Origin of the sequence: Alcaligenes sp. WGS1538, assembly GCF_043187505.1 — a bacterium.
Lineage (GTDB): Bacteria > Pseudomonadota > Gammaproteobacteria > Burkholderiales > Burkholderiaceae_B > Alcaligenes.
In genome coordinates this window covers 1468413-1525137 of record NZ_CP171109.1, presented here as the reverse complement: position 1 = coordinate 1525137, position 56725 = coordinate 1468413, and the positions used below count along the sequence as shown (strand labels likewise).

Here is a 56725-nt window from a genome sequence, read left to right as displayed (position 1 = left end):
TATCAGCGCCTGGGCAATTCTGTCGTGGTTCCGAAGACCAGCGGCAGGAGCCGTCAGGCTGCCCAGCAAATTGCCGATGAGTCGGCTGTTGGCGCGGACCTCAGCTCGAGCCGCGGCCAATGCATCGCGCTGCGCTCGCGCTTGCGGGGATTCGCGGGTGAAGCAAGCGTTCAAATTAACGCCTCTGCCTGCCAGCGACCGGCGTATCTCCGACAATCGCACCCCGGCCCTACGGGCAGGCGCCGTCCCGCCCTGTTCCACATTGACTTGCAGGTTGCCGACGGTCCCCAGAGGGCAAGATCCCAGATCTTCTCGCTGTAGCTGTAGCACCAGCTCCTGGTGTCCATCCAGTTGGACAGAAATATTAGAGGTTTGAGTGAACATGTTCGTCTTCCTCAGTCAAATGGGATTTCAGCAACCAAACCAGGATCAGGAATGCTGAAATTCCCCGCCGCAGCTCAAAACACAAGGTCGTCAGGGCACAGACGCCGTCATATGAAATTTAGTAACCGATGTATACTAAATGTTCCTTAGCCGAAATTCGGATGCAGGCCCTCTCGACCACGCACTCCCACAGAATCCGATCAGGCTGCGGCGTGCCAGCACCGGCTACGACGTGCGCGCGCTTGTCCCGCCCGTGCCGAACGCCCCCCGCGTACAGGACGGGCGCTGGAAAAAAAAATGATCAGTGTTCAGCCCGAGCGACTGGGAGACGTGCCCGCAAGAGCCGCCTGGAGACAGTTTCAGCAAGATTTCACGAAATGGTCTGCCACCACTACAAAGCTGCATATCGGAGACAAGGCCGCTCAATCATCTGCCAGACTGCGGTCCGCACACTCGTTCGCGCTCGCTCCCCACCGCGCCGCCAAGCGCACGTAGACCAGCTCCGCCAGCAGCTCGACCAGCGTCTGCGTCACGATGACGGCCGGCAGGACGGGAATGGCGCCTGGGATGGACAGCGCCAAGGGCAGGATCACCAGGGAGTTGCGCGTGGCCGAACTGAACGCGACGGCCCGGCTGGCCGGAACATCCAGTCTGGCCCTGCGCGCCAGCCACCAGCCGCACATGGGTGCGATGATGGCGTACGCGAGATAGACGGGCAGGACCAGCAGGACGGCGCCCATGGCCGAGCCCAGCTGCGGCGCCACCGCCGCGATGACGATGAACAGCACCAATGCCGTGGCAGGCACGGGCGCCAGGCCCAACACTTGCTGTGCGCGCCTCCATCCTCTGCGGCGCGCGGCCAGGAACTGGGTGAGGCCGGCCAGGACCAGCGGCGCGGCGATCAGCCACAAGAACGCATCCAGGAAAGGGCCGGCGTCGATGTAAAGAGCAACATCCCGTCCGAATGCGGATTTCAGGTAGAGAGGCAACAGCAGCATCTGCACCAGCAGCAACACCGGCGTCGAGGCCAGAAGCGCCCGAGCGTCCGCGCGGCCCAGGTGGGCAAACGTGACGACATAATCAATGCAAGGCGCCAGCAGCACCAGCATGACGCCCAGCCGCAGCATGGGCTCGTCCGGCAGCAAGCCGGCAAGCGCGAAGACCAGCGCCGGCATCAACACGAAGTTGGACAGGAGCAACACGGCCATGAACCGCGTCTGCTTCAAGGCCTGGCCCAGATCCACGAGCGGAACCTGCAAGAAGGTCACATACAGCATGAAGGCCAGAGCGGGATTGACAGCCGCTTCCAGCATTGTCGCGCCGGGAACGAACAGGGCCACGCCGAGGGCAATCGCCGCCGCGCCAAAATAGATCGCGATCTGCCTGCCCTCCAGGCTGTCGCGGATTCTTTCCAGGCCCATCCCGCTTTCCTGCCGAATTGTTCAGACCCGCAACCTTAAATGCTTACAGCCCCCGGCGCAAGCGGGCAGCGGACGCCCGGTTCAAGTCCCTGGCCTCTTGCTCGGCGTACTCGCGCTCGCCGGGCTCATAGCGTCCTTCATGCATGCAGTTGCTGCGGTTCCAGGCGCATTCATTGAACAAGCGTGAAATACCGCTCGAGCCGCTCGACCCGCCGACCGTGCTCGAACCGCCGGAAGAGCAGGCGGCAAGCGCGGCGGAACAAGCCAGCAGGATGGCGGATCGGCCCAATAGTCGCGTGATCATCTCTCTTTTCCCTGTATGAATCTCTGACCTGTTCTTATAGCAGATAAGAAAAGCGGGACCGAGGCGGCCTTGCACATGGATACAGTTGCCACGTCAGCCGGGTTCTCGCTCAACCGATAAGCCGCCTTAGCATTTACCCTGAAAAACAACAAAATGGAACCATTAGTCTCAATTTTCGGTGTTAGTATGCTCAGACCTTAGAAAAAGTATCAAATAAAGAGACAAAACATGTCAGTATTCAATAAGAACGCGGCTGCTCTGCTGGCTTGCATCCCGCTGGCCCTTCCTCTGGCTGCACAGGCCCAAGGCTATCCCCAGCGTCCCGTCACGCTCGTCGTTCCCTTCGTGGCCGGGGGGGCCTTCGACGTCGTGGCCCGCCTGGCGGCCGAACGCCTGCGCACCGAACTGGGTCAGCAGTTCATCGTGGAGAACAAGCCGGGAGCCGGCGGCACGCTGGGCGGGCGCATCGTCTCCCAGGCCAGACCCGACGGCTACACCATCCTGCTCTCGGGCGTGGGGCCCATCTCGATCTCCCCCGCCGTCTACAAGAACCTGGGCTACGATCCCGCCAAAGCCCTGGCGCCGGTGGTCCAGCTGACCTCCTCGCCTTTCGTGCTGGCAACCAGCCAGGCCTTTCCGGGCAGCACCGTGCCCGAATTCATCCAGTTCCTGAACGACAAGCCGGGAGCATACAACTATGCCTCGACGGGAAACGGCACCCTGGTCCACCTGGCCGGCGAGTACTTCCGCCACAGCGCCGAGGTCCAGTTCGAACACATTCCCTACGCGGGCGGATCGCAGACGGCCCTGGCGCTGCTCAACGGCGAAGCCACCTTCTCGATCACCAACATTCCCAACGTGCTGCCGCAAATCCAGGCGGGCAAGCTCAAGGCTCTGGCCACCACGGGGGCGCGACGCCCCTCCGCCCTGCCCGATCTGCCCACCATGACCGAGGCAGGCGTGAAGGACTTCGAGTTCTCCGGCTGGATCGGCATCTTCGCGCCGGCGGGCACGCCCGAGGACGTCATCACGACGCTCAACTCCGCCTTCAACAAGGCGATGAGCGATCCGGGAATGCGGGAGCGCCTCCAGCAGCAAGGAGACGAGGTGGCGACCGGAACGGTTGCGCAATTCAAACAATTCGTGGCCGAGAGCGATGCCAAGTGGAAGGCGGTCGCAACCCAGGCCCAGGTCTCCATTGACTGAGGCCGCCATGCCCTGCAAATTCAATACGCTCAAAGAGCGCGTGGACCGAGGCGAGCGCTTGATCGGCCTCTGGAGCTCCCTGACCAGCGCCACGGCAGTGGAAGTGCTGTCCAGCACCGATTACGACTGGCTCCTGCTGGACATGGAGCACGCTCCGAACAGCCTGGGCGACATCATCGACCAACTGCGCGTGCTGGACTCCTCTCAAGTAAGCGGCTTCGTGCGTCCGCCCGGCAACGATCGCGTCACCATCAAGCGCCTGCTGGACGCCGGGGCCAAGAACCTGCTCTTTCCCTATGTCGAGAATGTCGGGCAGGCGCGGGACATCATCCATGCCACCCGCTATGCCCCCGCAGGCGCGCGCGGCGTGTCCACGGCCGGGCGCGCCGCCCGGTATGGACAACAGCCCGGCTACCTGGCCGACGCAGCCCGGGAAATCGTGATCGCCATCCAGATCGAGACCGTGCAAGCGCTCGAATCCATCCCCGAATTCACCTGCCTGCCTGAAATCGACATTCTTTTTTTCGGACCGGCCGACCTGTCCGCCGACATGGGCCATCTGGGCGAACCCGAGCATCCCCGCGTCAAGGCCGCCATCGTGGAAGGGATCCGGCAGGCCGAGGCGGCCGGCAAGATGGCCGGCGTGCTGGCGCCCAACCTGGACCTGGCCAGCGACTACTACAAGGCTGGAGCCAGGCTGATCGCAATAGGCAGCGACATACAATGCCTGCGCTCGGCCGCCGCAGCCGCCCTGTGCACTGCACAGGACAGGCTGTCCTGAGCAGGCGCCTGGCCAGAGGGCTGCAAGCGCTCTTCGAACGCCCTTTGGACAGCGCGGCATTTTTTCATACGGATGCTTGCATCTGGTGCGAAATGCACGACCGGAAGGTCCTAGCATGAAACGGCAGCAAGTCCCGCGTCACTTTCTTTTCGACAAGGAGCAAGCATGCCTCTCACGCCAGACCCCAGACTCGCGCCAGGCCCTGAGCCCGATCCCCGCAGACCGCCCGTCCCCAGCCCGGATCGCACGCCCTACCCCGGCCACAAGCCTGACCAGCCGCCGGAAATCGATCCGGACCGCAGCCCCGTGGAACTCCCCCCGGAGCCGCCTGCGCAGCCGGACCCCAACGATCCGCCCGGCTCGTGATCAAGGGGCGGCCGCCCCCGGGCAAGAGCCCGGGAGCGACCCGGGCGGGCCTTTCAACTACTTCGTGGTGTAGCCGCCATTGACGAGAATGGTCTGGCCCGTGATCCACCAGCCGTCGCTCACCAGATGGCGGATGAACGGCACCACGTCCTCGATGTCGGTCAGCCCCGTGTGGCTGAATGGGGACAGGGCGGCCGCCGTCTTGTGATAGGCCACCGCATCCTCGCCTTCAGCGGGATAGAAAAACGGAGTGTCCATGGGGCCGGGGCCCACGGCCGTCACTGAAATGCCGCGCGCGCCCAGCTCCTTGGCGGCCGCGCGGGTGAAATGCTCCACCGGGGCCTTGGTGCCGGCATAAGCGGCATAAAAGGGCGTAAAGGCGCCCAGCAGGGAGGTCACCAGCGTGCAGATCTTGCCCCCGTCCTGCACATGCCGGCCTGCTTCCTTCAGAAAGAAGAAGGCGCTTTTGGCATTGACGGCGCTCATTTCATCGTACTCCGCCTCGCTGACCTCCAGAATGGGCTTCTTGAGCACCTTGCCCACGGTATTGATGGCGATGTGGGGCCTGCCCACGGCGGCAACCGCGTCGACGAACAAGCGCTCGACGGCGCCCGCCGAACTCAGGTCCGCCTGCAGGGCCACTGCCTTGGCCCCTGTCTTGCGGATGGCGGCCAGGGTGGCCTCGGCATCGTCCTTGGAGGCCGCGCTATGGTAGTGGATCGCCACGGCCGCAGCGCCGTGCGCGGCCAGGTCGCGGGCGATCAGGCCGCCCAGGTTCTTGGCGCCGCCGGCCACGAGCACGACTTTGCCTTCGATACTGTGTTGAGTCATGGAGATCTCCTTTTGGGATGAGGGATTCCATGACTTTATTTAGCAATTGAAGCCGAATAAATCCAGGCTTTGCATCTACACTATCCAGAAATCATTACCAATGCATCCCATGGACCGCATCGACCAGTTCCGCATCTTCATCCGTGTCGCCCACAGCGGCGGATTCACCGCGGCAGCCGAACAGTTGGGCCTGCCGCGGCCCACGATCTCGCTGGCGATCCAGCAACTGGAAAACCGGCTGGGCGCGCGGCTCTTCAACCGCACGACCCGCCGCGTAAGCCTGACCCGCGATGGAGAGGCACTGCTGGAGCGCGCCATGGCCCTGGTGAACGACAGCGAGGAACTGGAGCATCTGTTCAAGCCCGACATCCGCGGCCTGAACGGGCGCCTGCGCGTGGACCTGCCCAGCCGCCTTGCGCGGCGGCAGGTGGCGCCGGCCCTGCCCCGGTTTCTGGAACGCCATCCCGGCATCCAGATAGACCTGGGTTCCAGCGATCGTACCGTGGACCTGGTGCACGAAGGCGTGGACTGCGCCGTGAGAGTGGGCGAGATGGCGGCCAGCAGCCTGGTGGCGCGGCCGCTGGGCGTGTTCAGAATGATCAATTGCGCCAGCCCCTCCTACCTGGCGCGCCATGGAACGCCCCATATCCCGCAGGATCTGGCGCAGCACTACGCCATCCATTACGCGGCGCCAGCCGCAGGCCGCCTCGCCCCCTGGGAGTGGCGCGAGCAGGGACAGACGCACACACAGGCGATGCAGACGCGGGTGTCGGCCAATAATGCCGAAACCTACATCGCCTGCTGCCTGGCGGGCCTGGGACTGATACAGATCCCTGCCTTCGACGTGCAGGAGCATCTGCACAGCGGCGAGCTGGTTCAGGTACTGCAGGACTGGCCGGCGCCCAGCATGCCGGTGCAGATCGTCTACCCGCACCGGCGTCATCTGTCGCGACGCGTCCAGGTCTTCAGCACGTGGCTGGCCGACATCCTGGCCCCCTGCCTGGACACGGGCGACGCGGACCTGCCCGACGCCTGAGTCCTCGCCGCAACAGCCGCCCGGCAGGTTACGATACACGCCGTTGCGCCAACATCTCAGGCGCGCCATTTCAAGGGAACCATACATGCATAAGCACCTGCTTGCACTGCTCGCCCTGACGGCATCCTTCGCCGCCCACGCCAACGACAGCTACAAGGCCGTCGACGCGCAGCTCAACAAGACGTATCAGGAAATCGTCGCCCGTCTCAAAGACGATGCGGACGGCAAGAAATCGCTGGTGGACGCGCAGCGGGCCTGGATGAAGTTCCGGGACGCGGAATGCAAATTCCAGGCCTCGGCGGTCGACGGCGGCAGCGCCTATCCCTTGGCCATGCAGGCCTGCCTGGAAGCCGTGACTCGGCAGCGCGTCCGGGAACTGGAACGCTACACGTCCTGCGAGGAAGGGGACCTCACCTGCCCCGTTCCGCGCTGAGCCTGCCCGACGCCGCTGCAAGACCGCCGGCTTCCCAAGCCGACGGCCACGGCGGAACGTACGCGCAAGCCGTATAAGGTGCCAATCCCACATCCCGCTGGATTTTCTGTTTGATGAAAGATACTTGTGGCCGGGTCGATGCCATCGATACTTTGAAGATTGGACGGGGCGGGTCGAATGATCATCCCCGTCCGAATTTCATGCGCCTTGAACGGCGTCTTCAAAAAGCCGGTTCGGCAGCATGTGTCGCTCACAACAACGGCGCCAGCGCCGGCAGCAAATGCATGCCCGTGCGCCGCACGAATTCCTCGTAGCTGATGGGCGGGCCCGCCTTGGTCGCGGCATCGTTGGCCTGCCAATGCACCCACGACCGGCGAGTGGTGGCGTCATATACCAGCTTGAACAGATGGCCGGGCACAGCCACCCTGCCCTGGCCTATGGTGGGCGGCCGCGCCGCGAATACCGGCCCCGTGAACACATACACATCGCCGGCGGCGCGTTGCACGTATTTGCGGGTGTCCCCTTCGATCTGATTCCAGGGCCCGCCGTTGTGAGCCTGGTTCTGCGGCACCATATTGGCCAGGGAGAAACTCTGCGCCATGCCCTGTTCGTCAGCCATGTCGCCGGCCGGGGCCATGTGCCCGCGCGAATAGCCCGAACCGCGATAGTCTGCCAGCTCGGCCCGTTCGGACGCCGGCAGGCGGCCTTCCGCATAGAACTTGTCGGTGCGTGGCAGGCCTTGCCCGGCCTGCAGGGCACGCCGGTTCAGACGCTCCACCACGAAGACGGGCGTCTTGGTCTGGCCGCTGTGCAAGATCGCAAACGAACTGAAGCACAACTCGCGCAGCGTGTAGGCCGCCGGCACCACCGGAGGCTTGCCGGGAAAGAACTGCGGGCATTGCGCAAACGAAGTCTGGACATAGCCATCGGCCGGCGCCGCTGGGGGCGCGACGGCGGACGAGGCCTGCGGCCACTCCAGCTTCGCCAGGACCTGATCCAGGTCCGGCCAATCCCGTAACTGCGGATGAAGAGCGCAACTGGCCGCTCCGAACGCCGCCAGCGCCGAAGCCCCCGCTGACTTCAGAAAACGGATGAGGCTTGCCGCCCCTGACTTGTTCCTGCCCGATGATTTTCTTGTCGATACTGCTTTTTTCTTTCTGCTCATGCCGCTCGTACTGGATGCAGCCGCCGGCCCGCATCGTTGCACCGGCAGCGCACCGATTATAAGCAGCCCTGCCGTCCTGCATCCTGTCATACCGGAACGGACTTGTAAAAGTCGTTACATACAGACCAATGACACTGCACGGCGAGAAGGAACTGACATACGTTTGCGTGGAAGCGGACGTAGATACGGACGCGATGCACATGATCCCGATACTCGTTAAAGCCGGCTCGCCGACAAACTCACCAGATGTCTCTCATGGCTGCCCGCGGGCATGAACTAATAGTAGTTTTGTTGCGTTATATACCGAAACCGATACCAATCGAATATGTATAAACCATCCAATATAACTCATATTTATAAAGAGAGATTTTCTGTTACACTGGAATCTTCCTATGCAATAGACACCTATCCCTTGATTGCGCAGATCATGAATTCCAGAAACCTGATTTTCGGCCTATGCGCAGCGCTGCTCGCTTTCTGGTTTCTTCCCTTTGCCCATATCAACAACAGCCTGGCTCAGGCCTCGGACGCCTATTCCGGCTGGAGCGCCGGTTTTTTCGGCTTTCTCCTGCCGCTGTCCGTCCTGGCCGTCGCCAGCCTGATCTGGGCCGACAAGGTCCGGTTCGCCTGGCTCGCCATGGCCGCACACATCGGCATCTTCGCCTCCACGATCAAAAGCATCTGCGAAAAGTCGCTGTTGTTCTCCAAGGTATGCGGCATGGGCGTCACCTTTTCCTACGGCTCCATCATCTATGGCCTGTGCACCGCCGCGCTGTGCGTGATGCTGCTGACTTACAGAAAGCCGCCGGCCTTCTGAGTCTCCTCAGGACGCCCCTGGCGTCTCCGGGCGGCCTGCATGACCATGCTGGTCTGCTGCATCAGGGCGCAAGCCTCTCATCAGGCTGCGTCCCGGGCGCAATACCCGGCCGCACGCAATCAGGGCCTGACCCTGGGCCGGGGCCAGGAAATTCACCTTGTATCCGACGCTCAGCGGTCGTCCTTGCCCGAACTCGAGCTCGACATGAACCGCAAGCCTGGCGCGAAGACGTGCACTCAGAACGGCCAGAAGATGGGAATGAATATCACGCCCAGCACCCAGAAGATCAGGTTCAAGGGCAAGCCGACCTTGATGAAGTCGACAAAGCGATACCCTCCCGCCCCATACACCATGGTGTTGGTCTGGTAGCCCACCGGGGTGGCAAAACTGGTGGAGGCCGCAAAAGTGACCGCGATCAGAAATGGCGTGGCATCCACTTCCAGCATCCGGGCGGTGGACATGCCGATGGGGGTCAGCAGCACCGCTGTCGCCGCATTGCTCATGAATTCGGTCAGCAGCAAGGCCATCAGGTAGAGCACCGCCAACACCACCAGCGGGCCGGAGGAACGGACCAGACCGATGGAGTTCTCGACCAGGAACTGCGCCGCGCCCGTCTCGCTCATGGCCACTCCCAGCGGCAGCAGGCCCGCCAGCAGGATGATGATGCGCCAGTCTATGGCGTCATAGACTTCGTCGGCACTCAGGCAGCCCGCCAGGGTCATGGCTACGGCGCCGGCCAGCGAAGCGATGGCGATGGGCACCCAGCCCAAGGCCGACACGGCGATGACCAGCGCCATGGTGAACAGCGCGAACGGCGCCCGCCAGCCCATGGGCTTCTCCGCCTCGCGCTCGGACAGCACGATGACATTGGTGTCCGAGCGCAAGGCGGCCTTCTCCGAAGCCGGCGTCAGCATCAGGAGAATGTCGCCCACCCGCAAGCGCACATCGCGCAGTTTCTCACGCAGCACCTGACCGCGCCTGTGAATGCCCAGCACTGTCGCCTGGTGATGCCAGCGGGGATCCAGAGTGCCCAGCGTGCTGCCACTGATGCGCGAGCGCGGCGCGATCATCACTTCGGTCAGCACCTGGTCCACATCCTCGAAGGAGCGTTGCTGCAGCTTGAACTGCGGATCCACTTCCAGGCCCGCCTGTTTGCGCAGTTCGTCCAGTTTGGTCCAGTCGCCCCGCGCCAGCAGCACATCGCCTTCCAGCAGCTCCTGTTCGCGCGGCGCCCAGACTTTGTCTTCGCCGCGCAACAGTTCCAGCACGAAGACGCCGTACTGCTCGCCCAGCTTGGCTTCTCCCACGGAGGCCCCGATCAGGGACGAATCTGGCATGACGCGCAGTTCCGTGATGTACTTGCCCAGCTCGTAATGTTCGACCAGCTCCGTACCGCGGGTGTCCGGCAGCAGCCAGCGGCCGACGGTCAGCAGATACAGGCAGCCGGCCGCCAGGCAGATGACGCCCAGCGCCGTGAACTCGAACATGCCGAAGCCGGGATGTCCCAGGTCGCGCGCGATCGCATTGACCAGCAGATTGGTGGAGGTGCCGACCAAAGTACACACGCCCGCCATCTGCGATACATAGGACAAAGGGATCAAGGCCTTGGAAGGCGACATGCCTATGTTGGCGGTGGCCGTCATCACGATAGGCATGAATACGGCGACGACGGCGGTATTGTTCACGAAAGGCGAAATGATAGACAGCACCAGGAACAGAATGAGCAGAAATTGCAGCGGCGAGCGGGCCCTGCCCAGCAAGCGGCCTATCCCCGACAGCGCGCCGCTGTTCTGCAGGCCCGCCGCCAGCACGAACATGGCCGCCACCGTGATCGTGGCCGGATTGCTGAATCCAGCCAGAGCCTGCCCTGGCGTGACCAGGCCCAGCACAGCCAGGCTGCTCAGCACCAGCAAGGCCACCGCGTCGATTCTGAGCTTCTCGGTCGCAAACAGGACAATCGCCACCAGGGCCGTGCACAGGACCACCGCGATTTCTGCCGTCATGCTGTCATGTCCCCCGCTTTTTTATTATTGAAGCATCCAATGGAAAGACAGGGCGCGATACCCATGGATATGGAATCCAGGACGCGATGCAAAGCCCTTGCAGAACATTCTGGAAGCAAAAAAAAATTATACACACCTGCCGCGAATTGAAAATATGCGGCGCGCCGATGGAATTGCCCTTGATTTCAGAGGCTGCAATGAAAGCAGTGCCCATACGGAAAAACCAGGAAAACCCGCTCGCGAGACGAAAAAAACCGCCGTCGAAACGGCGGTTTTCCAGGATGCGGGGTTACCAGCGAGTCCGGGCCCGGCCGCCTATGGTGGCGGCCAGGCTGGCCACGAACGCTCCCAGCAGCAAGGAAGCGAACCCCCAAAGGGCGAAGGCGGCAGCCGCCTTGCGAGCGGCATCCGCAGCTTCTCGAGCTTGCTGCTCCAGCTTCTGCGCGGCCTGCCGCGCCTGCTGCTGAACCGCGTCCAGGCGCTCCTGGGCCTGTTCGGGCGGCACGCCCGCGCGATCGGCCACCAGCCGCAGCAGATAATCGCTGTCCTGCGGGGAGACGTCGCCTTCCTGCAGGCTGCGCGCCAGGATACGGCCCACTTCCTTATCCGGATCGCCGCTGCGGGCCGCCGGATCGGCCGGCCTGAGCAATACGTCGGTGAAATAATCCAGGTTCAGTCCTTGCGCCTGGTCGCTGCCGGCGTCGGCCACCACGGCCGAGGCGGCCCCCAGACCCGCGCCCGCCAGACTCGCCCCCGCCTTGGCCGTTCCCGAAGCGATGGACGCGGCCGTGGAGCCCAGCATGAACAAGGCGACGACGGCGCTGACCGCCCATACCAGGAAACCATGGGCGGTATCGCGGAAGTAGATCTCGTCATTGGGCACGTCGATCCAGTTGGTGCGCAAGCGGCCCGTCACATACCCGGCAATGCCATAGGCAATGACATGGGTGGCGAACATCCAGACTATGGTGCCGATGGCCAGCGCCGAGCCGGACGCGCCGTCGCCGCTCCAAGGCGACACGGCCAGAAAACCCAATCCCGTGCCGCCGATGAACAAGGCGCCGGTCAGGGCCGCGCTGATGACAGCGCCTGCAATGACGGCTCCCCAGGAAACCGCGGAACGGGACGATTCCATCGTCCAGCGCGGGGCGTGTTCCGAACCAGGTGCAATTTGCGTATCAGGCATGGTCTTTCCTTTTCAAAAAGATGTCGACGCCCGGCGATTCAATGCCAGAACAAGGCCAACAAGATAATGATTGGAATAGGAACACCCAACAACCATAGCAGTATCGATCTCATGGCGCCTCCTCATAGTGTCAAAAAAGAATCTCTTCACTGCGGCCTGAAGCCAGCGGCATCGCATTCGATTATTGATTCATTCTAGGCACAGCCCCGGGCATCCTTGAACAAATGCCTGTAATAAGAAATGGAAAATTGTGAAGAATTCCGGCCTTGCCGCCGCAGTCTCCGCATCACGGACCAGGGCCGCTTCCAGCGTCGCATCCGTTTTGCAGCGCAGCATAAAATCATGGCGAGGACGCGCCGGACTCGGTTATCCTGTTGGCTCGACCTAAACCTCGGCCGTATCGGCGGCAAGTCCGCGCCCAGCGCGGCTTCTTTCCGCCGCCGGCGGCCTGACTCGACGCAGAGCCTAGACCATGAGCGATCTCCAACATCTGATCGACGATGCGTGGGAACACCGCGCCTCCATTTCCCCATCCCGGCACAACCCGGAACTGCGCAACGCCATCCATACTGTCATCGAGAAACTGGATTACGGCTCCCTGCGCGTGGCGGAAAAAATCGACGGAAACTGGATCGTGCATGACTGGATCAAGAAGGCCATCCTGCTGTCCTTCCGCCTGAACGACAACCGGGTCATGGGCGCCGAACCCGCCCCCTTCTACGACAAGGTGCCGTTGAAATTCGAGCGGTACGACCAGGCGGCCTTTGCGCAAGCGGGCTTTCGGGCGGTGCCCGGCGCCGTCGTGCGCCAGGGCGCCTACGTCGCTCCCGATGTGGTGCTGATGCCTTCCTTCGTGAACATCGGCGCCTATGTAGGCGAAGGCACCATGGTGGACACCTGGGCCACGGTGGGTTCCTGCGCACAGATAGGCAAGCACGTGCACCTGTCCGGCGGCGTAGGCATAGGCGGGGTGCTGGAACCCCTGCAGGCCAGCCCCACCATCATCGAGGACAACTGCTTCATCGGCGCGCGCTCCGAAGTCGTGGAAGGCGTCATCGTGGAGGAGAACTCCGTGCTGGCCATGGGGGTGTTCCTGTCGCAGAGCACCAAGATCTACGAACGCGAGACCGGCAAGATCTACCAGGGCCGCGTGCCCGCCGGCTCGGTCGTGGTGCCCGGCTCCCTGCCTTCCGAGGACGGGCGCTACAGCCTGGCCTGCGCCATCATCGTCAAACGCGTGGACGCCCGCACCCGCGCCAAGACCAGCATCAACGATTTGCTTCGCGCCTGAACATGAGCTCCGACAACCCTGTACTGAATACGCTTCAAGACCTCATCGCCCGTCCTTCGGTCACGCCGGACGACGCCGACTGCCAGCAATGGCTGGGCGAGCGCCTGGCCCGCGCGGGCTTCACGCTGGAGTCCCTGCCCAGCGGCCCGGTGCGCAACCTGTGGGCCCGCAAGGGCACCCAGGCGCCGCTGTTCGTCTTTGCCGGACATACGGACGTCGTGCCGCCAGGCCCCGAGCAGGCCTGGGATTCGCCTCCCTTCGAGCCCGTCATCCGCGACGGCCAGCTCTACGGCCGGGGCGCAGCGGACATGAAGGCCTCCATCGCCGCCTTCGTGCACGCGGCCGAGGAATTCATCCAGGCCAATCCTGAACATGCCGGCTCCATCGCCCTGCTGCTGACCTCCGACGAGGAAGGCCCGGCCATCGACGGCACGGTGCATGTCTGCCGGGTGCTCAAGGAACGCGGCGAACTGCCCGACTACTGCGTGGTGGGCGAGCCCACCAGCGCGCGCCAGCTGGGCGACATCATCAAGAACGGGCGGCGCGGCTCCCTGTCCGGCCACCTGATCGTACATGGCCGCCAAGGCCATGTGGCCTACCCGCAACTGGCGCGCAACCCCGTGCACCTGGCCGCCGGCGCCCTGACCGAGCTGGTCGAACGCATGTGGGACGCCGGCAATATGGACTTCCCGCCGACCACTTTCCAGATCTCGAACATCCATGCCGGCACGGGGGCCAGCAACGTCATTCCCGGCCAGCTGGACGTCCACTTCAATTTCCGTTTCTCGACCGAGCAGACGCCGGCAGGCCTGCAGGCCGAGGTAGAGTCCATCCTGCGCCGCCACGGCCTGGAGTTCACACTGGACTGGACGCTGGGCGGCGAACCTTTCCTGACCGAATCGGGCGCGCTCAGCCAGGCCCTGAGCCAGGCCATTGCAGCGGAAACCGGCGTGCAGGCGGAGCTTTCGACCACGGGAGGCACCTCGGACGGGCGTTTTATCGCTAAAATCTGCCCCCAGGTCGTGGAGTTCGGCCCGCTGAACGCCAGCATCCACCAGATCAACGAACACGTGGCCGTGGCCGACCTTCAACCCTTGAAGAACATCTACCGCCGCACATTGGAAACCCTGCTTTGCTAAGCCCCTCCATCGAAACCTCCGCCCTGCTGGACGCCCAGCAGGAACTGCAGACCGTGCGCGACCTGCTGCGCTGGTCGGTCAGCCAGATGAACCGCTGCGGCGTGGCCTTCGGGCACGGCAGCGACAATGCCTGGGACGAGGCCGCCTACCTGCTGCTGCACACCTTGCACCTGCCGCTGGACACGCTGGATCCTTACCTGGACGCCCGCGTGCTGCGCAGCGAGCGCGAACAATTCCTGGCGCTGATCGCCCGCCGCTGCAACGAGCGCCTGCCGGCCGCCTACCTGACCGGCGAAGCCTGGCTGCAGGGCCACCGTTTCCGCGTGACGCCCGACACCATCGTGCCGCGCTCGCCCATCGCCGAGCTGCTGTCCGAGCAGCTCCAACCCTGGATCGCCGACCCGGACGCCGTCTACAGCGCGCTGGATCTGTGCACGGGCACCGGCTGCCTGGCCATCCTGACCGCGCTGGCCTTTCCCCAGGCCCAGGTGGACGCGGTGGATCTGTCCGACGCCGCCCTGGCCGTGGCCCAGTCCAACATCGACGACTTCGGCCTGAGCGAACGGGTGACGCTGCACAAGAGCGACCTGCTGGACCAACTGCCCGACGCGGCCTACGACCTGATCATCTGCAATCCGCCCTACGTCAACGAATCGTCCATGCAGGCGCTGCCCGCAGAATACGTGCACGAGCCCCGGCTGGCGTTGGCCGGCGGCGAAGACGGCATGGACCTGGTGCGCCGCATCCTGGATGCCGCCCCCGACTTCCTGGCGCCCAACGGCGTCCTGGTGCTGGAAATAGGCCATGAATACGACAACTTCCTGGCCGCCTTCCCCGAACTGGATCCGGTGTGGCTCAGCACCGAAACCGCCGAGGACCAGATCCTGCTGCTGACCCGGGAGCAACTGGCTCCGTGATACGCGCAACTGGAATCACGCTGCGGCGCGGCGTCAAGGTGCTGCTGGAAGACACCGAATTCATCGTCAATCCCGGCGAGCGCCTGGGCATCGTGGGCAAGAACGGCGCGGGCAAGTCCTCGCTGTTCGCCCTGCTGCAAGGCGAGCTGGACCTGGACGCGGGCGACCTGAGCATCCCCGAGGCCTGGGAAGTCGCCAGCGTGCGCCAGACCATTCCGGACCGCAACCGTGCGGCGCGCGAATTCGTCATCGACGGCGACGTGCGCCTGCGCGCCTTGCAGCAGGCGCGCGCCGATACGCCCGACTCGGACGGCCAGCGCATCGCCGAGCTGGAAAACGCCCTGGTGGAGGCCGACGCCTGGTCCGCGCCGTCGCGCGCCGAACAGTTGCTGGCCGGCCTGGGCTTTCGCCCCGACCAGTGGATGCTGCCGGTGCGCGAGTTCTCCGGCGGCTGGCAGATGCGCCTGTCTCTGGCGCGCGCCCTGATGGCGCCGTCCGACCTGCTTCTGCTGGACGAACCCACCAACCACCTGGACCTGGACGCCATGCTCTGGCTGGAACGCTGGCTGGCCTCCTATCCGGGCACCGTGCTGCTCATTTCGCACGACACCGAATTCCTGGACGCGGTGGCCCGCTCCATCCTGCACCTGGACCATGGCAAGCTGGTCCGCTACAAGGGCGGCTACAACGACTTTCTGGCGCAGCGTGCCGAACGCGTGCAGCAAAGCCAGATCGCCTACGAGCGCCAGACGCGCGAGGCCGCCCGCCTGCAAAGCTTCATCGACCGTTTCAAGGCCCAGGCCACCAAGGCCAAGCAGGCGCAAAGCCGCGTGAAGGCGCTGGCGCGCATGCAGACCCTGGCGCCGCTGCGCGTGGAGTCCGGCGTATCCATACGCCTGCCCTCGCCCGAGTACACGCCCGATCCGCTGCTGACGCTGGAGCAGGCCGACCTGGGCTACCCGGACCGCCCGGCTCCCATCCTGAGGGGCGTGCGCCTGATGGTGCGCGGCGGCGCGCGCGTGGGCGTGCTGGGCATGAATGGCGCGGGCAAGTCCACGCTGGTCAAGACCCTGGCCGGCAAGCTGGCGCCGCTGAGCGGCGAACGGCTCGAATCCAAGGGCCTGGTCATCGGCTACTTCGCCCAGCACCAGCTCGATTCCATCGACCCCGAATCCTCGCCCCTGCAGCACCTGGCGCGCCTGGCCCCGGACACGCGCGAGCAGGAACTGCGCAACTACCTGGGCTCGTTCGGGTTCAGCGGCGACATGGCCGCCAGTCCCACCGCGCCGTTCTCGGGCGGTGAAAAGGCCCGCCTGGCCCTGGCCCTGATCGTCTGGCAGAAGCCCAACCTGCTCCTGCTGGACGAACCCACCAACCACCTGGACGTGGACACCCGGGAAGCCTTGGCCGACGCCCTGGCCGACTACGGCGGCAGCGTGCTGCTGGTCTCTCACGACCGCCACCTGCTGCGCTCCACTGTGGATTCGTTCTGGATCGTGGCCGACGGCGGGCTGCAGGAATTCGACGGCGACCTGGAAGACTACCGGGACTGGCTGCTGGCGCGCAGCGCCCAGGCCCGCTCCGACGCCCGGCAGGAAACGCGGGCCGACGGAAACGAGGTCGTGGACCGCAAGGCCCAGCGCCGCCAGGAGGCGGAACTGCGCCAGCGCCAGGCCCAGCAGCGCAAGCCGCTGGAGGCCAGGCTGAAGAAAGTGGAAGCCGCCATGGACCAGGCCGCCGCGCGCCTGCAGGAACTCGATGCCCTGATGCAGGACCCGGACTTCTATTCCGACGCCTACAAGGACCAGCGCCCCGCGCTGATGGCCGAACATGGCGAGCGCAGCAAGGAGCGCGACGCGCTGGAAGAAGAATGGCTGGAACTGCAGGAAGCCATCGAGGACATCAACCGGCAGGAATGAAGCCGCGCTGGGACGCGCGCACGGCCTCGACGGGGCAAAAGAGGCCGTGGCAGCATCACGGATGATGCCGCAGGCCGCCTTTTCGCCGCTGATCTGCGTGCGACGCACCTCGGTGAGCCATAAGCAAAAAAAGCAACAAACCCATTAAAGTAAGCTGCTTGCGCTCGAAGAAAGCCATAAAAAAACTCCCCCGAAGGGGAGCCTGGCGCCTGACCGGCAATAGGATTACTGCCCGGCCACCGAGTTGACATACCCGGCCACGGCCTGGCGTTCCTCATCGCTGAGCGTCTGGGCAAACGAGGGCATGGCGCCCATGCCTTCCTGCATGACCTTCAGGATCTGCTCGCGCGAGGGCTTGAGTTCGTCCAGGTTGGGGCCGATGGCTCCGGCCGACCCCGCGTCATCCAGGGTGTGGCAGACCGCGCAGGCTATCGGCTTGGCTCCGGTCAGGAACAATTCCTTGCCCTGGGTATTGTCGTCGGCCTGGGCCTGGCCGGCTGCCGCCAGCATCCATACTGCTGCTACAAGGTATTTCTTCATGATCATCCATTCACAACCGCCCCGGCGCGCCGGGGCGGATTCAACATTCCATGCTCAGATTACGGTGACAGCCAGCATATGGTCGCGCCAGCTGTTGTTGAGGTAGCCGTGGCTGTTGGCTGCGCGTTCCTCGGGCTGCACGGTGCCGGCCTGGCTGGTGGCGCGGCTGGCGATCTCGTACTTGCCGGGCTTCAAGTCCATCCCCACCACGAACTGGCGCCAGGCGTACTTGCCCAGGTCAGGGCCGACGAAAGCGGCTTTCTTCCAGGTCTTGCCGCCGTCCACCGACACCTCGACTTCCTTGGCGGCCGACATGCCGCCAAACGCCAGTCCCTGGATCTGCACCATGCCGGCCTTGATCTCCTCGCCCGGCTCGCCCGTGGGGCTGGTCACAAAGGACTTGACGGGCATCTCCCAGACTGATTCCTGGTTGACGTTGGTCTTCTCGCCCAGCGGCGTCATGCGGTAGCTGTTCTGCTGGATACTGGCGGCCGACTGCTCCTTGCCGAAGGCCAACTGCTTGATGTATTTGACATTGTTCACGCCGGTATAGCCGGGCACGACCAGCCGCAGCGGTCCTCCATGGGCCAGCGGAATGGGCTCGCCGTTGATTTCCCAGGCCAGGATGGCATCGTCGATGGCTTCGACCGGAATCGAGCGCTCCACCATGACGGTATTGGGATCCAGACCCTGCGGGATTTCCTCGCCGCCCGTGCCCGTCATGTACTTGGCGCCCGGCTCCATGCCGCCCGTCGCTTCCAGGACGGCCTTGATGGGCACGCCGGAAAACACCACGCAGCCGGCGGCGCCCACCGTCCATTTGGTGCCGCTGGGCTTCTCGGGGAAATAGGCCCGGCCATTGCCCGAGCATTGCAGCACCATGGGCACGGCCACCAGTCCCAGACGCTTGAGGTCGGCCACCGTCAGGTCCTTGGGCTGCTTGACGCCTTTGATCGACACGACCCAGGCATCCGGATCGGCCACGATCTTTTCCGAAGGAGGTGCCACGTTGTTGCGCACGAACAGGCGATCGAGCGGGGTGATCAGGCCCGAACCAAAGGCGCTGCGCTTGGTTTCGATGGTGTTGGCGCTGTGCACGATCAGGCTGTCGGCATGCTTCCAGGACGCATAGGCCGGCAGGGCCTTGGCTTCGGATTTCGCCTTTTCCTGCGCCAGGGCCTGGGACAGCGGCGTCAAGCCGCCGACGCCGGCCAGCGCCACCACTCCCCCCGTGGACAGAAGCATGCGTCGCCGTGAAAGATTGCTGGGTTCCATTCTCGCCTCCATGTGTTTTGCATGTATGCATTTAATTTAGGCTTCGATTTTATGGAGGCAATAAGCTTATAACCAGAATTTATAACCCTAGTACATAACGGTCCAGCTTGAGCTGTATTTCTGCCCTGCCTGGCTCGACAGCCCCATGAATTCAGGGCCTGGCTGGATCCATAGGCATTCATGCACAGGACAAACAGGGACGGATGCGCTGCTTGAATCGAGCGCAATGCATCATGCTGGAACGGTGTCCAGCGCCCGCATGCCTGTCGTCATGTCTCTGCTCGAAGCCGGTCGGCAACGGCTGTTCAAGGATTGCATTGCACGCCGGTACATAAGGACCATGAAAAAGCCCCCGGAAAGATCCGGGGGCTCTCTGGCGCATGGTGCAGACTGCGCTGCCTGCCTAGCTGACGGTTTCGAGCTTGGCGATGGCCAGCGCCAGCGTCTTGCTGCCCACCTCGCGGAAGTGGATCTGCGCCTGGGCGTCATCGCCGCGCCCCGTCAGGCTGACAATGGTGCCTTCGCCGAAACGGGCATGGCGCACGCCTTGCCCGATCCGGAAGGACTGCCCATTGACCTCCAGCACGCTGGTCTGGCTGCGCCCGCCATAGGGCGTGGCGCTGCTGCCCGAGCCCGTGGCCTTCCAGGTCTGGCCGCGCCGGAAAGCGCCGCCGAACGAGGGCTCCGCCGGCTGGGCCGGCGCGCTGGCGTAACGGGCCGAGAGCCACTTGACGTGGTCATCGGGCAGCTCGTCCAGGAAACGCGAGCGCAGGGCGTAGCGGGTCTGACCGTGCAGCATGCGACTCTGCGCCAGCGTTACGTAAAGGCGCTGGCGCGCGCGGGTGATGGCCACGTACATCAGGCGGCGCTCCTCTTCCAGGCCGCCCGCGTCGAACAGGCTGTTCTCATGGGGAAACAGCCCCTCTTCCAGCCCGGTAATGAAGACCGCGTCGAACTCCAGGCCCTTGGCGGCATGGATGGTCATGAGCTGGATCGCATCCTGGCCGGCCTGCGCCTGGTTGTCGCCCGCCTCCAGCGAGGCATGCGTCAGAAAGGCGCCCAGCGGGGACATGGGCGCCAGCGTGGCCGGCGCTCCTTCCGGCGCCTGGGCCTGCTCGCCCTGCGGGGCGTCCGGCACACGGCCGGCCGGCAATTCGGCAAAGCCTTCTTCGCCCACGAACACCGTGGCCGCGTTGACCAGTTCCTGCAAGTTCTCCAGGCGCTCGGCGCCTTCCTTGTCGGCCTGGTAATGCGCCAGCAAGCTGCTTTCGTGCACCATGTGCTCGATCAGTTCGGGCAGGGACAGGACCTGCGCCTGATGCGCCATGTCCTGGATCAGGGCCGCGAAACGGGCCAGGCCGGCGGCCGCCCTGCCCTGCACATAAGGCACGGCGCGCAGCAGGCTGGTGCCGCGCTCGCGCGCCAGGTCCGCCAATTGTTCGACCGAACGCGCGCCTATGCCGCGCGTGGGGAAATTGACCACGCGCAAGAAAGCGGTATCGTCGTCAGGGTTGTCCATCAGGCGCAGGTAGGCCAGCACGTGCTTGATCTCCTGACGCTCGAAGAAGCGCTGCCCGCCATACACCTTGTAGGGCAGGCCCTGGGAGAACAGGCGATGCTCGATGACCCGCGACTGCGCGTTGCTGCGATACAGGATGGCGATCTCGCGGCGCGGCTTGCCTTCGGCAATCAGGGCGCGGACCTCGTCCACGATCCATTGCGCCTCCAGCGCGTCGGAGGGCTGCTCGCAGATGCGGATGAGTTCGCCTTCGCCGCTGTCGGTCCAGAGGTTCTTGCCCAGCCGGCCGCTGTTGTGCTCGATGAGCGCATTGGCGGCGTCCAGGATATGGCCGCAGGAACGATAATTCTGCTCCAGGCGGATGACGTTGCCGCGCGCGTAGTCACGCTCGAAATCCGCCATATTCCCCACGTTGGCCCCGCGAAAGGCATAGATGGACTGATCGTCGTCTCCGACCGCGAACAGACTGGCCTGATCGCCGGCCAGAAGACGCAGCCAGCGGTACTGGAGCACGTTGGTGTCCTGGAATTCGTCCACCAGGATGTGCTTGAAGCGACGCTGGTAATGCTCGCGTATGGGGGCGTTGCGCGACAGCAGTTCGTAGGCGCGCAGCAGCAATTCGCCGAAATCCACCACGCCTTCGCGCTCGCATTGCTCCTGGTAGAGCTGGTAGAGGTCGATCAGGCGGCGCCTGTGGGGGTCGAAGCCGTCCAGGTCGCCGGGACGCTGTCCGTCTTCCTTGCAGGCGTTGATGAAATGCTGGATGTCCTTGGGCGGGAACTTCTCGTCGTCGATATTGTTGGCCTTGACCAGGCGCTTGATGGCGGCCAGTTGGTCGGCGCTGTCCAGGATCTGGAAGGTCTGGATCAGGCCTGCATCGCGATAGTGCATGCGCAGCAACCGGTTGCACAAGCCGTGGAACGTGCCCACCCACATGCCGCGCGTATCGATGGGCAATAAAGAAGTAAGCCGCGTCAGCATTTCGCGCGCGGCTTTGTTGGTGAAGGTGACGGCTGCCAGACCATATGGGCTGACCTGCCCGGTCTGGATGAGCCAGGCCATTCGGGAGGTCAGCACGCTGGTCTTGCCGCTGCCCGCCCCGGCCAGCACCAGGGCGTGTTGACCGGAAGGCAGGGTGACGGCGGCGCGCTGCTGGGGATTGAGACGCTCTATCATGCCGCGTAGCGGCGCAGACGCAGGGCGAACTGCTCCAGGCTTTCGATGCCGCTTTGCTGCGCCCGCTGGCACCAGGCGCGCAGGTCGGACAGCAGCTGCTCGCTGGAGGAGCTGGAGCTTTCCCAGATGCCGGCCAATTCACGCTGCATGCGCACCAGGATGGACAGGCGGGAATTGCCGGCGGCCACGGTTTCGAGCTCGGCGCGCTGCTCGGGAGCCAGCACGTCGTCGCCGCGGCCGATCCAGTCCTTGCAGCTTTGCAGCAGAGACCACGAGCAATTGGGATTGTCGTGGTTCACCTGGGGCTTGAGGCGGGCGATTTCCTCGGCGGCCGTGGTCTTGATGATGTCGGCGTAGCGGGCCAGGATTTCATAGCGGTGCGTGATCACGCCCTGCAGGGTGGCCAGGCTGATGGTGTCCACGGAAGAGCTCGAGGGCACGGCGGGCTCCAGGCGCAGCTTGGGAGCGACCTTCTTGACCTTGGCCAGGCCCAGGGCCTTGAACACGGAGATGTAGCACCAGCCCAGGTCGAATTCATACCATTTGCTGGAGAACTTGGCCGAGGTGCCGTAGGCGTGGTGGTTGTTGTGCAGTTCCTCGCCGCCGATGATGATGCCCCAGGGGAACACATTGGTGCTGGTGTCGGGACTGGCGAAATTGCGATAGCCGATCGCATGGCCCAGGCCGTTGACCACGCCGGCCGCCCAGAAGGGGATCCAGGCCATCTGGATGGCCCAGACGGTCAGGCCCAGCAGGCCGAACAGGAACAGATCGATGCCCAGCATGATGGTGATGCCCAGCATGCTGTGCTTGCTGTACAGGTTGCGTTCGAGCCAGTCGTCGGGCGTGCCGTGGCCGAAACGCTTGAGGGTTTCGGGGTTGGTGGCTTCCTGGCGGTACAGTTCGGCGCCGCGGAAGAAGACCTTGCCCAGGCCGAACACCACGGGCGAATGGGGATCGCCCTCGCGTTCGCACTTGGCATGGTGCTTGCGGTGGATTGCGACCCATTCCTTGGTGACCATGCCGGTGGTCATCCAGAGCCAGAAACGGAAGAAGTGCATCAGGGCCGGATGGAGGTCCAGGCCGCGGTGCGCCTGACTGCGGTGCAGAAAGACGGTGACTGACACAATGGTGACATGCGTCAGTGCGAGAATGACGAGGGTGAGCTGCCACCAGGACAGTTGCAGCCAGCCATCGGCAAGAAAAGATAGAAACGATTGCATAGACCCTTTTAGACCTGATCTTTGTTAAGGGGAACCAGAAAAGTGTAGCCCACTTGCCTGGTTAACAATAGCATTATTTGGGACTGAACTTGCTTCAAATCAAGCACTTTGCGCGTTTCGTTCCAGTGCCGCCGCAAAAAAGCAGTCGGTCTGGTGGCGATCCGTGCGCAGGTTCAGGTAAGGCCCTTCCAGTTCCAGGGCCGGGCTCTTGTCCTTCAGGATTTCCCGGGCATCCAGCAGACGAAACTCGGGATGGGTTTGCAGGAAGGCCTGCACCTGCTGCTCGTTTTCTTCGGGCAGGAAACTGCAGGTGGCATAGACCAGTCGTCCTCCCGGAGCCACACACGCGGCGGCCTGTTCCAGAATGTCGGCCTGCATGCGGGTGTACTGCTGCAAGGCTTCGGGGTGTTGACGCCACTTTAGATCGGGATTGCGGCGCAAAGTTCCCAGGCCGCTGCAGGGGGCATCCACCAGCACGCGCTGGGCCTTGCCGTGCAGGCGGCGCACGCGCTGGTCGCCCGACTCCTGGATGACCACCGGCACCACATTGGACAGGCCGGCGCGCGCAAAGCGCGGCTTGGCCTTGTTCAGGCGCGTGGCGGACACGTCGAATGCGTACAGCCGGCCGGTGGAGCGCATCAGCGCGCCCAGCAGCAGCGTCTTGCCGCCGGCGCCCGCGCAGTAGTCGATGACCATCTCGCCGCGGCGCGGCTCCAGCAGGGCCGTCAGCAACTGGCTGCCCTCTTCCTGGATCTCCAGCTCGCCTTTTTCATACTGTGGCCAAACCGCGACAGACGGCCGGCCCTCGATGCGTATCCCCCAGGGCGAATACGGCATGGCGGTGGGCTTGAAGCGCGCCATGGGGCCGTTCTGCAGCTGGCGCAGCACCGTGTCGCGCTCGGCCTTCATGGGATTGACGCGCAAGTCCAGCAGGGCCTGGCCGTTCATGGCTTCCATGAGCTTGTAGGAATCAGGGATCTGCTCCAGGCGCTCTTCCAGCCACTCGGGCAGGCTCAGGCGCACGCCCACGGGCAGGCCGTCCACGTTCAAGGAGCGGATGTGGGCAAGCCACTGGCGCTCGTCCTGGCCCAGGCCGGCCGCCAGCTCGTCCTGGCCGAAGGCAGCCGCCAGCCCCAGGATGGCCAAGCGCCGGGTCGACGGGCCTACGCCGCTCTCGGCCCAGTTGCGATACTGGCGCAGGTGGCGCAGCACATCGAACACGGCTTCGCGGATCTCGGCGCGGTCGCGCGAACCCATCTTGGGACGCGTGCGCGCCCAGCGCGTCAGCGCGAGATCGGCCGGATGCTTCCATTGCAGCACCTCGCCCAGGGCGCTGGCCACCTGTTCGATGCGCCGCTGCGCCAGCGCGCCCGGCGCGGGCGGGCCCGAAGGCTTGCCGCGGGCCGGGCCCTGGGAACGGCCGCGCGCGACGGCTGCGCCGTTGCGCTGGCTGGAGGAGGACGGACGCTGACGGTCCGAGCGGTCGCGCTCCGACCGGGAATGACGTTGTTCAGACATGAATACTCAAGAAATCCTATGGACCCGCCCGCTCAGGCAGGAAAGTAAAAGCCGCGCTGCGCCACGCCCGATACGTGCACGCGCCCATCCGGCTGCAGCGCCACCCTGCCCTCGACCAGCCACTGCACCGCCTGAGTGTAGACCTGGTGCTCGGTGGCCAGCACGCGCCCGGCCAGCGTCTGGGCATCGTCGCCTTGCAGGACGGGCACCAGGCTCTGGGCGATGATGGGACCGTGGTCGAGCACGGGCGTCACGAAATGCACCGAGCAGCCATGGAACTGCACCCCGGCGTCCAGCGCCTGCTGATGCGTGTTCAGGCCCGGGAAACTGGGAAGCAGAGATGGGTGTATATTGACGAGCTTGCCCGCGTAGCGCTGGACGAAGCCCGTGGTCAGAATGCGCATGAATCCCGCCAGTAGAACATAATCCGGCTGGTAGCGGTCGATCACGCGCGCCAAAGCGTCGTCAAAGGCCTCGCGTGTTGCAAATTCGCGATGCGGCACGACCTCCGTGGCCAGGCCGCGGCGCTGCGCCCAGTCCAGCCCGGGCGCATCGGCCTTGTTCGAGATGACGACCTGGATGCGGCCGTTCAGGCCGGCCTGCTCGATGTGTCCGGCTATGGCCTGCATATTGGAACCCCGGCCCGAAATCAGCACAACCAGGCGACAAGGTAGGGTGGAATCGGTCAAAATCCTGTTTCCCGAGAAATAACGAATCCAAAATTGTAAACTCTCGCTTGTGAAATCTGCTCTAAAACTCTACCGATCCTTGCCGCGCCGCGACAGCACGGCGCGCAGCGCCGTCACCATAGGCAACTTCGACGGCGTGCACCTGGGCCACCAGGCCATCCTGCATCGCCTCAACGAGGCCGCTCGCCAGCACGGCCTGAGTTCCTGCGTGATGACCTTCACGCCGCATCCGCGCGCTTTCTTCGCGCAGCGCGGCCAGCGCCCCGAACTGATCCCCACCCAGATCAGCGGCCTGCGCGACAAGGTCGAGGCCCTGCGCCAATGCGGCATCGAACAGATCTACCTGGCGCGCTTCAACCAGGACATGGCCGACATGTCGGCCGCCGCCTTCATCGAGGACATCCTGGTGCGCGGCCTGAACACCGGCTGGCTGCTGGTGGGCGAGGACTTCCGCTACGGCCACAAGCGCGCCGGCGACATCGCCATGCTGCGCGAGGCGGGCCGGCGCCACGGCTTCGAGGTGGAAACCCTGCAGGACGTGCCCGACGCCGACGGCCGGCGCATCTCCAGCTCGGAAGTGCGCACCGCCCTGGCCGTGGGCCAGCTGGACCGGGCGCGCGCCCTGCTGGGCAAGCCTTTTCACATCAGCGGCCACGTCATCCACGGCCAGAAGCTGGGCCGCGACATCGGCTACCCCACGCTGAACATCCGCGTGCCCGAACACTGCGCGGCGCGCTCGGGCGTATACGTGGTGCTGGCCCACGGCCTGGACGCGCGGCCCATGCCGGGCATCGCTTCGCTGGGCGTGCGCCCTACCGTGCAGGACCAGGGCCGCCTGCTGCTGGAAGTGCATTTACTGGACCGCCAGCTGAACGCTTACGGTAAACTTGCCCGTATAGAATTTCTGGAATTTGTCAGGGACGAAGAAAAGTTCCCCGACCTCATCACTATGATCGCCGCCATCGACAACGATGCACAGCGCGCTCGCGACTATTTCGCCTCAAATGGACTATAAAGACACTCTCAATCTACCCGACACCCCTTTCCCCATGCGCGGCGACCTGGCCAAACGCGAGCCGGGCTGGATTGCCCAGTGGGAAGAGAACAAAGTCTATGCAGCAATCCGGCAAGCCAGCGCCGGCCGTCCCAAGTTCATCCTGCACGACGGCCCGCCCTATGCCAACGGCGACATCCACATCGGTCACGCGGTCAACAAGATCCTGAAGGACATCATCGTCAAGAGCCGCAACATGGCCGGCTTCGACGCCCAGTACGTGCCGGGCTGGGATTGCCACGGCATGCCCATCGAGATCCAGATCGAGAAGAAATTCGGCAAGAACCTGCCCGTGGCCGAGGTCCAGTCCAAGGCACGCGCCTACGCGCTGGAGCAGATCGACCGCCAGCGCGCCGACTTCAAGCGCCTGGGCGTGCTGGCCGACTGGGAGCGGCCCTACCTGACCATGAACTACAGCAACGAGGCCGACGAACTGCGCGCCTTGTCGCAGATCATGCAGAAAGGCTTCGTGTTCCGCGGCCTGAAGCCCGTGAACTGGTGCTTCGACTGCGGCTCGGCGCTGGCCGAGGCCGAGGTCGAATACGCCGACCGCAAGGATCCTTCCATCCACGTCGCCTTCCCCTTCGCCCAGAAGGACAAGGTGGCGGCCGCCTTCGGCCTGGACAGCGTGGAGGACGGCGCCATCGTCATCTGGACGACCACGCCCTGGACCATCCCGGCCAACCAGGCCCTGAACGTCCATCCCGAGATCGAGTACGCGCTGGTCAAGCTGAACGCCGCGCGCGCCACGGGCCAGTGGCTGGTCCTGGCCAAGGACCTGGTGGAGTCCTGCCTGCAGCAATGGGGCCTGGAAGGCGAGATCGTCGCCACCGCGCCCGGCGCCGCCCTGGATCATCTGGAATTCCGCCATCCCCTGGCCGGCGCGCACGCCGGCTACGACCGCGTCTCGCCCGTCTACCTGGGCGACTACGTGACCCTGGACAGCGGCACGGGCGTGGTGCACTCGGCGCCCGCCTACGGCATCGAGGACTTCAACTCCTGCAAAGCCAACGGCATGAAGGATGACGCCATCCTCAAGCCCGTGCTGGGCAACGGCCATTACGCCGACAGTCTGCCGCTGTTCGGCGGCCAGATGATCTGGAAGGCCAACCCCCAGATCGTCGAGGCCCTGGAAAACGCCGGCACGCTGCTCAAGACCGAACAGTACACCCACAGCTACATGCACTGCTGGCGCCACAAGACGCCCATCATCTACCGAGCCACCAGCCAATGGTTCGCAGGCATGGACAAGGCGAACAGCACCGGCCGCACCCTGCGCGAAATGGCGCTGGAAGGCGTGGAACGCACGGATTTCTATCCTGCCTGGGGCCGCGCCCGCCTGCACGCCATGATCGCCAACCGTCCGGACTGGACCCTGTCGCGCCAGCGCCAATGGGGCGTGCCCATGGCCTTCTTCGTGCACAAGGAGACCGGCGAGCTGCACCCGCGCACGCCCGAACTGATGGAACAGGTCGCCCAGCGCATCGAGCAGCACGGCATCGAAGCCTGGCAGAACCTGGACCCGCGCGAGCTGCTGGGCGAGGAAGCCGACCAGTACGAGAAGAATCGCGACACGCTGGACGTGTGGTTCGACTCCGGCACCACCCACGCCACCGTGCTGGGCGGCAAGGACCATGTCACGCACGGCTCGCATGCCGGCGCCCTGCAATGGCCCGCCGACCTGTACCTGGAAGGCTCGGACCAGCACCGCGGCTGGTTCCATTCCTCGCTGCTGACCGGCTGCATGCTGTATGGCCGCCCTCCTTACAAGGCCCTGCTCACGCACGGCTTCGTGGTGGACGGCAACGGCCGCAAGATGAGCAAATCGCTGGGCAACACCGTCGTGCCGCAGAAGATCGCCGACAGCCTGGGTGCGGAAATCATGCGCCTGTGGGCCGCCTCCACCGACTATTCGGGCGAGCTCTCCATCTCGGACGAGATCCTCAAGCGCGTGGTGGAAGGCTACCGCCGCATCCGCAACACCCTGAAGTTCCTGCTGGGCAACCTGGCCGACTTCGATCCGGCGCAAAACGCCGTGCCGCTGGACCAGCTGCTGGAGATCGACCGCTACGCCCTGCAGATGACCGCGCGCATGCAGGCCGAGATCCTGGACAACTACCAGCGCTATGAATTCCACCCCGTGGTGGCCCGCCTGCAGATCTTCTGCTCGGAAGACCTGGGCGCCTTCTACCTGGATATCCTGAAGGACCGCCTGTACACCACGGCCCGCGACGGCCTGCCGCGCCGTTCGGCCCAGACGGCGCTCTACCACCTGACCCAGGCGCTGCTCAAGCTCATGGCCCCCATCCTGTCCTTCACCGCCGAAGAGGCCTGGAAGGACCTGCACCAGGGCCAGGTCGCCAGCGGCACCATTTTCACCGAGCTGTTCCATGACCTGCCCGAACAGCGGGACCGGGAGGCTCTGGAAGCCAAATGGCAGCGCCTGCGGGCCATCCGCGCCGAGGTCATGCGCCGCATCGAAGACGTGCGCAGCACCGGCGCCGTGGGCTCGTCCCTGGCGGCCGAAGTGGACATTCATGCCGGCGGCCAGGACCTGGAATGGCTGCAGTCGCTGGGCCAGGACCTGCGCTTCATGCTGATCGTCTCGCGCGCCGACGTGCACGCCGGCGAAGGCGAGCTGCGCATCGAGGTGAGCCCCACCGAGCAGGCCAAGTGCGAACGCTGCTGGCACCACCGCCCGGACGTGGGTCGCAGCCACGAGCACCCCACCCTGTGCGGGCGCTGCGAAGACAATCTGTTCGGCGACGGCGAAGTGCGCCACCATGCCTGACCAGGACCTCGCCCCCGCCAGCCCCGGGCAGGCCCGCCTGCCCGCGCGGCAATTCTGGGCCTGGCTGGGCCTGGCGGCGCTGATCGTCGTGCTGGACCAGTGGACCAAGTGGTACTTCGACACCCATCTGTTCTACCAGGAACGCTGGAACATCCTGCCCTTCTTCGACTTCACGCTGCTCTACAACCCGGGCGCAGCCTTCAGCTTCCTGGCGGGCGGCCAGGGCTGGCAGCGCTGGTTCTTCGTGGCCATCGCCCTGGCGGCCACGGTGCTGATCCTGATCATGCTGCGCCGTTCGGCCAGGCAGCCGCTGTTCTGCCTGTCGCTCAGCCTGATCCTGGGCGGCGCCGTGGGCAATGTGGTGGATCGCCTCCAGCACGGCCACGTCGTGGACTTCCTGCTGTTCTACTGGAACCAGTCCTACTTTCCGGCCTTCAACCTCGCGGACGTGGCCATCACCTGCGGCGCCATCCTGCTGGTCCTGGACGAGTTCCTGCGGATGCGCCGCAACAAGCGGCAACACGCCTGACCCTGCAAGGAGCCCTCATGCTCGCCAAGAAGAAACTGGTCTTTGGCATCAGCGGCGGCATCGCCGCCTACAAGACGGCGGAACTGCTGCGCCGCGCCCAGGAACTGGGCGCGCAGATCGACGTCGTCATGACCGAGTCGGCCACGCGCTTCGTCACTCCGGTCACCTTCCAGGCCCTGTCGGGGCGTCCGGTCTACACGGACCTGTGGGATGCGCGCGTGCCCAACAATATGGCCCACATCCAGCTCAGCCGACAGGCCGACGCCATCCTGGTGGCGCCGGCCAGCACCAACTTCATGGCGCGACTGGCCCAGGGCATGGCCGACGACCTGCTCAGCACGCTGTGCGTGGCGCGCGGCCTGTGCCCCTTGCTGGTAGCCCCGGCCATGAATCGCGAAATGTGGCTGCACCCGGCCACCCAGCGCAATGTGGAGCAGCTGCGCCGCGACGGCGTGCACATCCTGGGCCCGGGCTGTGGCGACCAGGCTTGCGGCGAGACCGGCGACGGCCGCATGCTGGAACCGCAACAGCTGCTGGCCGAGCTGGTCGCCTTCTTCCAGCCCAAGCTGCTGGCCGGCAAGCGCGTGCTGATCACGGCCGGCCCCACGTCCGAGCCCATCGACCCGGTGCGCGTCATCAGCAACCGCTCCTCCGGCAAGATGGGCTACGCCATTGCGCGAGCCGCCTTCGAGGCGGGCGCCCGGGTCACCCTGGTTTCCGGCCCGGTCGCCCTGGAAACACCCTATGGCGTGCAGCGCATCAACGTGGAGACCGCCCGCCAGATGCACTCGGCCGTCATGGCGCAGGCGACGCAGGCGGACGTGTTCATCAGCGTCGCGGCGGTGGCCGACTGGTACGTCAGCAACGCCAGCGACCGCAAGATCAAGAAAACCGCCGAGCAGGCAACGCCGCAACTGGAGTTCAGCCCCAACCCCGACATCCTCGCCGAGGTCGCCGCCCTGCCCCAGGGCCCGTTCTGCGTCGGCTTCGCCGCCGAGACCGATCATCTGCTGGAGCACGCCCAGGCCAAGCGCCGGCGCAAGAACGTGCCCCTGCTGGTGGGCAACCTGGCGCAGCGCGCCATGAATGCCGAGGACACCGAGCTGATCCTGTGCGACGAACACGGCCACACGCACTGGCCCGCCCAGGACAAGCTGCAGGCGGCCCGCAAGCTGGTGCAGGCCATCGCCGAGCGGCTCTCCGAACGGCCCTGATTTCCATTCCTTCCATCACAACGGGCGGCGCCATGCCCTGTGCGCCGCCCTGCTTTTCACAGGATGCCCCTACATGCATCGCCGTATCGAAGCCCGCATCGTCAATGAGCTGCTGGGCGCCACCATAGAAACCCCCAGCTACGCCACGGACGGCTCGGCCGCCATGGACCTGCGCGCCTGCCTCGAGCAGGCCGTCACCCTGCCGGCCGGCGGGCGCATGCTGGTCAAGACCGGCCTGGCCATCAATATGATGGACCCCGGCCTGGTCGCCATCGTCGCTTCGCGCTCGGGCCTGTCGCTCAAGCACGGCGTGCGCGTGGCCCAGGGCATAGGCGTCATCGACGCCGACTACCACGGCGAAATAGGCGTGATCCTGGCCAATGACAGCGACGCGGACTATGTGATCCAGCCGGGCGAGCGCATCGCCCAGCTGATGTTCCAGCCCGTGGTGCAGGTGGCCCTGCAGTTCGTGGACCAGTTCTCCACCGAGACCGAGCGCGGCACGGGCGGATTCGGCAGCACGGGCAAGAACTGAGCCCTTCAAGCGGCGAAGTCTTCCTCCCCCAGGTAGGCGGCGCGCACCTTGGGATCGTGCAGCAACCGAGAGGCCGGGCCTTCCAGGATGATGCGGCCGGACTCCATCACGTAGCCGCGATCGCCCAGTTCCAGCGCCAGGCGGGCGTTCTGCTCGATCAGCAGTATGGTGACCCCTTCCTTGGCGATGTCCTGGATCAGGCCGAAGATGCGTTCGACCATGATGGGCGCCAAGCCCATGGAGGGTTCGTCCAGCAGCAACAGCTCGGGGCGGGAAATCATGGCGCGGCCCATGGCCAGCATCTGCTGCTCGCCCCCGGACAAGGTGCCGGCCGACTGCTTCTTGCGTTCGGCCAGGCGCGGGAACAGGGTGTAGACCCGCTCCACGTCCTGACGCACCTGGGCGTCGTCGCGCCGCGTATAAGCGCCCATGGACAGGTTTTCCTCTATGGTCAGCTGGCCGAAGATGCCCCGCCCTTCCGGCACCATGACCAGTCCGCGCCGCACCAGCTGATGCGAGGGCACGCCCACGATGCTCTGGCCCTGATAGTCCACCTGGCCGGCCGCCACGGGCACCAGGCCGCAGATGGCGCGCAGCGTCGTGCTCTTGCCCGCGCCATTGGCCCCGATCAGGCAGACCAGCTCGCCCTTGCCCACCTGCAGGTTCAGCCCCTGCACGGCGCGGATGCCGCCGTAGGCGACATCCAGGCCCCGAATATCCAACAACCATGGCGACGCGCTCATGCCTGCTCCTCCTGCGTAGCGGTAATGCCCAGTTCCTTGGCGGCGCCCGCCCCCAGATAGGCTTCGATGACACGGGGATTGTGCTGCACCTCGGCCGGCCTGCCTTCGGCCAGCACCTTGCCGTACTCCAGCACCAGCACCCGGTCGCACAGGCCCATCACCAGTTTCATGTCGTGCTCGATCAGCAGCACGGTGATGCCGTCGCCGCGTATCTTTTCGATCAGCTGGCGCAGGACCACGGTCTCGGACGGATTCATGCCGGCGGCCGGCTCGTCCAGCGCCAGCAGCTTGGGATCGGTGGCCAGGGCGCGGGCGATCTCCAGGCGGCGCTGGTCGCCGTAGGAGAGCGAACGCGCGATGTCGTTGGCGCGCTCGACGATGCCCACGTACTCCAGCAGCTCGTAGGCGCGCGCCTCGATCTGCTCTTCCTCGCGGCGCGTGGCGCGATTGCGCAGCACCGCGCCCAGCACGCCGGCGCGGGTGCGCACATACCGGCCTATCATGACGTTCTCCAGCGCCGACAGGTTGCCGAACAGGCGGATGTTCTGGAAGGTCCGCGCAAAGCCCGCCTCGGCGATCTGGTGCGGCTTGCAGTCCGTCAGCACGTGGCCGGCGAACTCGCAGCGCCCCGACTCGGGCACGTACAGCCCCGTCATGACATTGAACAGCGTCGTCTTGCCGGCGCCGTTGGGACCGATCAGCCCGTAGATATCGCCCTGGCGGATGCTGAAGCTGACTTCCGACAAGGCCTGCAGGCCGCCGAAACGCTTGGACAGCCCGCTGGCCTGCAGCAGCACCTGGCCGCCGCCCGCGGTCTTGCTTGTTGCCATCGCGCTCATGCCTGGGACTCCTTCATCTTGCGTTCACGGCGGCGCACCGCCGACGGCCACAAACCTTCGGGCCGGTAGATCATGACCAGCACCAGGGCGAAGCCGAACAGCAGCATGCGTATGCCGTCCGGATCCAGGATCACCTCGCCGAACACGCTTTGCTGCAGAGGCACCACCAGGGCGCGCAGCAGCTCCGGAAAGACCGACAGCAGGAGGGCGCCCACGATGACGCCGGGAATATGGCCCATGCCGCCCAGCACCACCATGCACAGCACGGAGATGGACTCGGTCAGGCTGAAGCTCTCGGGGCTGACGAAGCCCTGCATGGAGGCGAACAGCCCGCCGGCCACCCCGCCGAAGGTCGCGCCCATGGCAAAGGCCAGCAGCTTGACGTTGCGGGTATTGATGCCCATGGCCTTGGCGGCGATCTCGTCCTCGCGGATGGCTTCCCAGGCGCGCCCGATGCGCGAATGCTGCAGGCGCACGCAGACGAACACGATCAGCAGCGTCACCGCCAGCAGCAGGTAGTAATACTTTTCCGGCCCGGTGACGCGTATGCCGAAGAAAGTCTCGGCCCGCCCGAAGACGAATTCGCCCACCTTGAAGGTGTCCACCCGGTTGATGCCCTGCGGACCGTTGGTGATGTTGACCGGCGCGTCCAGGTTGTTCATGAAGATGCGGATGATCTCGCCAAAGCCCAGCGTGACGATGGCCAGGTAGTCGCCGCGCAGCTTCAGGACCGGAAAGCCCAGCAGCACGCCGAACAAGGCCGCCAGCACGATGCCGGCCGGCATCACGACCCAGAACGGCAGGTGCAGGCCGAAATGCGGCGAGGCGAGCATGGCCCAGACATAGGCGCCGACGGCGTAAAAGGCGATATAGCCCAGGTCCAGCAGGCCCGCAAAGCCCACCACGATGTTCAGGCCCAGGGCCAGCATCACGTACAGCAGCGCGAAGTTCAACGTGCGGATCCAGCTCTGGCCGGCCATGCCCAGCACAAAGGGCAGCACCGCCAGGACCACGCCGATCAGCAACGCGCCCAGCCAGACGCGCACGGGAACGGGTTTCTTCTTGGCGTCCATCATGCCCGGTCTCCCACCCGTTCACCCAGCAGGCCGGATGGACGGAAAATCAGTACCAGGATCAGCACGATGAACGAGAACACGTCCTGGTAGTTGCTGCCGAACACGCCATTGGTCAGGTCGCCGATGTAGCCGGCTCCCAGGGCCTCGATCAGCCCCAGCAGCAGTCCGCCCAGCATGGCGCCGCCCAGGTTGCCGATGCCGCCCAGCACCGCGGCCGTGAAGGCCTTCAGGCCCAGCATGAAGCCCATGGTGTACTGGGCCACGCCGTAGTAGGTGACGATCATGACGCCGGCCACGGCCGCCAGGGCCGAGCCGATCAGGAAGGCGGCGGAGATCACGGTGTTGATGTTCACGCCCATCAGGCCGGCCACCTCGCGGTTCTGCGCGGTGGCGCGCATGGCGGTGCCCAGGCGGGTGCGGTGCACCAGCGCCATCAGGCCGACCATGATCAGGGCGGCGCCGCCGATGATCAGCAGCTGCAGCAGGCTGATGCGCGCCTCGCCCAGCTGGAACACCATGGGCTCGATGATGTGCGGAAAGCTCAGGTAGTTGCGGCCCCAGACCATCATGGCGATGTTCTGGACAATGAAGGACACGCCGATGGCGGTGATGAGCGCGGCCAGGCGCGGCGCGCGGCGCAGGGGGCGGTAGGCGTAACGCTCGGCCGTCCAGCCTATGGCCATGCAGGTCGGGATCGCGGCCAGCAGGGCCAGCCCCACGGCCAGCCAGGCGGACATGCCGGCCGGGTCCGCCCCCACCAGGGACAGCACCACCGTGGTCGCCAGCATGGCGCCCACCATCACCACGTCGCCGTGGGCGAAATTGATCAGGCCTATGATCCCGTAGACCATGGTGTAGCCCAGCGCCACCAGCGCATAGACACTGCCCACGGTCAGGCCGTTGATGAGTTGTTGTATCAGAATTTCCATCGACAAGGACTCGCTGTCGTTTCCCGGGCATGCACCGCGGCATGGCCACGGAACAGCGGGCGCCGGCCTCCCCGGGAGGCCGGCTGAAGAGCCGCACGGCAACGCGCGGCTCAGGCACCAGATGCAGGTCTTAGTTGGCCTGGCTCACCATGGTCTTGACCATGGTCCACTTGCCGTCCTTGACCTCGTAGATGGTCACGGCGATTTCCTTCAGGTCGCCGTTCTTGTCGTAGGCGATGTTGCTGCTGGTGGCGCCGCTGCGCTTGAGGCCGGCCAGCTTGGGCAGATAGTCCTCGGCCTTGGAGGAGCCGGCTTCCTTCATGGCGGTGATCATGTTCCAGGCGCCGTCATAGGCATAGGGCGCGTAGACGCCGGGATCGGCCTTGAAGCGGTTCTTGTAGTCCTGGGCGAACTTCTCGCCGGCCGCCATGGTGGACAGCGGCACGCCGGCCAGGGAGGCGTAGGTGCCGTCGGCGGCGCCGCCGGCCAGGCGCAGGAAGGTGTCGCTGCGGGTCATCTCGCCCGAGACCAGGGGCGCCTTGATGTCCAGGGTCTGCATCTGGCGCTTCATGGGGCCGGACTGGGCGTCCAGGCCGCCGAAGAAGATGGCGTCGGGCTGCTTGGACTTGATGTTGGTCAGAATGGAGGTGAAGTCGTTGGCCTTGTCCGTGGTGTACTCGCGGGCCACGATCTGGCCGCCCGCCTTTTCAACGGCGCGCGCCACCTGGTCGGTCAGCCCCTGGCCGTAGGCCGTGCGATCATCGATCAGGGCGATCTTCTTGGCCGCCAGATCCTTCACCATGAACTGGCCCACGGCGGCGCCCTGCTGGGTGTCGCTGGTCATCATGCGGAAGGTGTTGTCGTAGCCCTGCTGGGTGTACTCGGGCGAGGTCGCCATCGCGATCTGCGGAATGCCGGCGTCGTTGTAGACGCGCGAGGCCGGAATGGTGGTGCCGGAGTTGAAATGGCCCAGTACGCCGTCCACGCCATCGTCCACGATCTGCTGGGCCACCTGCACGGCGGTGCGCGGGTCGGCCTGGTCGTCCTTGGCGACCAGTTCGAAACGGGCGGTCTCGCCGTCGATCTGGATCTTCTGGGCATTGGCCTCTTCCAGGGCCAGGGTCAACCCATTGCGCATGTCCTCGCCGTAGTGCGCCTGCGGACCGGTCAGCGGGGCGGCAAAGCCCAGCTTGATGACTTTCTCTGCAGCCGAAGCCGGCGCTGCGGCAAAAGCGGCCAGCACCGCGGCCGAGACCAGACCCAATTTGATGTTCTTCATGGACTGCATGGTTGTTCTCCCTAGTTTTAATGGGACCGGGCTTATGGCCGGCCTTACTGCTGTGAATTTTACCGGGCCGCCGACTCCGGGTACGAGTCGGCGCGGCGCGCAGGCGAGCGCGCCTAACCCACCATCATCAGGCTGGCGTTGCCCCCGGCAGCCGCCGTGTTGGTGCTGACCGATACTTCGCGCATCAGACGTTCGGCCGCATAGGCCGCGCCCCGGCGCAACTCTTGCGTGGACAGCCCCTGGACCCCCACGATGGCGCCTTCGCGCTGCGCCACCTGTATGGCCAGTTGCTCGAGCTCATCGCCGTCGCCTTCAAACAAGACAGCATCATAATCCGCGCAGCCCAGCTCTGACAGATCAATCTGCTCCACGCCCTGCTCGGGCAAGCCGTCCAGCCCGGCGCGGTTCAGCAGAACCGGCTGGCAGCCGCTGAGCGCGCAGGCCTGCATCTGTGCGCGCCAGCCCTCCTCGCTGGCCGGCATGCACAGTACGCGACCGCGCGGATGCAATTGATAGACATTGGATTCGCCGGTGGGCCCGGGCAGGACCTGGCCGTTCTTGCGCAAGGCCTGCAGGGGCAGGTCCTGCGCGCAGCGACCAAGCAGGCGACGCAGGTACAGTGGGCCGCCCGCCTTGGGCCCGGTGCCCGACAAGCCTTCGCCGCCGAAGGGCTGCACGCCCACCACCGCGCCCACCATATTGCGGTTCACATACACATTGCCGGCGCGCACGCGCGACACCACGCGCTGCACGGTCTCGTCCAGGCGGGTATGCACGCCGAAGGTCAGCCCATAGCCGCGTTCGTTGATCTGGTCGATCAGGGCGTCCAGGTCCTTGCGCGCATACGTCATCACATGCAGCACCGGGCCGAAGATCTCGCGCTCCAGGTCCTGCACCTGATTGATCTCGATCAGCGTGGGCAGCACGAATGTCCCGGCCAGACCGGCGGGCCGCTCGCCCTGCTCCACCTGGAAGCCGGCGCTGCGCATGGCCGCAATGTGCTGCTCGATGCCGGCTCGGGCCTCTTCGTCGATGACCGGCCCCACATCCGTGCTCAACAAGTCCGGGTTGCCCACGCGCAGTTCCTTCAGGGCGCCGCGCAGCATGCCCAGCACGCGCTCGGCCGCTTCTTCCTGGATGCACAGCAGACGCAGGGCCGAGCAGCGCTGGCCGGCCGAATCGAACGCCGAATTGAGCACATCGAACACCACCTGCTCGGCCAGCGCGGAGCTGTCCACCACCATGGCGTTCAGGCCGCCCGTCTCGGCGATCAGCGGCACCACCTGGCCGTCCGGCGTCAGGCGCTGGGCCAACTGGCGCGCCAGCGATTTGGCCACAGCCGTGGAGCCGGTGAACAGGACGCCGTTGACCTGCGGGCTGGCCACCAGCGGCGCCCCCACGGTAGGTCCGTCGCCCGGCAGCAGCTGCAGCGCGCCTTCAGGCACGCCGCCGCGGTGCAGCAGGCGCACCGCGGCCGCGGCGATCAGCGGGGTCTGCTCGGCCGGCTTGGCCAGCACCACATTGCCTGCCGCCAGCGCGGCCGACACCTGGCCCAGGAAGATGGCCAGGGGGAAATTCCAGGGGCTGATGCAGACGACCACGCCCAGCGGACGCTGGCGGTCATTGTCGAATTCGCGCAGGACCTGTCCCGAGTAGTAGCGCAGGAAGTCCACGGCCTCGCGCACTTCGGAGATGGCGTTCGCGTAGGACTTGCCGGCTTCGCGCACCAGCAGGCCCATCAGTTCCTGCATCTGGTCTTCCAGCAACTGGGCCGCCTGCTGCAGGGCGCCGGCTCGTTCGTCCACAGGCGTGGCCTGCCAGATCGGAGCATAGTGCGCCGCCGCTTCCAGGGCGTGCGCGACGTCCGCCTCGCCGGCTTCCATGACCTGCCCCACGACATCCTGGTGATTGGCGGGATTGAGCACGGCGCGGGCCCGGGAATCGTCCCAGACAGGCATGTCCTGGGCCAGCAGGGGCTGCGCGCGCCAGGGCTGGGCGGCGCTCTGCATCAGGGCCGCCGCCAGCGAGCCCAGGCGATGCTCGTTGCTCAGGTCCAGGCCCGCGGAGTTCAGGCGCTGCTCCGCCTCCCAATAGAGTTGGCGCGGCAGCGGGATCTTGTCGTGCGGACGGCCGAGCGGCTGCAGCTGCAGGGCCTGGGCCACGGGATCGGCAATCAGGTGCTCGACCGGCAGGTCGGCATCGCCGATCTGGTTCACGAATGATGTATTGGCTCCGTTTTCCAGCAGGCGACGCACCAGGTAGGCCAGCAGGGTCTCGTGCGAGCCCACCGGCGCGTAGATGCGGCAGGGGCGGTTCAGCTTGCCCGCCTTGACCGGGCCCACCACTTCATCGTAGAGCGGCTCGCCCATGCCGTGCAGGCACTGGAACTCGTACTGGCCGGGATAATAATTCTGGCCGGCCATGTAGTAGATGGCCGACAGGGTCTGCGCATTGTGCGTGGCGAACTGCGGATAGATGGCCTCCGGCGCCTGCAGCAGCTTGCGCGCGCAGGCCAGATAGGACACGTCCGTATGCACCTTGCGCGTATAGACGGGATAGCCTTCCAGGCCGTCCACCTGGGCGCGCTTGATCTCCGAGTCCCAGTACGCCCCCTTGACCAGGCGCAGCATCAGGCGGTGGCCGCTGCGTCGCGCCAGGTCGATCAGGTAGTCGATGACGAAAGGCGCGCGCTTCTGATAGGCCTGCACCACGAAGCCTATGCCGTTCCAGCCCGCCAGGGAGGCGTCGAAGCACAGCCGGTCCAGCAGGTCCAGGGACAGCTCCAGGCGGTCGGCTTCTTCGGCGTCGATGTTCAGGCCCACATCGTACTGGCGCGCCAGCTGCGCCAGTTCCAGCAGCCGCGGATACAGCTCGCCCATGACGCGGTCGCGCTGGGCGCGGCTGTAGCGCGGATGCAGGGCGGACAGCTTGATGGAGATGCCGGGACCTTCGTAGATACCGCGACCCTGGCTGGCTTTGCCGATGGCATGGATGGCCTGTTCATAGGCCTGGTAGTAACGCTGCGCGTCCTCGGCCGTGGTGGCCGCCTCGCCCAGCATGTCATAGGAATAGCGAAAGCCCTTTTCCTCGAACTTGCGACTGTTGGCCAGGGCCGAGGCGATGGTCTGGCCGGTCACGAACTGCTCGCCCATCATGCGCATGGCCACGTCCACTCCCTTGCGGATCAGAGGCTCGCCGCCTTTGCCTATCATGCGCGTCAACGCCGACGACAGGTTCTTCTCGCTGTTCACACTGACCAGGCGCCCCGTCAGCATCAGGCCCCAGGTGGCGGCATTCACGAACAGGGACGGCGACTCGCCCACATGGGCGCGCCAGTCGCCATGGCTGATCTTGTCGCGGATCAGGGCGTCGCGGGTGGCGCGATCGGGAATGCGCAGCAAGGCCTCGGCCAGGCACATCAGGGCCACTCCCTCCTGGCTGGACAGGGAAAATTCCTGGATCAGTCCCTCCACGCCGCCGCCGGTGCGCTTGGCGCGCAGGGCGTTCACCAGGCGCGCGGCCAGTTCCTGGGCACGCGGATCCTGCGAAGCGCGCGCCGCGCTCAGCAGCAAAGGCACGCATTCGGTTTCGGGACGGCGGTACGCCGCCGTTATGGCCGCGCGCAGCACGCTTTGCGGCTGCACGTCCTGAGCAAAGGCGTAGAAGGGAGCCTGCGGCGCCTCCACGGGGTCGTCGGCCGCCACAGCCTCAGCGCCCGGCAGATAGGCCAATTCACCGGGAATCGCCCCGCGTTCGATATTCTCGATGTAGGAAAGCAGGGCCTGCTTGTGCAGCCAGTGCGGCGTGCATTGCAGCTTGTCCGCCGCGCTGCGCAAACGCTCGCGCAATTCCGTATCGACCTTGATGCCTAAGGTAGTGCTCGCCATGCCCGTATCCCGGTAAAAATGCTGTTGCATTGGATTGCCGAAATACTACTGCCGGTTAACCCAGACACCTATTAAGGTTAACCCGAATTTAAAAAAGTTAACCCATGCAGGAAAGTGAGTTAACCAACTCCATGGGAACGGTCTTGCCCTGCATCTGCGCGGCCAGCGCATCGGCCAGGCGGCCTTGCAGGCGGCGATGCGCATCGATCAGTTCGGACACCGAGGACGCCGGCTCCGAATCCAGCCAGCGGCATTGGTAGGCCGGCGCCTTGAAGCCTACCGGACGCAAGGACCAGCTCAACTCCAGCGCCGCGCGCTCGCCATAAATGGATTCGAAACGCTGCACGGCCATGTCCAGACGCCAGAACGCGGCCTTGCCGCCCGTATCCGCCAGCTGCGGCACGCCCAGGCGGCTTTGCAGCCCCGAAGCCAGGGCCAGCGAGAGCTCGTCGGGTAGGGGCGAAGCCCATTGGCTGTCGTTGAGCAGGCGTACTTGCGCGCCCGGCGGCACGGTCAGCACCACGGCGCGACGGTCCAGCTGCGAGGGAACTTCCACGCGGCGCACCTGGAAGCCCGCCCAGCCCTGCACGGGCGCGGCAGCCGGCGCCGACGGGAGCGGAGCCAGCAAGGTGTAGTACGTAGGCTGGGCGCCGGCGCATGCAGCCAGCAGGCCCAGGCTGGCCAGCAAGGGAATGGGACGGGGCATCATGGCTTGGGCTCCGGCAGGACGTCGGGCGAGCGTCCCCGCAACAAGGAGGACGGCTGGCTCTGCAAGGTGTCGGTCAGATCGCGCAGGGAGCGCAAGGAACGGTTCAGCTCGCGCAGGGTCTGGTCGACCGAGGAATTCAAGGGCGAATCGGACTCCAGCATGGCGCTCAGCTTCTGCACCGCCTGGTCCATGGCCTTGAGCGTGCCGTTCAGCTGGGGGACGGTGTTTTTTTCGAACTGCTTGAGCACCTTGCCCAGGTCCGTCAGGCCGCCTTGCAGATCCTTGCCGATCTGGTCGAACGGCACGGCCGAAATCTTGGTGACGATATCGCTGACCTGCTCCTGGAGGCGATCGAAGTCGCCCGCGATCACCGGAACGACCAGGGGATGCGCATCTGGATTGAAATCCACCTTGGCGGCCTTGTCGAAGAACTCGAGCGCGATGTACTGCTGGCCGGTGATCAGGCTGGCCGGACGCATCTGGGCTCGCAAGCCCCGCTCCACCATGGGCCGGAAAAGCGAGCGCACCGGATCTTCGCCCTTCACGGCGGAGGCGGCGACCTGCTCATAGATGCGGCCGAAGCGTTGCGGGTAGATGCTCGCCTTGACCAGCGCGAAGAAACGCTTGCGTTCGAAATCATATTCCAGGTCGATGTCGTCCACCTGCCCCAGCTCCAGGCCGCGGAACTCCACCTTGGAGCCCACCTTCAAGCCCTTGATGGACTGATGGAAATGGAAGTTCAGGTCCACGGCGGGGCCGTCCGGCTCCGCCATGGCCTGCTCCTTGGTGGAGAACAGCTCGTACTCCGCGTTGCTCTTGGCCGGTACGGCGGGCTCGCCGGGCATCTGCTCGAACGCCAGCCCGCCGGCCAGGGCCGACACAAGGGAATGCGTGCGCACATTGAAACCGTTGGAATCCAGGGACATGTTCACGCCGCTCACATTCCAGAAGCGCGAGCCTTGCGTGACGAACTGATCATTGGGCGCGTCCACGAAGACCTGCACGCGCACGCCATCGCCCGCATCGTTCAGTTCATAGCTGATCACCTGCCCCACCTGTATGCCCTTGTAATACAGGGGCGAGCCCAGATCCAGCGAGCCCAGCGCCGGCGCGGTCAGCACGAAACGCTTGCCCGGGCGGCCGCTGATGACCTCGGGAGGGCTTTCCAGGCCGGTGAAGTCAAAGGCGCTCTCGCCCTTTTCCAGGGTATGCGGCGCATCCACGCCGATATAGACGCCCGACAGCAAGGTGCCCAGGCCCGACACTCCGTTCAGACCCAGGCGCGGCCGCACCACCCAGAAACGCGAACCTTTCTGGGTGATGAACTCGGAGCCTTCGCGCTCGAGCTGGGCGGTCACAATGACGCGGCGCCGGTCCGGCGCCACCTGGATGTCGGAGATGGTGCCCACGTTCACCTCGCGATAGCGCAGCTTGGTCTGATCCACCACCAGGCCGTCCGCCGAATCGAAGCTGATGGTGATGCGCGGGCCGGTCAGCACCCAGTTGCGCACCACCAGCGAGGCGCCCACCAGCGCCGCCGCGACGGGCAGGATCCAGATCCAGGAAAAGCGCGAACGCTGCGCCAGGACGACGCGGGGCTGGGCCGGCCCCTGCGGCTGCCCGGCCGGCTCCGGCGGGTTCGCCGCCTTCTTGTTGTCGTTATCGTCCACGTTGTGTCCTCAAGAAGCGTGTGGCAAAGACGGGGATCTGGCCGTGTCGGTGTCGCGATCCCAGCCATCGCGGGGATCATAGCTCAAGGCGGCCAGCATGGTCAGCACCACCACCAGGCCGAAGCTGAGCGCACCGGGGCCGGGGATGATCTGCGACAGGCCGGGGAAATTGGCCAGGGCCGCCATCAGCACCACCACGAACACGTCCAGCATGGACCATTGCCCGATGAGCTCGACCATATCGTACAGGCGGTTGCGCTGGCGTTGAACGGCATTGCCGCGCCAGCGCCGGCCCAGCAGCAATACGCCCAGCGCCAGCAGCTTGGTGATGGGCACCACGATGCTGGCCACGAACACGATGATGGCCAGATCCCAGGAACCCAGTTCCCAGAGCTGTATGACGCCGCCCAGAATGGTGTGGGCGCTGCTGCCCATGATGCTGCGCAGCTCCATCACCGGCAGCACGTTGGCGGGGATGTAGAAGATGCAGGCGGTGAACACCAGGGCGGCGGTACGCGCCCGGCTGTTGGGCTTGCGCTTGTGCATGGCGGCGCCGCAACGCTCGCAGTCCTGCGCCCCGGCCGTCTGGACCAGGCCGCAATGATCGCAGGCGCACCAGCCTCCCGCCCGCTCCAGCACTCCGGCGCGCGCCATGGGCGCCAACTGCGCATCCTCGGCCCATAGCCACAGGCGGCGCGCCGTCAGCCGGCTCAGCCCCGTCAGCAAAAAGGTCAGCACGAAAAAGGCGTACAGGCCGGGCGCCACGGTCAGGCGGCCGATGCCGGCGAATTTGACGATGGCCACCAGCACGCCCAGGAAAAGCACGGCCGTCATGGACCAGTGCTCCAGGTGGCTGAGCACGCGCAGGCCCAGGCCGAAATCGCCGGGCAAGGGGCGAGCGCGGGCGATCAGTCCCAACGCCCAGAACTGGAACAGAAGCTGGAACAGGGGAAGCCAGAAGCCAACCAGCCCCGCCATGATGGACAGGCCGAAATAGCCCTGCTGCCAGATCAGCAGCAAGGCCTTGGGAAAGGTGGGAGATACGGTCTTGCCCGCCATGCCCAGGTGGACGACGGGAAAAAGGTTGGCGATCAGGAACAGGACAAGAACCGCCAGCACCACCGCCTGCCACTGGCGCGGCGAAAAGCGGCTGTGCCGATAGAGCTCGGCGTCGCAACGCGCGCAGCGCGCGAGCCCCGCGCCCTGCAGGGGAACCCGCTCGTGAACCGTGTCACAATGCGTACAGGCTACAAGCGGGCGGGCCCCCATGGTTTAGTCGACCAGCTCCGGTTCGGGACGCGAGGAGGAAGCCTTGCTGTCCGGCGCATCTGGACCGGCGGAGGGGAACTCCAGCACCACCTGGTCGTTGGCGTCCAGCCCCACCTCCACATGGCCGCCGTCGACCAGCCGGCCGAACAGAAGTTCGTCCGCCAGCGCGCGGCGTATGGTGTCCTGGATGAGCCTGTGCATGGGGCGCGCGCCCATGGCCGGATCGAAGCCCTTGGCGGCCAGGTGGTCGCGCAGCGCATCGGTGAAGGACACTTCCACGCGTTTCTCGTGCAGCTGGTTTTCCAGCTGCATGAGGAACTTGTCGACCACGCGCAGGATGATCTCCCGCGACAGCGGCTTGAAGCCGATGATGGCGTCCAGCCGGTTGCGGAACTCCGGCGAGAAGTGGCGCTTGATGTCCTGCATCTCGTCGCCGGTGCGCTCGGGCTGCGTGAAGCCTATGCCGGTCTTGTTCAGGGCCTCGGCGCCGGCATTGGTGGTCATGATCAGGATCACGTTGCGGAAGTCGGACTTGCGCCCGTTGTTGTCCGTCAGCGTGCCGTGGTCCATGACCTGCAGCAGGATATTGTAGACGTCCGGATGGGCTTTTTCGATCTCGTCCAGCAAGAGCACGCAGTGCGGCTGCTTGGTGACCGCCTCGGTGAGCAGCCCGCCCTGGTCGAAGCCCACGTAGCCGGGCGGCGCGCCGATCAGGCGCGAGACCGTGTGGCGTTCCATGTATTCGGACATGTCGAAGCGCAGCAGCTCCACGCCCAGCACGAAGGCCAGCTGGCGGGCGACCTCGGTCTTGCCCACCCCGGTGGGACCGGAGAACAGGAAAGAGCCGATGGGCTTGTCGGGCAGGCCCAGGCCGGAGCGCGCCATCTTGATGGCGGCGGCCAGCGCGTCGATGGCGGCGTCCTGGCCGAACACCACGGACTTGAGATCGCGCGCCAGCGTGGCCAGCTTGTTGCGGTCGTCCGTGGACACGGATTGGGGCGGAATGCGCGCTATGCGCGACACCGTGGCCTGGATATCCGTCTTGCCGATGACCTTCTTCTGCTTGGAGCGCGGCAGCAGGCGCTGTGCGGCGCCGGCCTCGTCGATCACGTCAATGGCCTTGTCAGGCAGGAAGCGATCGTTGATGTAGCGGGCCGACAGCTCGGCGGCGGCCGTCAGGGCGGCAGCCGAATAGCGCACGCCGTGGTGCTCTTCGAAGTGCGATTTGAGGCCGCGCAGGATCTGCACGGTCTGCTCCACCGTGGGTTCGGCCACGTCGATCTTCTGGAAGCGCCGCGACAGGGCGTGGTCTTTCTCGAAGATGCCGCGGTACTCCGTGTAGGTGGTCGCGCCCAGGCACTTGAGCTGGCCGGAGGACAGCGCCGGCTTGAGCAGATTGGAAGCGTCAAGCGTGCCGCCCGAAGCCGAGCCGGCCCCGATCAGGGTATGGATCTCGTCGATGAACAAGATGGCCTGCGGCGTATCCTTGAGCTGCTTGAGCACGGCCTTCAGGCGCTGTTCGAAATCGCCCCGGTACTTGGTGCCGGCCAGCAAGGCGCCCATGTCCAGCGCGTAGACGCGCGCCTGGCCCAGGATGTCGGGCACTTCCGCGCGCTGGATGCGCAGCGCCAGGCCCTCGGCGATGGCGGTCTTGCCCACCCCCGCCTCGCCCACCAGCAGCGGGTTGTTCTTGCGGCGCCGGCACAGCACCTGGATGACGCGTTCGACTTCCTTCTCGCGGCCGATGAGCGGATCGATCCGACCCTGGCTGGCTTCGGCGTTCAGGTCCGTGGCGTACAGGTCCAGCGGGGACTTCTGCGAGTCGGAGCGCGTGTCGGGCTCGGGCGCGGCCGAAGCCTTGGGAACCTCGGGCGGCGTGGGCTCGGGATTGGACTTGGTGATGCCGTGGGACAGGAAATTGACCACGTCCAGGCGCGTGACGCCCTGCTGCTGCAGGTAGTACACCGCATGGGAATCCTTTTCGCCGTACATGGCCACCAGCACGTTGGCGCCCGACACCACGTTCTTGCCGGAGTTGCTGGAGGACACATGCATGATGGCGCGCTGGATGACGCGCTGAAAGCCCAGCGTGGGCTGGGTATCCACTTCCCCTTCTCCGGGAAAGGTGGGCGTGTTCTCGTTGATGAATTTGCGCAAATTCTGACGCAGCGCATCAATGTCGGCCGCACACGCCTTCAACACTTCAACAGCCGAGGCGTTGTCAAGCAGGGACAGCAGCAGATGCTCTACCGTGATGAATTCATGGCGCGCGGCACGAGCCTCGACAAAGGCCATGTGTAGACTGACTTCAAGTTCTTCGGAGATCACGCTTCCTCCTACACGGCGAGAGTAAAACTTGGGTGGTTGCTTCTATTCTATGACTAATTTGCCTGATCTGAACAACCCGGTAAACCATTAGTTTCAGGCGTCCGGCGCCGGTTCCATGACGCACTGCAATGGATGCTGGCGGGACTGGGCAAGCTGTCGCACGATCTCCACGCGGGTGGCGGCGATATCGCGCGGATAGATGCCGCACACGGCCCGGCCTTCGTAGTGCACCTTGAGCATCAGTTTTTCCGCTTCCTCGGGCGACTTGCCAAAGACCCGCTCCAGCACGCCCACCACGAACTCCATGGGGGTGTAGTCATCGTTGAGCAGGATGACCTGATACATGGGCGGAGGCGCGAGCCGCGCCGACTGGCGCTCGACGGTCGTCTCGCCTTGCTTGTCGATCTGAATGGCCATAGTACAGACTAGGTGCTTTCCATAGGTTGACTGGGGGTAACGAAATTAAGCATCATCCGCTTGATCGCGTCAATTTCGGAAAAAACCGACATGAAGTGATCGCAGGCCCGGGGAGGGGCCGAAAAAGTATCAACCTTACACTATAGTTGAGAGGCAGGAAGCATGTCGGAAACAACCACCACCGCAAACACTGGAGACAACCAGAAACTGTCCGGCACCGTCAAATGGTTCAATGACGCCAAGGGCTTTGGATTCATTACGCCAGACAATGGTGGAGAAGACCTCTTCGCCCATTTTTCGTCCATCCAGATGAACGGGTTCAAGACCTTGAAGGAGGGCCAGAAAGTCCTGTACGAAGTTGCCCAGGGCCCTAAAGGCAAGCAGGCACTGAATATTACTTCCCCCTAAAATCCTGCACTCTCAATTCTAACAAAAAGCAGACTCGCTACACATGCATTGTTCACGTATCACCACAGGGCCCCGGCGCCCTGTTTTTTTTGCCTGCTCCCTGGCCGCCCTGCTGCTGGCCGGCGTCGCCAAGGCGCAGGACCCATTGCCCATGCGCACCCTGACGCTGGGCGAACGCACCATCCAGGCCGAGGTGGCCGACCGGCCCGAGACGCGCGCCATGGGCCTGATGGATCGCCAGAACCTGGCGCCCGATCACGGCATGCTGTTCGTCTTCGAGCAGGAAGGCATGCCCTGCTTCTGGATGAAGAACACGCCCCTGCCCCTGGACATCGCCTTCATCGACCAGGAAGGGTTCATCGCCAACATCGCCGCCATGCAGCCGTTCGATCTGCAGTCGCACTGCCCGGTGCGGCCCATCCGCTATGCGCTGGAAATGGAGCAGGGCTGGTTCGCCAAGGCAGACAAGCAGGCCGGCGAACGCGTCGTCGGCCTGCCGCGCTGATCAGACGCGCTCGAGGATCAGGGCCACGCCCTGCCCCACGCCGATGCACATGGTGCACAAGGCATAGCGGCCGCCCGTGCGATGCAATTGATTGACGGCCGCCATGGCCAGGCGCGCGCCGCTGGCGCCCAGCGGATGGCCCAGGGCGATGGCGCCGCCATTGGGATTGACGCGCGGATCATTGTCCTCCAGCCCCAGCAGGCGCGTGACCGCCAGGCCCTGCGCCGCGAACGCTTCGTTCAGCTCGATCACGTCCATCTGGTCCAGCGTGAGGCCCGCCAAGGCCAGCACCTTCTGGCTGGCCGGCGCCGGGCCTATGCCCATGATGCGCGGCTCCACGCCCGCGAAGGCCATGGCCACGACGCGCGCGCGCGGGGCCAGCCCCTGCTCACGAGCCATGGCTTCGCTGGCCACCAGCAAGGCGCAGGCGCCGTCGTTCACGCCCGAGGCGTTGCCTGCCGTCACCGTGCCGTCAGCCCGCACCACGGGCTTCAAGCGCGCCAGCGACTCCAGCGTGGTCTGGCGCGGATGTTCGTCCGTATCCACCACCACGGGATCGCCCTTGCGCAGGGGGATCAGCACCGGCGTGATCTCCTGCGCCAGGTAGCCGGCCTGCTGGGCGGCGGCGGCGCGCGTCTGGCTGGCCAGAGCGAACAGGTCCTGGTCCTCGCGGGACACCTGGAACTGACGGGCCACGTTCTCGGCCGTCTCGGGCATGGAATCAATGCCGTACTGCTCCTTCATGCGCTTGTTCACGAAACGCCAGCCTATGGTCGTGTCGTAGATGGCGGCATTGCGGGCGAAGGCCGTTTCGGCCTTGCCCATGACGAAAGGCGCGCGGCTCATGCTCTCCACGCCGCCTGCCAGAATGAAGGCGGCGTCGCCCGAGCGGATGGCGCGGGCGGCCGAACCGATGGCGTCCAGGCCCGAGCCGCACAGACGGTTCAGTGTGACGCCCGGCACGTCCACAGGCAGGCCGGCCAGCAGCGCGGACATGCGCGCCACGTTGCGGTTGTCCTCGCCGGCCTGATTGGCGCAGCCGTAGATCACATCATCCAGGCGAGCCCAATCCACCTGCGGATTGCGCTGCATCAGCGCGTGCATCGGCACGGCGCCCAGCTCATCCGCCCTGACAGCGGACAAGGCGCCGCCATAACGTCCGAACGGTGTACGAATTGCGTCGCAGATAAAGGCGTCCTGACTCATCAAACTCATCCTAAAACAAGAATAAAATCGCGCACAAGGCCCGCAAGCCATGGCTTGAGGCCAATCAAACGATGATAATACGCCGCCTGCGCGATGACGGATACCCGATGCAGGCATGTCCGCTGCACGGCCGATTCAAGCGCCACGCTGACCGTTCCTCCTGCCCTGCTTGCACACCGCCCCGGCCGTGCGGGAACGGGCAATAAAAAACCGCCGGGGGCAAGTTGCTGCCGGCGGTTTCCAGTCTGTGCGCGGCCAGCGGGCCGCGCAGCCTGAACAGGGGATCAGCCCAGGTTCTTGGCGGCGAACTCCCAGTTCACCAGGTTCCAGAAATGCTCCAGGTACTTGGGACGGGCGTTGCGGTAATCGATGTAGTAGGCGTGTTCCCACACGTCACAGGTCAGCAGAGCCACGTCGTCCGAGGTCAGGGTGGTGCCGGCGTTGCTGGTGTTGACGATGTCCAGGGAGCCATCGGCCTTCTTGACCAGCCAGGTCCAGCCCGAGCCGAAGTTGCCCACGGCGGACTTGGTGAAGGCGTCCTTGAAGGCGTCGAAGCTGCCCCACTTGGCGTTGATGGCGTCGGCCACCTTGCCGGTTGGAGCGCCGCCGCCGTTGGGGGACAGGCTGTTCCAGTAGAAGGTGTGGTTCCAGACCTGGGCTGCGTTGTTGAACACGCCGCCGGAGGACTTCTTGATCACGTCTTCCAGGGAGGCGTTTTCGAATTCGGTACCGGCCACCAGATTGTTCAGGTTGGTGACGTAAGCCTGGTGGTGCTTGCCGTAGTGGAACTCCAGGGTTTCCTGGGAGATATGAGGCTCAAGTGCGTTGAGTTCGTAGGGAAGAGCGGGAAGAGTAAATGCCATTTCAATTCCTTCTAAAAAAACCGTGCTTGGTATCCGAAACGGACGCGGCCTAGAGCAAGTCGTGCGCACGTACAACATCCACCGAAACGCTGCCGCGACTCAACTCGACATCGAGTCGTTCACCAACGTTTAAGTCTAACGCATTTTGCACGACTTTCCCTGTGGCATTCCTGACAATAGCATATCCGCGATTCACTATAAGACGAGGCGACAAAGCCTGTAGGGTCTGCTGGGCCGCCTGCAGCCGCTGGCGGCGCAGAACCAGCCCGTGCTCGCCCGCCTGGAGCAGGCGACGGCGCGCCGAATCCAGGCTCTGCTGGCGCAGCGCTACCTGCGGCATGCTGCGCTGCAAGCGGAACAGCACGGTCTCCAGGCGTTGGCGAGGACGTTCGGGCAGGGTCAGGGCCTGGCGTCGCAGACGCTGGACCAGGCCGTCCAGGCGCTGCTGCTGCTGGGCGATGCGCTGCTGCGGCGAGACCAGCATGGCCACGGCGCGGTCCAGGCGCAGCGAGGCGCGCTCCACGTGGCGCCGCATGCCGTGATTCAGGGCTCCCAGCCGCGCGCCGAGCTGGTCCAGCAATTCCGCCCGGCTCGCGCAGGCCAGCTCGGCGGCGGCCGTGGGCGTAGGCGCGCGCAGGTCGGCCACGAAGTCCGCGATCGTGAAGTCGGTCTCGTGCCCCACTCCGCTGATGACGGGAATCGGGCTGGCGGCGATGGCGCGCGCCAGGCCCTCGTCATTGAAACCCCAGAGATCCTCCAGACTGCCTCCGCCGCGCACCAGCAGCAGCGTGTCCACCTCGGCACGGGCGATGGCCGTCTCCAGCGCCTGGCGCAGGCGCGCGGGCGCATCGGCTCCCTGCACGGGCGCGGGATAGACGATGACGCGCACGTGGGGCGCGCGCCGCGCCATCGCTGTCAGCACGTCGCGCAGGGCGGCCGCCGCCAGCGACGTGACCACGCCCACGCAGCCCGGCAAGGCCGCAATGGGGCGCTTGCGTTGCGGATCGAACAGGCCCTCGTCCTGCAACTGGCTCTTCAGGCGCAGAAAAGCTTCGTGCAGATCGCCCAGACCTGCGCGGCGCATGCCCTCCACCTGGACCTGGAAATCGCCGCGCGGCTCATACAGCGAGACGGCGCAGCGGAATTCGAAGCGCTCCCCCGCCCTGGGCACGAACCCCACCGCCTGGGCCCGACCGCGAAACATCACGGCGCGCACGGCCGCCCTGTCGTCCTTGATGGAAAAATACCAGTGGCCCGAGGCCGCCTGAGTGAAATTGGAGATTTCGCCGCGCACCCAGACCACCGGCATGTGCTCGTCCAGCAACTGGCTGACCCGCCGGTTCAACTGGGCGACCGTCCAGACGACGGGCGCCTTAGTTTCTTGATAATACGTCACATTTTCCTCTTCGCCGCTCGCCCGGGCCGGGTTTTCCACCGCATCGTATCCACAAATGTCATGGTTTTGTCAAATTGCTGACCGCACAATAACTTCCGCTCAAATCGTCATATTTCACTTCACGATGAAATCATAAGCTTTTGAAATAAAACAATATTTAAAAAACCAGGCGAGTGGTAAAAAATTATCCAGTGAACCGCCAGACCGCCAACGGCGGCCCTGACAGGCTTTTTGTGCACAGAATTATCCACAGATTCTGTGGATACTCTTGTCCAAGCCAGGGCCCGTGCCGCCCGCAGCCTGTCCCGACCGCCGAAGCCCGATCCGGATCCAAAGTGTACCGCGCCGCTCCCCGAATCGCAGCGGCGGCCCTACAATAGACGCTGATCCATTTTCACGACCGGAAAACCGACCCGTGCTTGCCCTTATCGATGCCGCCGGCTGGCCCGTCTGGCTGCTGCTGGCCTGCTCCATCCTGGCCCTGGCCCTGATCCTGGAGCGCCTGGTCTCACTGCGCACCAGTCGCATCCTGCCTCCGGGGCTGGCCCGTCAGATCGGCGAGCTGACCCTGCAGAACCGCATCCAGGACGACTCCCTGGCGCGCCTGCACGCCAGCTCTCCCCTGGGCCGCGTGCTGGCGACGGTGCTGCAGCATCGCCACGAGGACGCCGCCGTGCGCCAGGCCGCCGCGGAGGCCGCCGGCAACGAGCTGGGCTATCAGTTGAACAAGTACATTCCCGCCCTGGGCACCATTGCGGTCATCGCCCCGCTGCTGGGCCTGTTCGGCACGGTCATCGGCATGATAGACATCTTCGCCGCCTACGATCCGGCCGGCGGCGACCCCAGCCTGGTGGCCCGCGGCATCTCCGTGGCCTTGTACAACACCGCCTTCGGCATCCTGATCGCCGTGCCCGCGCTGATCTTCCATCGCTATTTCCGCAGCCGCGCCGATTTCCTGCTGCACCGCCTGGAAAGCGAAGCCGGCGCGCTGGACCGGCTGCTGGGCCAAAGGACCCGATGATGCGTTTTCGCCGCGCCCGCGACCAGGACCATCTGGAACTGAACCTGGTCCCGCTGATCGACGTGCTGCTGGTGGTGCTGATCTTCCTGGCCGCCAGCAGCACCTTCGTGCGCCATCGGCAGCTGGACGTCTCCCTGCCGCAGGCCCAGGCCCAGGCGCCCCGGCCGGCCGAGCTGCTGCTGGCCATCAGCCAGGATGGCCGCTACGCCCTGAACGGCGACTGGCTGGAAGCCGACAGCCCCGCGCCCCTGAGCCGCGCCCTGGCGGCCGCCCCGCGCGACGCCCGGGACAGCCTGCTCATACTGGCCGACGGCCAGGCGCCCCATGCCGCCGTGGTGCAGGCCATGGAGGCGGCGCGCCAGGCGGGCATCGTCCGCATCCACTTCGCCACCCAGGCCCCATGAGCCAACACGCCCGTCTCGCCCGCTGGCTGCATCGCCAATGGCAGCACCGCGGATGGTTCAGCACCCTGCTCAGCCCCCTGTCGGGGCTGGCGGGCGTCATCGTGCGCCGCAAGCACGCGCGCTACAGGCGCGAGCCGCACGCCGCCTACCGCAGCCCCGTGGCCGTCATCGTGGTGGGCAACATCATCGTGGGCGGGGCGGGCAAGACTCCCGTGGTGCAGGCGCTGGCGCGGCATCTGCGTGAACTGGGCTGGACCCCGGGCATCATCAGCCGCGGCTATGGCGTCAAGGTGGGCGCCGAGCCCCGCGTGGGGCAAGGCTCCCTGCCCGCCAGCCAATTCGGCGACGAGCCGGCCCTGATCGCCGCCCAGACCCAGGCGCCCATTGCCGTGCACCCGCGCCGCGCCCTGGCGGCCCAGGCCCTGCTGCGCGACTTTCCCGCCGTGGACCTGATCATTTCCGACGACGGCCTGCAGCATCTGGCGCTGGAACGCGACCTGGAAGTCGTGGTGCAGGACGCGCGCGGCGTGGGCAACGGCCGCCTGCTGCCGGCCGGCCCGCTGCGCGAGCCGCCCGAACGCCTGCTGCGGGCGGACTGGCTGGTCACCCAGCTCAATGCCGACCAGCCCGCGCCCCGCACGCCGCATCCCGCCGACCCCGCCCGTTGCCTGACCATGACGCTGGCCCCCTGCCGCATGGAACAGCTGGCCACGGGCCTGAACCTGGAATGGACGCGCTGGCGCGAGCAATACAGCGGCCGCAGCGTCCAGGCCCTGGCCGCCATAGGCCAGCCGGAACGCTTTTTCTCCATGCTGCGCCTGAACGGCCTGAACCTGTCCGCGACACGTTCGCGCCCCGATCACGCCGCCCTGGCGCCGCAGGATTTCACCGGCCTGCATGACGGGCCCATACTGATCACCCGCAAGGACGCCGTAAAATGTCAGGGCATGGACGATCCGCGACTCTGGGTCGTGGACGTGCTGCCGGTCTTTTCGCGACCCCACTGGATCCAGGAGCTGGACGGCGTGCTGCGCACGCGGCGCGCCGTCCCTCCTTCCCCTACCCGGAGCTAAACAATGCAAACACGCCTGCTGGAAGTCCTGGTCTGCCCCTTGTGCAAGGGACCGCTGCGCCACGACCGCGAACACCAGGAACTGATCTGCAAGGCCGACAAGCTGGCCTTCCCCATCGTCGACGGCATCCCCACCATGCTGGAGAGCGAAGCCCGCCGCCTGGACGCCCAGGACAGCCCCGCGTCCTGACATGAGCTTCACCGTCATCATTCCCGCCCGCCTGGGATCCACCCGTCTTCCCGACAAGCCGCTGGCCGACATCGCCGGCCAGCCCATGGTGGTGCGCTGTGCGCGGCAAGCCGCCCTGTCCCGTGCGCGCCAGGTCCTGGTGGCGACCGATTCTGAGCGCGTCGCCCAGGCGGTGCGCCAGCACGGCTTCCAGGCCCTGCTGACCGACTCCGACCACCCCACCGGCACCGACCGCCTGGCCCAGGCCGCGCGCCTGCTGGCCCTGGAGGACGGGGAGATCGTGGTAAACGTGCAGGGAGACGAGCCGCTGATCGCGCCCGAGCACATCGATGCCGCCGCCGACCTGCTGGCCCGCCATGCGCAAGCCGACATCGCCACCCTGGCCGCTCCCATCCGCGATGCGGACACCCTGTTCAATCCCAACGCCGTCAAGGTCGTCTGCGATCTGCAGGGCCGCGCCCTGTACTTTTCGCGGGCGCCCGTGCCCTGGGCGCGCGACGCGCTGGCCCAGGGCGAGCGGCGCCTGGCGGACGGGCTTCCCGCATTGCACCATATCGGCCTGTACGCCTACCGCAACCGCTTCCTGCAGCGCTTTGCGCAATTGCCGCGCGGACCGCTGGAACACTACGAGTCACTGGAGCAGCTGCGCGCCATGGAAAATGGTTTTCAGATCATGGTGCACCGCCTGGAACAGATTCCCGCAGCGGGCGTGGACACCGCGCAAGACCTGGAAAGAGTACGCGCTCACTTCGCAAATCGGTTATAAAAGATCTTTTTTCTGCTTGTCCGAACAAGAAATGCGCGAAATATGCTGCATTGCGTCATAATCGAGCGAAAATCGGATACAAGCACTTCCTGGAGGAATTCATGCGACTGATACTGCTCGGTCCCCCCGGTGCCGGCAAAGGCACCCAAGCAGCCTACATCACCGAGAAATTTGGCATCCCCCAGATTTCCACCGGCGACATGCTGCGTGCGGCCGTCAAGGCCCAGACCCCCCTGGGCCTGGAAGCCAAGAAGATCATGGATGCCGGCGGTCTGGTCTCGGACGACATCATCATCGGCCTGGTTCGCGATCGCCTGCAGCAGGCCGACTGTGAACAAGGCTACCTGTTCGACGGCTTCCCGCGCACCATTCCGCAGGCCGACGCCCTGAAGGACGCCCAGGTCAAGCTGGACTTCGTGGTGGAGATCGACGTGCCCGAGGAGAGCATCATCGAACGCATGAGCGGACGTCGCGTGCATCCGGCCAGCGGCCGCAGCTACCACGTCACCTTCAATCCGCCCAAGACGCCCGGCGTGGACGACGTCACCGGCGAGCCCCTGGTGCAGCGCGACGACGACCGCGAGGAAACCGTGCGCCACCGTCTGTCTGTCTATCGCGAGCAGACTCGGCCCCTGGTCGATTACTACTCGCAATGGTCGGCCACCGGCGACGCCCAGGCTCCCGCCTACCGCAAGATCTCCGGGGTGGGCAGCGTGGAGGAAATCCGCCAGCGCATCCTGGACGCACTGCAAAAATAAGACCTGACTCAACCGGCCCTCTGGGGCCGGTTGTTTCTTTCGCAGGAGACAACGTCATGCAGATCAGCAACAAGACCTTTATCGTGACCGGCGGCGCCTCCGGCCTGGGAGCAGGCACGGTGCGCATGCTGGTGGAGCACGGCGCCCACGTCGTCATCGCCGACATCCAGGACGAGGCCGGCCAGGCGCTGGCCCTGGAGCTGGGCCAGCGCTATCTGCGCTGCGACGTCACCCGCGAGGACGACGCCCGCGCCGTGGTCGAGTCCGCCGCCCAGGATGCGCAACGGCCGCTGTTCGGCCTGGTGAACTGCGCCGGCGTGGCGCCCGCCGCCCGCACCGTGGGCCGCGACGGCCCGCACAGCCTGGAACTGTTCCAGAAAGTGGTCATGATCAATCTGGTGGGCACCTTCAATATGTGCCGGCTGGCGGCCGCCGCCATGAGCGCCAACACGCCCGACTCCACCGGCGAGCGCGGCGTGCTGATCAATACCGCCTCCGTGGCGGCCTACGACGGCCAGATCGGGCAGGCCGCCTACGGCGCCTCCAAGGCCGGCGTGGTCGGCCTGACCCTGCCGCTGGCGCGCGACCTGGCCAAGACCGGCATACGCTGCATGACCATCGCACCCGGCATCTTCGGCACGCCCATGCTATTCGGCATGCCCCAGGAAGTCCAGGATTCCCTGGCCGCCAGCATTCCCTTCCCCTCCCGTCTGGGGCGTCCCGACGACTACGCCAAGCTGGTGCACAGCATCATCACCAACGAGATGCTCAACGGCGAGACCATCCGCCTGGACGGCGCCATCCGGATGGGCCCCAAGTAACTTCTCACCTTCGCACCAATGGGTTTGTTCCGCTCGGCGGCCACGGTCAGTGGCCTGACGCTGCTGTCCCGCATCACGGGACTGGCGCGCGATATCCTGATTGCCCGCGCTTTCGGCGCCGGCCCCCTCACCGACGCCTTCTGGGTGGCGTTCCGCATCCCCAACCTGCTGCGGCGGCTGTTCGCCGAAGGCGCGTTCTCGCAGGCCTTCGTACCCATTCTGGGGCAGGCCCGCAAGGACAACGACGAGGCGGGCGTGCGCCAGCTGCTGGACCGCGTGGCCCTGCTGCTGACCGTCGCCCTGATGGCCGTGACCGCCGTCGGCATCCTGGCCGCTCCCTGGGTGGTCAGCGCCATGGCCAGCGGCATGACCGCGCCCGAGCGCCAGCACGAGTTCAGCGCGGCGGTGGCCATGACGCGGCTGATGTTCCCCTATATCATCTGCATGTCGCTGGTGGCCTTCGCCTCGGGCGTGCTCAACACCTGGAGCCGCTTCGCCATCCCGGCCTTCACGCCCATCCTGCTGAACCTGTCCATGATCGCGGCCAGCGTCCTGCTGGCCCCGCACATGGAAACGCCGATTTACGCCCTGGCGGTGGGCGTCATGGCCGGCGGCGTGGCGCAACTGGCGGTGCAATGGGCGGCGCTCGCCCGCCTGGGCCTGCTGCCGCGCTTCTCGCTGAAGATAGGCCAGGCGCGCCGCGATCCCACGGTGCAACGCATCCTCAGGCAGATGCTGCCCGCCATCCTGGGCGTGTCCGTCGCGCAGATCTCGCTGCTCATCAATACCAATATCGCCACCTGGCTGCAGGCCGGCAGCGTGACCTGGCTGTCCTTTGCCGACCGCCTGATGGAGTTCCCCACCGCCCTGCTGGGCGTGGCGCTGGGCACGGTGCTGC

At 65.4% G+C, this 56725-nt stretch carries 52 protein-coding genes (2 of these 52 only partly in view); 25 read left to right on the top strand and 27 right to left on the bottom strand.

Annotated features, from left to right (window positions below):
* From ACF3ND_RS07070 to ACF3ND_RS07060, 3 genes are all read right to left on the bottom strand, one after another.
* Nucleotides 1–384: the start of a hypothetical protein gene (locus ACF3ND_RS07070; RefSeq protein WP_394065368.1), read on the bottom strand. The gene continues 894 nt to the left of window position 1, outside the view; only the first 384 of its 1278 coding nucleotides appear in the window; it begins with the start codon at nt 382–384; the stop codon falls past the left edge of the window.
* A gap of 422 nt (nt 385–806) precedes the next feature.
* On the bottom strand, nt 807–1799 hold the full coding sequence (locus ACF3ND_RS07065; RefSeq protein WP_394065796.1) for an arsenic resistance protein: 993 nt from the start codon (nt 1797–1799) through the stop codon (nt 807–809).
* A gap of 49 nt (nt 1800–1848) precedes the next feature.
* Entirely contained in the window at nt 1849–2109 is a 261-nt protein-coding gene (locus ACF3ND_RS07060; RefSeq protein ID WP_394065367.1) for a hypothetical protein, read from the bottom strand.
* Nucleotides 2110–2337: 228 nt separating this feature from the next.
* Here ACF3ND_RS07060 and ACF3ND_RS07055 point away from each other — a divergent pair, with 228 nt between their 5' ends.
* From ACF3ND_RS07055 to ACF3ND_RS07045, 3 genes are all read left to right on the top strand, one after another.
* Entirely contained in the window at nt 2338–3315 is a 978-nt protein-coding gene (locus ACF3ND_RS07055) for a Bug family tripartite tricarboxylate transporter substrate binding protein (protein WP_394065366.1), read from the top strand.
* Between the two features lie 7 nt (nt 3316–3322).
* A complete protein-coding gene (locus ACF3ND_RS07050) occupies nt 3323–4096 on the top strand; it encodes an HpcH/HpaI aldolase/citrate lyase family protein (RefSeq protein WP_394065365.1) in 774 nt (257 codons plus the stop codon).
* 165 nt (nt 4097–4261) lie between these two features.
* Nucleotides 4262–4462 carry a hypothetical protein gene (locus tag ACF3ND_RS07045; protein WP_394065364.1) on the top strand — a complete coding sequence of 67 codons (201 nt, stop codon included), beginning with the start codon at nt 4262–4264 and terminating at the stop codon, nt 4460–4462.
* 57 nt (nt 4463–4519) lie between these two features.
* On the opposite strand, the gene ACF3ND_RS07040 is transcribed toward ACF3ND_RS07045, so the two are convergent.
* Entirely contained in the window at nt 4520–5293 is a 774-nt protein-coding gene (locus ACF3ND_RS07040) for an SDR family oxidoreductase (RefSeq protein WP_394065363.1), read from the bottom strand.
* Between the two features lie 109 nt (nt 5294–5402).
* Here ACF3ND_RS07040 and ACF3ND_RS07035 point away from each other — a divergent pair, with 109 nt between their 5' ends.
* Both ACF3ND_RS07035 and ACF3ND_RS07030 read left to right on the top strand, forming a co-directional pair.
* Nucleotides 5403–6329 (top strand): LysR family transcriptional regulator, encoded by a 927-nt coding sequence (locus ACF3ND_RS07035; RefSeq protein ID WP_394065362.1) that lies wholly within the window; start codon nt 5403–5405, stop codon nt 6327–6329.
* Between the two features lie 85 nt (nt 6330–6414).
* Nucleotides 6415–6762, top strand: a complete 348-nt coding sequence (locus ACF3ND_RS07030) for a lysozyme inhibitor LprI family protein (RefSeq protein WP_394065361.1) — start codon at nt 6415–6417, stop codon at nt 6760–6762.
* Nucleotides 6763–7012: 250 nt separating this feature from the next.
* On the opposite strand, the gene ACF3ND_RS07025 is transcribed toward ACF3ND_RS07030, so the two are convergent.
* Entirely contained in the window at nt 7013–7927 is a 915-nt protein-coding gene (locus tag ACF3ND_RS07025; protein ID WP_394065360.1) for a DNA/RNA non-specific endonuclease, read from the bottom strand.
* Between the two features lie 427 nt (nt 7928–8354).
* On the opposite strand from ACF3ND_RS07025, the gene ACF3ND_RS07020 reads away from it, so the two are divergent.
* Nucleotides 8355–8744 carry a DUF202 domain-containing protein gene (locus ACF3ND_RS07020; protein ID WP_394065359.1) on the top strand — a complete coding sequence of 130 codons (390 nt, stop codon included), beginning with the start codon at nt 8355–8357 and terminating at the stop codon, nt 8742–8744.
* Nucleotides 8745–8980: 236 nt separating this feature from the next.
* Here ACF3ND_RS07020 and ACF3ND_RS07015 read toward each other — a convergent pair whose 3' ends face one another.
* Together ACF3ND_RS07015 and ACF3ND_RS07010 are read right to left on the bottom strand one after the other, a co-directional pair.
* Nucleotides 8981–10747 (bottom strand): SLC13 family permease, encoded by a 1767-nt coding sequence (locus tag ACF3ND_RS07015; protein WP_394065358.1) that lies wholly within the window; start codon nt 10745–10747, stop codon nt 8981–8983.
* A 289-nt stretch (nt 10748–11036) separates the two neighbouring features.
* Entirely contained in the window at nt 11037–11933 is an 897-nt protein-coding gene (locus ACF3ND_RS07010; protein WP_394065357.1) for a hypothetical protein, read from the bottom strand.
* A 472-nt stretch (nt 11934–12405) separates the two neighbouring features.
* Here ACF3ND_RS07010 and dapD point away from each other — a divergent pair, with 472 nt between their 5' ends.
* The 4 genes from dapD to ACF3ND_RS06990 are packed head-to-tail and all read left to right on the top strand — an operon-like array spanning nt 12406 to nt 17199.
* A complete protein-coding gene (gene dapD, locus ACF3ND_RS07005; RefSeq protein ID WP_394065356.1) occupies nt 12406–13224 on the top strand; it encodes a 2,3,4,5-tetrahydropyridine-2,6-dicarboxylate N-succinyltransferase in 819 nt (272 codons plus the stop codon).
* A gap of 2 nt (nt 13225–13226) precedes the next feature.
* Complete coding sequence (gene dapE / locus ACF3ND_RS07000) at nt 13227–14363, top strand: succinyl-diaminopimelate desuccinylase (RefSeq protein WP_394065355.1); 1137 nt, start codon at nt 13227–13229, stop codon at nt 14361–14363.
* Nucleotides 14357–15280: a 50S ribosomal protein L3 N(5)-glutamine methyltransferase gene (gene prmB, locus ACF3ND_RS06995; protein WP_394065354.1), complete on the top strand. Its 924-nt coding sequence runs from the start codon at nt 14357–14359 to the stop codon at nt 15278–15280. Before dapE ends, prmB begins: the two co-directional genes overlap by 7 nt.
* Complete coding sequence (locus ACF3ND_RS06990) at nt 15277–17199, top strand: ATP-binding cassette domain-containing protein (protein WP_394065353.1); 1923 nt, start codon at nt 15277–15279, stop codon at nt 17197–17199. The genes prmB and ACF3ND_RS06990 overlap by 4 nt, the downstream gene beginning before the upstream one ends.
* 225 nt (nt 17200–17424) lie before the next feature.
* Here ACF3ND_RS06990 and ACF3ND_RS06985 read toward each other — a convergent pair whose 3' ends face one another.
* The 6 genes from ACF3ND_RS06985 to purN form a co-directional block, all read right to left on the bottom strand.
* Nucleotides 17425–17739 (bottom strand): c-type cytochrome, encoded by a 315-nt coding sequence (locus tag ACF3ND_RS06985; RefSeq protein WP_394065352.1) that lies wholly within the window; start codon nt 17737–17739, stop codon nt 17425–17427.
* A gap of 54 nt (nt 17740–17793) precedes the next feature.
* Entirely contained in the window at nt 17794–18984 is a 1191-nt protein-coding gene (locus tag ACF3ND_RS06980) for a sulfite oxidase (RefSeq protein ID WP_394065351.1), read from the bottom strand.
* Between the two features lie 433 nt (nt 18985–19417).
* Nucleotides 19418–21709 (bottom strand): UvrD-helicase domain-containing protein, encoded by a 2292-nt coding sequence (locus ACF3ND_RS06975; RefSeq protein ID WP_394065350.1) that lies wholly within the window; start codon nt 21707–21709, stop codon nt 19418–19420.
* Nucleotides 21706–22932: an acyl-CoA desaturase gene (locus ACF3ND_RS06970; RefSeq protein WP_394065349.1), complete on the bottom strand. Its 1227-nt coding sequence runs from the start codon at nt 22930–22932 to the stop codon at nt 21706–21708. Before ACF3ND_RS06970 ends, ACF3ND_RS06975 begins: the two co-directional genes overlap by 4 nt.
* Nucleotides 22933–23031: 99 nt before the next feature.
* A complete protein-coding gene (locus tag ACF3ND_RS06965) occupies nt 23032–24450 on the bottom strand; it encodes an RsmB/NOP family class I SAM-dependent RNA methyltransferase (RefSeq protein WP_394065348.1) in 1419 nt (472 codons plus the stop codon).
* Nucleotides 24451–24482: 32 nt separating this feature from the next.
* Nucleotides 24483–25139, bottom strand: coding sequence for a phosphoribosylglycinamide formyltransferase (gene purN, locus ACF3ND_RS06960; protein WP_394065347.1), 657 nt, complete (start codon nt 25137–25139; stop codon nt 24483–24485).
* Nucleotides 25140–25188: 49 nt separating this feature from the next.
* Here purN and ACF3ND_RS06955 point away from each other — a divergent pair, with 49 nt between their 5' ends.
* The 5 genes from ACF3ND_RS06955 to dut all read left to right on the top strand — a co-directional run bounded on the left by ACF3ND_RS06955 (nt 25189) and on the right by dut (nt 31262).
* Nucleotides 25189–26154 carry a bifunctional riboflavin kinase/FAD synthetase gene (locus tag ACF3ND_RS06955; RefSeq protein WP_394065346.1) on the top strand — a complete coding sequence of 322 codons (966 nt, stop codon included), beginning with the start codon at nt 25189–25191 and terminating at the stop codon, nt 26152–26154.
* The gene (gene ileS, locus ACF3ND_RS06950) at nt 26144–28984 is read left to right on the top strand and encodes an isoleucine--tRNA ligase (RefSeq protein ID WP_394065345.1); all 2841 of its coding nucleotides are present in this window, start codon (nt 26144–26146) and stop codon (nt 28982–28984) included. Before ACF3ND_RS06955 ends, ileS begins: the two co-directional genes overlap by 11 nt.
* Nucleotides 28977–29513, top strand: a complete 537-nt coding sequence (gene lspA, locus ACF3ND_RS06945; RefSeq protein ID WP_394065344.1) for a signal peptidase II — start codon at nt 28977–28979, stop codon at nt 29511–29513. The genes ileS and lspA overlap by 8 nt, the downstream gene beginning before the upstream one ends.
* Nucleotides 29514–29530: 17 nt before the next feature.
* Nucleotides 29531–30727 (top strand): bifunctional phosphopantothenoylcysteine decarboxylase/phosphopantothenate--cysteine ligase CoaBC, encoded by a 1197-nt coding sequence (coaBC, locus tag ACF3ND_RS06940; RefSeq protein ID WP_394065343.1) that lies wholly within the window; start codon nt 29531–29533, stop codon nt 30725–30727.
* 73 nt (nt 30728–30800) lie between these two features.
* Nucleotides 30801–31262, top strand: a complete 462-nt coding sequence (gene dut, locus ACF3ND_RS06935; RefSeq protein ID WP_394065342.1) for a dUTP diphosphatase — start codon at nt 30801–30803, stop codon at nt 31260–31262.
* Between the two features lie 5 nt (nt 31263–31267).
* On the opposite strand, the gene ACF3ND_RS06930 is transcribed toward dut, so the two are convergent.
* From ACF3ND_RS06930 to clpS, 11 genes are all read right to left on the bottom strand, one after another.
* Complete coding sequence (locus ACF3ND_RS06930; RefSeq protein ID WP_394065341.1) at nt 31268–32005, bottom strand: ABC transporter ATP-binding protein; 738 nt, start codon at nt 32003–32005, stop codon at nt 31268–31270.
* On the bottom strand, nt 32002–32835 hold the full coding sequence (locus tag ACF3ND_RS06925) for an ABC transporter ATP-binding protein (protein ID WP_394065795.1): 834 nt from the start codon (nt 32833–32835) through the stop codon (nt 32002–32004). Before ACF3ND_RS06925 ends, ACF3ND_RS06930 begins: the two co-directional genes overlap by 4 nt.
* 5 nt (nt 32836–32840) lie before the next feature.
* Entirely contained in the window at nt 32841–33920 is a 1080-nt protein-coding gene (locus ACF3ND_RS06920) for an ABC transporter ATP-binding protein (protein ID WP_394065340.1), read from the bottom strand.
* Complete coding sequence (locus tag ACF3ND_RS06915; protein ID WP_394065339.1) at nt 33917–34849, bottom strand: branched-chain amino acid ABC transporter permease; 933 nt, start codon at nt 34847–34849, stop codon at nt 33917–33919. Before ACF3ND_RS06915 ends, ACF3ND_RS06920 begins: the two co-directional genes overlap by 4 nt.
* 130 nt (nt 34850–34979) lie before the next feature.
* A complete protein-coding gene (locus ACF3ND_RS06910) occupies nt 34980–36128 on the bottom strand; it encodes a branched-chain amino acid ABC transporter substrate-binding protein (RefSeq protein ID WP_394065794.1) in 1149 nt (382 codons plus the stop codon).
* Nucleotides 36129–36250: 122 nt separating this feature from the next.
* Nucleotides 36251–40024 (bottom strand): trifunctional transcriptional regulator/proline dehydrogenase/L-glutamate gamma-semialdehyde dehydrogenase, encoded by a 3774-nt coding sequence (putA, locus tag ACF3ND_RS06905; protein WP_394065338.1) that lies wholly within the window; start codon nt 40022–40024, stop codon nt 36251–36253.
* Between the two features lie 97 nt (nt 40025–40121).
* The gene (locus tag ACF3ND_RS06900; protein ID WP_394065337.1) at nt 40122–40733 is read right to left on the bottom strand and encodes a membrane integrity-associated transporter subunit PqiC; all 612 of its coding nucleotides are present in this window, start codon (nt 40731–40733) and stop codon (nt 40122–40124) included.
* The gene (locus ACF3ND_RS06895; protein WP_394065336.1) at nt 40730–42403 is read right to left on the bottom strand and encodes an intermembrane transport protein PqiB; all 1674 of its coding nucleotides are present in this window, start codon (nt 42401–42403) and stop codon (nt 40730–40732) included. Before ACF3ND_RS06895 ends, ACF3ND_RS06900 begins: the two co-directional genes overlap by 4 nt.
* A gap of 9 nt (nt 42404–42412) precedes the next feature.
* Nucleotides 42413–43672, bottom strand: coding sequence for a paraquat-inducible protein A (locus ACF3ND_RS06890; RefSeq protein WP_394065335.1), 1260 nt, complete (start codon nt 43670–43672; stop codon nt 42413–42415).
* Nucleotides 43673–43675: 3 nt separating this feature from the next.
* Nucleotides 43676–46000 carry an ATP-dependent Clp protease ATP-binding subunit ClpA gene (gene clpA, locus ACF3ND_RS06885; protein WP_394065334.1) on the bottom strand — a complete coding sequence of 775 codons (2325 nt, stop codon included), beginning with the start codon at nt 45998–46000 and terminating at the stop codon, nt 43676–43678.
* A 93-nt stretch (nt 46001–46093) separates the two neighbouring features.
* A complete protein-coding gene (gene clpS / locus ACF3ND_RS06880; protein WP_394065333.1) occupies nt 46094–46417 on the bottom strand; it encodes an ATP-dependent Clp protease adapter ClpS in 324 nt (107 codons plus the stop codon).
* Between the two features lie 162 nt (nt 46418–46579).
* Between clpS and ACF3ND_RS06875 the strand changes: the two genes are divergently transcribed.
* Both ACF3ND_RS06875 and ACF3ND_RS06870 read left to right on the top strand, forming a co-directional pair.
* Nucleotides 46580–46825, top strand: a complete 246-nt coding sequence (locus ACF3ND_RS06875) for a cold-shock protein (RefSeq protein WP_394065332.1) — start codon at nt 46580–46582, stop codon at nt 46823–46825.
* 43 nt (nt 46826–46868) lie between these two features.
* Entirely contained in the window at nt 46869–47330 is a 462-nt protein-coding gene (locus ACF3ND_RS06870) for a DUF192 domain-containing protein (RefSeq protein WP_394065331.1), read from the top strand.
* Here the strand turns inward: ACF3ND_RS06870 and pcaF are convergent, their stop codons facing one another.
* The 3 genes from pcaF to xseA all read right to left on the bottom strand — a co-directional run bounded on the left by pcaF (nt 47331) and on the right by xseA (nt 50795).
* Nucleotides 47331–48536, bottom strand: a complete 1206-nt coding sequence (gene pcaF / locus ACF3ND_RS06865) for a 3-oxoadipyl-CoA thiolase (protein WP_394065330.1) — start codon at nt 48534–48536, stop codon at nt 47331–47333.
* Nucleotides 48537–48820: 284 nt separating this feature from the next.
* Entirely contained in the window at nt 48821–49399 is a 579-nt protein-coding gene (gene sodB, locus ACF3ND_RS06860; protein ID WP_394065329.1) for a superoxide dismutase [Fe], read from the bottom strand.
* Between the two features lie 49 nt (nt 49400–49448).
* Nucleotides 49449–50795 (bottom strand): exodeoxyribonuclease VII large subunit, encoded by a 1347-nt coding sequence (gene xseA / locus ACF3ND_RS06855; RefSeq protein WP_394065328.1) that lies wholly within the window; start codon nt 50793–50795, stop codon nt 49449–49451.
* Nucleotides 50796–51210: 415 nt separating this feature from the next.
* On the opposite strand from xseA, the gene ACF3ND_RS06850 reads away from it, so the two are divergent.
* The 8 genes from ACF3ND_RS06850 to murJ form a co-directional block, all read left to right on the top strand.
* Nucleotides 51211–51816, top strand: coding sequence for a MotA/TolQ/ExbB proton channel family protein (locus ACF3ND_RS06850; RefSeq protein WP_394065327.1), 606 nt, complete (start codon nt 51211–51213; stop codon nt 51814–51816).
* Nucleotides 51816–52220: an ExbD/TolR family protein gene (locus ACF3ND_RS06845; protein ID WP_394065793.1), complete on the top strand. Its 405-nt coding sequence runs from the start codon at nt 51816–51818 to the stop codon at nt 52218–52220. The genes ACF3ND_RS06850 and ACF3ND_RS06845 overlap by 1 nt, the downstream gene beginning before the upstream one ends.
* Entirely contained in the window at nt 52217–53293 is a 1077-nt protein-coding gene (lpxK, locus tag ACF3ND_RS06840) for a tetraacyldisaccharide 4'-kinase (protein ID WP_394065326.1), read from the top strand. The genes ACF3ND_RS06845 and lpxK overlap by 4 nt, the downstream gene beginning before the upstream one ends.
* A gap of 3 nt (nt 53294–53296) precedes the next feature.
* Nucleotides 53297–53482: a Trm112 family protein gene (locus ACF3ND_RS06835; protein ID WP_394065325.1), complete on the top strand. Its 186-nt coding sequence runs from the start codon at nt 53297–53299 to the stop codon at nt 53480–53482.
* Between the two features lies 1 nt (nt 53483).
* Complete coding sequence (gene kdsB / locus ACF3ND_RS06830; protein WP_394065324.1) at nt 53484–54248, top strand: 3-deoxy-manno-octulosonate cytidylyltransferase; 765 nt, start codon at nt 53484–53486, stop codon at nt 54246–54248.
* Between the two features lie 101 nt (nt 54249–54349).
* Nucleotides 54350–55006 (top strand): adenylate kinase, encoded by a 657-nt coding sequence (adk, locus tag ACF3ND_RS06825; RefSeq protein ID WP_394065323.1) that lies wholly within the window; start codon nt 54350–54352, stop codon nt 55004–55006.
* Between the two features lie 56 nt (nt 55007–55062).
* The gene (locus ACF3ND_RS06820; RefSeq protein ID WP_394065322.1) at nt 55063–55827 is read left to right on the top strand and encodes a 3-hydroxyacyl-CoA dehydrogenase; all 765 of its coding nucleotides are present in this window, start codon (nt 55063–55065) and stop codon (nt 55825–55827) included.
* Between the two features lie 18 nt (nt 55828–55845).
* Nucleotides 55846–56725: the 5' portion of a murein biosynthesis integral membrane protein MurJ gene (murJ, locus tag ACF3ND_RS06815; protein ID WP_394065321.1), read on the top strand. The gene runs 674 nt beyond the window's last position; 880 of the gene's 1554 nt are visible here — the first part of the coding sequence; its start codon is at nt 55846–55848; its stop codon lies off the right edge, out of view.

Excerpts from the sequence above, each read along its gene's own strand:
- ACF3ND_RS07060 (WP_394065367.1), bottom strand. The coding sequence starts at position 2,109 with ATGATCACGCGACTATTGGGCCGATCCGCCATCCTGCTGGCTTGTTCC.
- ACF3ND_RS06975 (WP_394065350.1), bottom strand. The coding sequence starts at position 21,709 with ATGATAGAGCGTCTCAATCCCCAGCAGCGCGCCGCCGTCACCCTGCCT.
- ACF3ND_RS07035 (WP_394065362.1), top strand. The coding sequence starts at position 5,403 with ATGGACCGCATCGACCAGTTCCGCATCTTCATCCGTGTCGCCCACAGC.
- ACF3ND_RS06915 (WP_394065339.1), bottom strand. The coding sequence starts at position 34,849 with ATGGAAATTCTGATACAACAACTCATCAACGGCCTGACCGTGGGCAGT.
- ACF3ND_RS07045 (WP_394065364.1), top strand. The coding sequence starts at position 4,262 with ATGCCTCTCACGCCAGACCCCAGACTCGCGCCAGGCCCTGAGCCCGAT.
- ACF3ND_RS06835 (WP_394065325.1), top strand. The coding sequence starts at position 53,297 with ATGCAAACACGCCTGCTGGAAGTCCTGGTCTGCCCCTTGTGCAAGGGA.
- adk (WP_394065323.1), top strand. The coding sequence starts at position 54,350 with ATGCGACTGATACTGCTCGGTCCCCCCGGTGCCGGCAAAGGCACCCAA.
- ACF3ND_RS07030 (WP_394065361.1), top strand. The coding sequence starts at position 6,415 with ATGCATAAGCACCTGCTTGCACTGCTCGCCCTGACGGCATCCTTCGCC.
- ACF3ND_RS06845 (WP_394065793.1), top strand. The coding sequence starts at position 51,816 with ATGCGTTTTCGCCGCGCCCGCGACCAGGACCATCTGGAACTGAACCTG.
- clpS (WP_394065333.1), bottom strand. The coding sequence starts at position 46,417 with ATGGCCATTCAGATCGACAAGCAAGGCGAGACGACCGTCGAGCGCCAG.
- ACF3ND_RS06870 (WP_394065331.1), top strand. The coding sequence starts at position 46,869 with ATGCATTGTTCACGTATCACCACAGGGCCCCGGCGCCCTGTTTTTTTT.
- ACF3ND_RS07010 (WP_394065357.1), bottom strand. The coding sequence starts at position 11,933 with ATGCCTGATACGCAAATTGCACCTGGTTCGGAACACGCCCCGCGCTGG.
- ACF3ND_RS06820 (WP_394065322.1), top strand. The coding sequence starts at position 55,063 with ATGCAGATCAGCAACAAGACCTTTATCGTGACCGGCGGCGCCTCCGGC.
- ACF3ND_RS06980 (WP_394065351.1), bottom strand. The coding sequence starts at position 18,984 with ATGCTTCTGTCCACGGGGGGAGTGGTGGCGCTGGCCGGCGTCGGCGGC.
- pcaF (WP_394065330.1), bottom strand. The coding sequence starts at position 48,536 with ATGAGTCAGGACGCCTTTATCTGCGACGCAATTCGTACACCGTTCGGA.
- ACF3ND_RS06985 (WP_394065352.1), bottom strand. The coding sequence starts at position 17,739 with ATGAAGAAATACCTTGTAGCAGCAGTATGGATGCTGGCGGCAGCCGGC.
- ACF3ND_RS06965 (WP_394065348.1), bottom strand. The coding sequence starts at position 24,450 with ATGTCTGAACAACGTCATTCCCGGTCGGAGCGCGACCGCTCGGACCGT.
- ACF3ND_RS06925 (WP_394065795.1), bottom strand. The coding sequence starts at position 32,835 with ATGGCAACAAGCAAGACCGCGGGCGGCGGCCAGGTGCTGCTGCAGGCC.
- ACF3ND_RS07015 (WP_394065358.1), bottom strand. The coding sequence starts at position 10,747 with ATGACGGCAGAAATCGCGGTGGTCCTGTGCACGGCCCTGGTGGCGATT.
- ileS (WP_394065345.1), top strand. The coding sequence starts at position 26,144 with ATGGACTATAAAGACACTCTCAATCTACCCGACACCCCTTTCCCCATG.
- kdsB (WP_394065324.1), top strand. The coding sequence starts at position 53,484 with ATGAGCTTCACCGTCATCATTCCCGCCCGCCTGGGATCCACCCGTCTT.
- dapD (WP_394065356.1), top strand. The coding sequence starts at position 12,406 with ATGAGCGATCTCCAACATCTGATCGACGATGCGTGGGAACACCGCGCC.
- putA (WP_394065338.1), bottom strand. The coding sequence starts at position 40,024 with ATGGCGAGCACTACCTTAGGCATCAAGGTCGATACGGAATTGCGCGAG.
- ACF3ND_RS06900 (WP_394065337.1), bottom strand. The coding sequence starts at position 40,733 with ATGATGCCCCGTCCCATTCCCTTGCTGGCCAGCCTGGGCCTGCTGGCT.
- ACF3ND_RS06910 (WP_394065794.1), bottom strand. The coding sequence starts at position 36,128 with ATGAAGAACATCAAATTGGGTCTGGTCTCGGCCGCGGTGCTGGCCGCT.
- coaBC (WP_394065343.1), top strand. The coding sequence starts at position 29,531 with ATGCTCGCCAAGAAGAAACTGGTCTTTGGCATCAGCGGCGGCATCGCC.
- ACF3ND_RS07025 (WP_394065360.1), bottom strand. The coding sequence starts at position 7,927 with ATGAGCAGAAAGAAAAAAGCAGTATCGACAAGAAAATCATCGGGCAGG.
- ACF3ND_RS06920 (WP_394065340.1), bottom strand. The coding sequence starts at position 33,920 with ATGATGGACGCCAAGAAGAAACCCGTTCCCGTGCGCGTCTGGCTGGGC.
- ACF3ND_RS06970 (WP_394065349.1), bottom strand. The coding sequence starts at position 22,932 with ATGCAATCGTTTCTATCTTTTCTTGCCGATGGCTGGCTGCAACTGTCC.
- dapE (WP_394065355.1), top strand. The coding sequence starts at position 13,227 with ATGAGCTCCGACAACCCTGTACTGAATACGCTTCAAGACCTCATCGCC.
- ACF3ND_RS06930 (WP_394065341.1), bottom strand. The coding sequence starts at position 32,005 with ATGAGCGCGTCGCCATGGTTGTTGGATATTCGGGGCCTGGATGTCGCC.
- ACF3ND_RS07055 (WP_394065366.1), top strand. The coding sequence starts at position 2,338 with ATGTCAGTATTCAATAAGAACGCGGCTGCTCTGCTGGCTTGCATCCCG.
- dut (WP_394065342.1), top strand. The coding sequence starts at position 30,801 with ATGCATCGCCGTATCGAAGCCCGCATCGTCAATGAGCTGCTGGGCGCC.
- lspA (WP_394065344.1), top strand. The coding sequence starts at position 28,977 with ATGCCTGACCAGGACCTCGCCCCCGCCAGCCCCGGGCAGGCCCGCCTG.
- ACF3ND_RS06890 (WP_394065335.1), bottom strand. The coding sequence starts at position 43,672 with ATGGGGGCCCGCCCGCTTGTAGCCTGTACGCATTGTGACACGGTTCAC.
- ACF3ND_RS07050 (WP_394065365.1), top strand. The coding sequence starts at position 3,323 with ATGCCCTGCAAATTCAATACGCTCAAAGAGCGCGTGGACCGAGGCGAG.
- ACF3ND_RS07020 (WP_394065359.1), top strand. The coding sequence starts at position 8,355 with ATGAATTCCAGAAACCTGATTTTCGGCCTATGCGCAGCGCTGCTCGCT.
- lpxK (WP_394065326.1), top strand. The coding sequence starts at position 52,217 with ATGAGCCAACACGCCCGTCTCGCCCGCTGGCTGCATCGCCAATGGCAG.
- ACF3ND_RS07040 (WP_394065363.1), bottom strand. The coding sequence starts at position 5,293 with ATGACTCAACACAGTATCGAAGGCAAAGTCGTGCTCGTGGCCGGCGGC.
- sodB (WP_394065329.1), bottom strand. The coding sequence starts at position 49,399 with ATGGCATTTACTCTTCCCGCTCTTCCCTACGAACTCAACGCACTTGAG.
- ACF3ND_RS06875 (WP_394065332.1), top strand. The coding sequence starts at position 46,580 with ATGTCGGAAACAACCACCACCGCAAACACTGGAGACAACCAGAAACTG.